A 57,671-nucleotide genomic window follows, 5' to 3' on the forward strand; every position below is an offset into this window, starting at 1 on the left:
TGAGCAAAGTGGTATCCCGATTCATGAACCGATGGTTATTGATAACCACGACTTTAACAGCACAGAGGTTGTTGGATTTGCCAGAGGCACCATCGATAAAGAGCTTTTTAATGAACTAAAAGGTCAGGCAGAATATCATTTTAATACATTGGGGACTGTTACCCGGCGGCGAAATAAAATTATCTGGAAAGCCAGGCCCGTTGGCCCATCCAAATTTATAGCCTCTGCCAACTCTCCGGAAATAGAGTTTGAGCAATTAGACGGGAATACCAAAATCAAAGTTAGCCAAAGTCTAAAGACCCTTAACAAGTTCTATTTACCAGCTGCCGCCGCAGCTTTTGGAGCTTTCATGCTTTTTGCAGGGGCCATTTTTGGTCAGTTTAACAATGATGTTGCCCCTCCTTTGATTGTTTCTGCGATCATTCTGGCTGGTACTTTCTTTTATTCCCGTTTTATTAATAGCCGCAAGAAAAAACGGAAGAAAGATCTTCAGGGATTTACGGAAACCCTTCAGGGGAAAATTGAACGCCACCTGAAGTCAACCATTGATGCAAAAGCTCAGGAAAAAGAAAGCGGCCAAATTGAAATTCCTGAAAATGAATATGAAGAAGAAGATGTTAAGGAAGACTCACGATCAAAAATAAAAGAATAACCACTTTCACTCCTCACTCATATGGGTAAAAATGTAGTTATTGTCGGCGGAGGATTCGCCGGAATTTCAGCCGCAAAAAAACTGGCCAACACATCCTACAAAATCACTATCGTTGACAAAACCAATCATCACCTTTTTCAGCCTTTACTTTATCAGGTAGCCACAGCCGCCCTTTCACCAGGCGATATTGCCATGCCAATCCGGGCGATCTTCAGCAAGCAGAAGAATGTGCAGGTTATTTTGGGGGAAGTCACCAGGGTAGATAAAGACCAAAATCGCATCTATCTGCGAAACGGATCCAGTCTTCCCTTTCATTATCTGATTCTGGCACCCGGAGCTCAATACAACTATTTTGGAAATGAAAAATGGAAAGAGCATGCGCCGGGACTGAAATCACTTTCTGATGCACTCGAAATACGGGAACGTATTTTACTTTCTCTCGAAAAAGCTGAGCAAATCATTGATGCCGAAAAAAGGAAGCCTTTTCTGACCTATGTAGTAATTGGGGGCGGCCCAACCGGAGTAGAGATGGCTGGCTCCATCGCTGAAATTGCCAAGCGAAGCATGATGCGGGATTTCCGGAATATCCGGCCTGAAGAAACTACAATTTATCTTATAGAAGCAGCCGAAGGAATTCTGAATGGTTTCGATAAACCACTACCTGAAAAAGGCCTTCAAACATTAAAAGATATGGGCGTGGAAGTATTACTGAATTCTCCTGTTGAAGAGATCAGGGAAGATGGTGTTCAGGTTGACGGGCAGTTTATCGAGACTCCAAATATAATCTGGGGAGCTGGAGTTAAGGCCTCTCCTATAATCCAGGAATTAGGTATTGAAACCGACCGCATGGGACGGGCTATGGTTGAAGGGGATCTTTCTATATCGGGTTCACCAAATATTTTCGTAGCCGGAGATGCCGCTCATGTTAAAGATGAAAGAGGAAATCCATTACCGGGACTTGCTCCGGTAGCCCTTCAGCAGGGAAAGTATCTGGGAAATATTATTAAGCAATCTTCTTCTAACCGTAAACCTTTTCACTATGTCGACAAAGGCACTATGGCCACTATCGGCCGCGCCAAAGCAGTTGCTGATATTCGGGGATTTAAATTCAGCGGCTTTTTTGCATGGCTGCTCTGGGGACTCATCCACATTTTCTTTCTTATTGGCTTCCGAAATCGATTCCGGGTTTTTGCCGAGTGGACCTGGCATTACATCACTTTTAAACGCGGTGTTCGACTGATTGCAAAAAAAGAATAAAGGATAATTTTACTTCTCTTGAATAGATAGTAGCTTTGCTCTTCAACTTAGTTTAGACTTTTATGCCAGATTTAAAACGTGAGCTCGGGTTTTGGGATGCCCTTACCATCGGAGCTGGAACCATGATTGGGGCAGGTATCTTCCTTCTTGCAGGCATTGCATTAGAAATGTCTGGACCGGCTGCAATTTTTGCCTATTTATCAGCAGGTGTGGTTTGTATGATAACTGCTTCGAGCGCCGCTGAGCTTGCTACCGGGATGCCAAAATCCGGAGGTGATTATTTCTTCGTTTCCCGTTCTCTTGGACCTGCTTTTGGTGCTATCTCCGGGGTTGGAATCTGGCTGAGCCTGACCTTTGCCATTGCCTTTTATCTCTATGGTCTGGGAGAATATATGTCCCAGTTTTTACCCCTTTCAGCTTTCTGGGGTGCCGTAATTGGAGGTGTTTTACTTACCATTCTTAATGTTATCGGAGCTAAGGAATCTGGCCGGACACAGGTCGTAGTTGTTCTTATTTTATTCGTGATTTTAGGAGGATTCAGTATCCTTGGGCTCTTTCATATTGAAGCTGATTACTACGATCCCTTCATGCCTTTTGGGTTTGATTCTATTTCTGCCACAACGGCCCTGGTATTTGTTTCCTTTCTGGGCTTTGTTAAAATTGCAGCCGTTGCCGAGGAGATCAAAAACCCCTCCAAGAATTTACCCCGTGCTTTAATTGGCTCAGTGGCGCTGGTTACTCTTTTGTATGTGATTATTGTATTGGTGATTGGCGGAATGTTTCCTCAGTCTACCATCGCTGATGTCCGTGACCCGCTTACTACTGCTGCCCGAACCATTCTTGGGAACCCGGGAGCCATTGCTATTATCATTGCAGGCTTGTTAGCAACGCTTTCATCTGCCAATGCCAGTATTATGGCTTCTTCCCGAATTAACCTGGCTATGGCCCGCGACCGCATGGTTCCTAACTGGCTGAGTGCGATCCACAAAAAATTACTAACTCCATATCGGGCTATTGTTTTAACTGGCATTCTTGCTTTGTTCTTCCTTTTACTGGATAGCCTTGAAAACCTCGCCAAAATTGCCAGTGTGCTTCAGCTTTACAGCTATGCGGCCCTGAATATTGGTTGTGTTGTACTCAGAGTTTCCAATCCGGATTGGTATAAACCCACATACCGGACTCCCGGAACGCCCTGGTTACAAGTTCTTGCTGCTATTGGCTGTTTATCCATTATTATTTCTTCAGGACCGTTTGCACAAATTGCCGTAGTTGTACTTATCGTGGTAAGCCTGGCCTGGTACATGATTTGGGGACGCTCCCGTGTTGACTTCGAGCATGCGGTCCCTCAATTCAAGCAAAACTGGAAAGAAAAAGGCTTCAAAGTATTAATTGAAGCACCCCAACGACATGAATCCGAATTTGAAGAATGGGCACCTGCCATCCGGGCTCTTGATATCAAAAAAGGAAGAAAAGTTGTTACTGCACTGGCCAACCCGGTTCATGAACAAGCCTTATTGAAAGTATCTCAACTGATTGCCACGGGTAAAGAAGAGGGTGGTTCTGTCACAGGCTTAAATATGCTCAAAGTTCCTTTTCAAACTCCGATTTCAACTGTTGAACGAATGATTCAGCAGCAGGAACCGATACGCGAAAGTATTCAGCAAATCAGCGAAGCCTCTAGAGTTGAGAACCTCGATTCCCGAAATAAGGAAGTACTTGCCTCCACTACCTTTGATTCAGCCTCTGCCGCTTCTCACGATATTTTTAAAGGACTGATCAACGAAACAGAAAACCGGGAAGCCGATATATTGGTTATGGGTTGGCAGGGAGGATTCAGCCTTGGCCGGATTTACAACACACCCATTCAACCCATTATCAAAAACCTGAAGGCTGACCTTGCCGTTCTTAAAGACCGTGGGCTGGAAGATATAGAATCCGTTGTGGTACCCTGGGGCGGTGGGCTTCATGCACGCCTTGGAATGGAAATAGGCATTCGTATCGCCCAGGCTATTGATGCCAGGCTGCGCGTATTACGACTTGTTAAGCCCGGCACAGATCTTAAGGAAGAGGAAGAAGAACTCAGGGAAAGAGTAAGTCCTTTGCTGGAAGGTTTTGATAAAGTGGTATTCACTATCAAGGAATCGACCGATGTGACCGGTGGCATGCTCGAAGAACTGGAAGAACATCAGGATGATTTGATTATTATTGGAGCCTCTCACGAATGGGGCATCCGCAATGTGCTGTTTGGTACTATTCCGGATATTATTGCCGACCGTGCCCCATGTTCGGTATTAATGGTTCGCCGCTACGTCACCGAAGACTGGAAACTGAAGGCTACGGAAGGGATTAAGCGGGTGAAAGAGCAGTTGGGTATGACATCATCGCCTGAGAATAATAATTAGACGGTAGGGCTGGCTGGTTATCTAATTGAGGTCATTCCGCGGCGTATGCCCGGAATCTTGTGCTGTATTAGTGTCGAACTGCTAGCTTTAAAAAGCATTCAGATTCCTGCCTTCGCAGGAATGACTCAATTAAATAGCGAAGGAGGTTCCGCAACCGCAGTTTTCAACGGCATTAGGATTGTCGAAGGTGAAACCGCGGGCATCCAGTCCATCCGGATAGTCGATTTGCATCCCTTCCAGGTACATGAGGTGCTTCGGAGCTACAATGATCTCAACTCCATAGCTTTCGTACACCTTATCTTCATCCGTGCGGTAATCCAGCCCAAGCTTGTAGCTTAAGCCAGAGCAACCTCCGCCGTCAACAGCTACACGCAGGTATAAGTTGTCATCAAGGTCTTCCTGCTGCTTTATTTTTTCTACCTGGCGGGCTGCCCGCTCAGTAAGCACTACAGGTTCACCGGTCAGTTCTTCTTTTTGGTAATCTTTTTCAGTGATGGGCTGAGGTGCAGCTGCTTCCTCTTCGTCATCCACATCAATTAATGAGGATATTACATCATCTAAACTTTCTTCTTCAACACTCATGTCGCTCCCTTTATTTAGAACGAGTCAAAATTACGAACTTTTTTTGGAAAATGTATAATGCGTGATGCCGTCTTTCTCAAAGAGATCCAAAACTCCGGCGCTCACCAAATTTACCAAAATCTTGGCTGCCCTGTACGTAGTTACACTTATGAGCAGCGAGAACCTCTTAACCGTGATGTCTCCATATTCATTCAGAAAACGGAATAACTGCTGTTCCTTTTCTCCGTACTCAAAGGTGACGCCTTCATCGGAATAATTCTGCTTGAGCACTTCTATATATTCATCACTGGCAACTACGCTTTCATCTTCCATTCGCACATATACCTGCCTTACTTTCTTTCCTTTCACATAGATTGGCTTTTCATGAGCTTCCGGTACTTTCACAATCAGCACGTCACGTTCCCCCAGATTCAGCAATTCAATTTTGATAGGAACTTCAGGAATACATTCTTCAGAAGCCGCCTGGTTCAGCCAAAACTCTTCTTCATGGTAGCCTTCCACTCCGATCATTTCTCCATTATCTTCTACTCCAATCAGAATGGTACCCCCTTTTGTATTGGCAAAAGCAGCAATTTCACGAGCTATTTTTTCCGGGGAAGCCACGCTGTGTTTGAATTCCAGAAAGCTGCTTTCGCCGGTCTGGATAAGTCCTTTAAGATCACCTGGAGTAAGCTTTGAAACCTGTACACTATTCGTGTACTGCAAATAAAACTCGAGTTCGTCTTTCATGATTGTAGATGATTATAGGTTGAACTCTGGATGAAACCTGTTACATCACGATTTCATCTTTAGGGTCGCGGGTCATGAGTTCATATAATGCATCCCGCGGGTCAACATTTTCAAATAAAATACTGTAGATAGCTCTGGTAATGGGCATTTCAACATTATTCTTAACGGCCCAGTCTCTCACAGATTTTGTAGTTTTTACACCTTCGGCCACCATATTCATACTGTCGATAATATCTTTCAGCTTCTCTCCCTTACCAATGCGAAATCCTACCGAACGGTTCCGGCTGTGGGTGCTCGTGCAGGTTACGATCAAGTCTCCCATACCTGTTAAACCAGAAAAAGTATCAGAATGAGCTCCCATCATCAGTCCCATGCGCTTCATCTCGTGAAGACCTCTTGTGATAAGAGCTGCCTTGGCATTATCTCCCAGTTCGGCTCCGTCCACAACACCAGCTGCAATAGCCATGATATTTTTCACGGAACCGCCAATTTCGACGCCAATCACATCATTATTAATATATACCCGGAACATGGGAGTGAGAAAGGTTTCCTGAATAATACGTGCCGTCCGTGTTGAGTATGCGGCAGCCACAACGGTTGTTGGTTTTAACTTCCCGACCTCCTCAGCATGGCTGGGGCCGTACAAAACCCCGATATTATCTTCATATGTGGTTCCTTCCATCACTTCAATCAGGATCTGAGACATGGTCTTGAAGGTGTCGTTCTCAATTCCTTTTGCTACAGTCACAAGAATTTCGTGGCCGTCAAGGCAGGGCTTTAATTTTGCAGCTACTTCCCGCAATGTGTGTGATGGAGTTGCAAAAACGACCATATCCTGAGATTTCAGGCACTGCTCTAAATCGTTGTATGCTTTTATTCCTTCTGGAAGCGGGATATCATTCAGGTAAGAAGGGTTTATATGATTCTCATTGATCTGCCTGGCAATATTCTCTTCACGGGCCCACATCTGAACATTATTACCGGCCGTATCCAATACGAGAGCAAGGGCTGTACCAAAACTTCCTGCACCTACAATCGTTACGTTTCGCTTGCTCATGCTTCTGCCTCCGCCAACTTCTCAGCAGCCTTATCTTTTTCTTTGTTTTTCTTCCCGTAGAGATTCACACGATTTTCATTTCCATCCAATAAACGCCGAATATTTGATTTATGCTTATAAATAATTCCGGCGGCTATAAATGTGGCAAAAATGATGATACTTCCATCCACGAAGTATCCAAACCCATATCGCATAATCACCAGGCTAATGGGATAGATAAAACTGGCAGTGATTGAAGCTAAAGAAACGTATCGGGTTCCAAATGTAATGGCAATAAAAACTACTGATGAAATACTGATGGAAATAGGCTCAATACCAAATAGCATTCCGCAGGCTGTTGCTGCACCTTTCCCACCTTTGAAATTGGCAAATATTGGGAACATATGCCCGATTACCGCCATTAGTCCACAGGTGATTTTCAGAAAAGCATCAGCTTCCCAGCCCGGAGGTGCAATAGGACCATTTCCAATTTCGAAGGCATACATACTCACCCAAAAAGAGGCGACAAAGCCCTTCATAAAATCAAGAACCAGTACAGAAGTACCTGATTTCCAGCCTAAAATCCGGAAAGCATTTGTACTACCCAGGTTTCCACTGCCTAGAGTGCGAATATCGGTTTTATGAAAAATCTGCCCCACCCAGAGCGAGGAAGGAATAGACCCTAACAGAAAACTAATTGATAAAACAATAAGTAATGAAACCATAGCTATTTCTTTGCTCCAAGTTACTACAGAAAGAACAGGAAGAAAACTACCTTTTCAGCTTAAACGTGTCGTTCAGCGTGGTAGGAAGAACGAACCAGCGGACCACTTTCCACATGTTCAATTCCCAGTTTTTCACCGATCTCTTTGTATTCCGCAAACTGATCAGGATGCACCCAGTCCATTACCGGATGGTGCATTTTTGTAGGCTGCATATACTGACCAATGGTTAACACATCCACACCGTGTTCCACACAATCCTGCATTAGTTCAATAACTTCTTCCCGGGTTTCACCCAAGCCGACCATTATTCCGGTTTTTGTTCTCAAGCCGGCATTTTTTGTGCGTTGAAGGAGTTCCAATGAACGCTCATAGCGGGCTTGTGGACGCACTCTTCGATATTTGCTTGGCACGGTTTCCAGGTTGTGGCTAAGTACATCCGGTGGTGTATCAAAAACGATTTGAAGGGCTGCATCCCATTCGCCACGAAAGTCGGGAATAAGAGACTCAATAGTCACACCCGGAATAGCTTTTCTGATTTCTTTGTGGCATTCTGCAAAAATCGGAGCACCTCCGTCTTTCCGCTCATCACGATTCACAGATGTAAGTACTACGTGCTTAAGCCCCATTTTAGCTGCTGCATCAGCAACCCGTTTTGGCTCATCCCAGTCCAGATCTTCCGGCGGGCGACCTGTTTTAATAGCGCAAAAAGCACATGAACGGGTACATACATCCCCCAATATCATGAAGGTAGCTGTTCCGGCTCCCCAGCATTCTCCCATATTCGGGCAGCGGGCCTCGGCACAAACCGTATTCAAATTATGTTTCCTGATATTCTCCGAAACTTCTTTGAATTTCTCTCCTGATGGAAGTTTAACGCGCAGCCAGTCGGGCCGGCGATTTTCGGATGGTTTGTCTACTACCTGTAGTTCTTTAATCATGGTGCTTCTTTAATAATTTCAGCATGTCATTGCGAGGGATTCAACGACCGGAGGAAGTAAATCCCGTGGCAATCTCCATTATTTAATTTCATTGCCATTTTAGGGAGATCGCTTCGTCGAAAGAGTTCTTTGAGCGCTCTAACTCTTTTGCCTCCTCACGATGACAAATTATATCTAAAGTTACAAAATATTATGCTCCACTTCCTGCAAGGAACCCCTGGCCGAAATGGATACATCGAAAACGTTTTCGAAGTGGAAAACAATCCGCTTTTTCACTTCATCCACATCAATTTCACTGCCCGTCAGCTTTTGCAAACTGGTAACGGCTTTGTCATCAATTCCGCACGGAACAATGTTATTGAAATATCTCAGGTCGGTGTTCACGTTCAGTGCAAAACCGTGCATGGTTACCCATCGTGAACAACGAATGCCCATAGCACAAATCTTTTCATTGTTTACCCAAACACCAGTGGCTCCTTCAATTCGTCCTGCTTCAAACCCATAATCGGCACACACCCGAATCATGACATCTTCCAAAAAACGCAGGTATTTGTGCACATCGGTGAAATGACGATCCAAATCCAAAATCGGGTAGCCCACAACCTGTCCCGGCCCGTGATAGGTAATATCACCACCACGATCAATTTTGATAAACTCAGCCTCAAGCTGTTGAAGCTCCATCATAGACCGAAGCATGTGTTCTTCTTTACCGCTTTTACCTAGTGTATACACATGCGGATGTTCCACAAAGAGTAAGATATCGTCGAGGCGTTCTCCTTCGAACTCTCCCTTTTGCTCGGCGCGCTTTTCATCTATGATGCGTTGCTGCACGGCATGCTGCAAATCCCATATCGGCTGATATGAGGCAGAACCCAAATCGTATAGTTCGACTTTTTTGCTCATCATATTCACAGATAAAAATGGCTCCCTGTTGGGAGCCAAATCATTTATTCGTCATCCCGCACCTGATGCGAAATCTCCTGAATTAACATCTATTTTTGCAAAAAGGAGATCGCGGGTCTTCGCCCGCGATGACTTATTTCCTTTATTTTTTCTTAACGGGAGTTCCTAAATGAACACCTTCGTTGTACGCTTCAGCAACAGCTTCCATCACAGCCTCAGAGAGGGTTGGGTGTGGGTGAACTGCACTGATAACTTCATGGCCGGTCGTTTCAAGGTCACGTGCCACAACCGCTTCTGCGATCATTTCCGTAACGCCGAACCCAATCATATGGCAGCCTAACCACTCTCCGTACTTGGCATCGAACACTACTTTTACAAAGCCTTCTTCATGGCCAAGAGCCGTTGCTTTACCAGATGCTGAAAGCGGAAATTTCCCAACTTTTATATCATAGCCTTCGTCTTTGGCTGCCTGTTCCGTTAATCCAACAGAAGCAATCTGTGGTTCGCAATACGTACAGCCCGGAATGTTATTATAGTTCACCGGATGCGGGTTTTCGCCGGCCAGCTGTTCGGCAAGCACTACAGCCTCATGAGAAGCTTTATGAGCCAACCATGGAGCGCCAATTACATCACCGATGGCATAAATTCCGTCCACATTGGTTTTATAGGTTTTCTTGTCTACAACGATGGCGCCTTTTTCGGTTTTAACACCGGCTTTGTCCAGGCCAAGATTCTCAACGTTACCAGTCACGCCAACAGCAGAAAGCACCACATCAGCTTCGATCTTCTCTTCGCCTTTCTTGGTTTTTACCGTGACTTCAACGCCTTTACCTTTCTTCTTCACGTTCTCGACCGTGCTTCCGGTCATCACGTTCATGCCTTTCTTCTTGTAGATTTTGCCGAGCTCTTTACCTACATCTTTGTCTTCAACAGGTACCAGTGTATCCTGAAGCTCTACGATAGTCACTTCTGTTCCGATAGCATTATAGAAGTAAGCAAACTCAACTCCGATAGCACCGGCACCAACAATCACCATTTTCTTTGGCTGCTTCTCCATAGTCATGGCTTTTTCAGAATCAATGATCATCTCGCCATCAATTTCCAGGTTTGGAAGCTGACGCGGACGAGCACCGGTTGCCACGATAAAATTCTTCGCCTTGATGGTTTCCTGCTCTTTGCCTTTGTCGTCATTTACTGCCAACTCAGACTTGGATTTGAAAACGCCCGTTCCCATGAACACTTCAATCTTGTTGGCCTTCATCAGGAACTGAACGCCTTTGCTCATCTTGTCTGCAACACCACGACTACGTTTCACCATACCGCCAAAATCAGCAGAATAGTCCTTCACATTAATTCCATAATCTCCGGCGTGTTCAATCGACTCAAAAACCTCAGCCGAACGCAACAGGGCTTTTGTGGGAATACAGCCAATATTCAAACACACACCACCAAGATGTCTTTTTTCTACAATTGCTGTTTTAAAGCCAAGCTGAGAAGCACGGATTGCGGCTACATATCCGCCGGGGCCTGACCCGATTACACATACATCAAATTCTTTTGCCATGGTACTTTTGATAATAGTTTTTGAAGTTAATCGCTTCATTTCAAACAAAACCATGAAGCGGACTTTTTAAAGCCCTAAAAGGTAAGGGTTTTTCTTTTGAACTTCGAATAAACACCGAACATTCAACAAGGAATAATGATTTTCGAAAAGAATTGCTGTTTGCGCTTATAAATTTCTTATAAACTCTACAATCTTTAATACTCAATGCTGTTTGAATTTGTTATAATAGAGCTCAGAGAGGCGAAACGAACCGCGACTATTATGAAAAAGACCATCATCACATTCCTGCTATTCCTATTAATAATACCCATGCTGGCACTGGCCGGCACTTCCGACCCGGAAAAAAAGAAACACAACATCGATGAGCTTGCTGAATATTTTGAAGCAAAAGGCTATGCTTTTAACGACTTACTTGAAGATTCCCGCTTCAAACTCATTGAAGACATTACCGGGAAGTTTACACGGGCTGTCGAAATCAAAATCGAGAGTTTTGAAGATTACCAGAACATTATTAAGTACGATATTAAGAAACAAAAACTGGAAGACTTTCTTGTTAAGTACGCCCCAGAATTGAACGCTGCCCAGGAAAAATACGGCATCCCCAAACATGTAATTGCCGGTATTATCGGGATTGAATCTGAATTTGGCAGGTATAAAGGCAGCTACAATCCTTTTAATGCTTACGTTTCAATGTATGCGGAAGGTTATCGAAGCGATTGGTCTAAAGCTCAACTGGAAGAACTTCTTATTTTTGCTAAAAAGAATGACCTCGACATCTTATCTTTGGAATCCAGCTATGCCGGAGCAATGTCTTATGCTCAATTTATTCCTTATTCGCTCAATCGTTGGTGGGTAGGATCTGATCTTTACTTCATGCCGAATAATATTTTCTCTGTAGCCAATTACCTGGCTCATTTTTATGAAATCACCGGTAGCATGGAGAAAGCAGTGATGCGCTATAATCCAAGTACCATGTATACCAAAGTGGTTTTGGAACTGGCGGAAGAAGCCCGCAAGCTGGAAGAGGCAAGGTAAAAACTCGTTTTGTCGTTATTTCAGATCCTGAATCAAGTTCAGGATGACAACCATTTTTTATATAAAAAAAGCACCTGCTCATTAGTAGAACAGATGCTTTCGTACTTTTTTGGCTTTAAGCCTGATATTATTCTTATTGGATAATAATAGGATCGGCAGTTCCATCAGGATCACCATTTGCGGTTCCATCGGCAGAAGGATTACCACCTGTTACCAGAAGAACACCAGCTACATGTGGAGTTGCCATGGAGGTACCACTAATGGTATTTACGCCACCGTCTCTCCAAAGAGATTCAACATCCACGCCGGGTGCAGCATATTCAATCGGTGGGTTTCCATAGTTGGAGAAAGATGCAAAGTTGTCGTTGCTGTCGATTGCTGAAACCGTCCATACATTGTTGTATTCGACACGGGCGGGAGACGAGTTGTTAGCATCGGCTCCGTCGTTACCGGCCGCAAGAGCAAACATGATTCCGTTATCTGCAGCACTCTTAACAGCATCGTCAACCGCTTGAGATGTTCCTCCTCCTAAACTCATATTGGCAACGTCACCGGATGATCCATTGGCAGCAACGTAATCAATTCCGTTGATTACTCCGGAATAAGCACCGCTTCCATTACTGTCCAATACTTTTACGCCAACCACAGTGGCACCAGCTGCTACTCCAATAACGTCAATATCATTATCAAGGGCAGCAATCGTACCAGCTACATGAGTACCATGTCCGTTACCATCATCAGCTGTACTTTCACCTGATACAAATGATGTACTTAACGATGTATTAACGTTGAGGTCATTATGATCCAGATCCACTCCTGTATCAATGACCCATGCGGTAAGTCCGGCCCCGTCAACAGCTCCACCAACACGATTAATGCCATACGGAGTTACCTGAGGGTCTCCACCGCCATAATCGCAACCAATTCCGAAATAGATGCACCAGAATGATTGTGTTGCTTTAGGAGGAGAGAGTATGACAATTCTGTCCTGCTCTACATAATCAACCCTATCGTCGTTTCTGAGAGCATTGAGTTGATCTTCATCCAGCTCGGCCACAAAACCGCTTACTGAATACTTATAGGTATTCCTGATATTTGCTTCAGGAATTTTGTTCTCAGTTGTTATGGAATTAATCTTTTGATCGACCAGTTGCGCTCGTTGCGTCTTTCCTAGTCGCCGCTCATTGCCCTCTTCTTTGAATACTACAATATACTGCCCTTCGATTGGCTGGTCTTGCTTGGCCAGTATTTGCTCGGCTTTCTCTTCTTTGGTGAGTTCGTCTTGTTTATTTATGCTTGTTGATTGATCACATCCCGTGATGACTAAAGCTCCGATTATTAGTAAGGAACTTAGCTTTTTTAACATATTACTTGACATAGATTACCTCTGTTAATTGGTGTTCTTTTTATAACAGCAATTAAGAGTTAGCTAACTATCTATGACCGGACATTTTTTAATTGCTTACATCTCCAAGAGTAAAAAAATGCAAAAACGTTACAAATTAGTGTTGTTTTAACTGTTTTTAGAAACAAATTATTAACTAATATGTACCTAAAAATCTTTGGGAAGCATCGTTTTACAAAAAAAAGCCCCTTCAGTTAAGAAGAGGCTTTGAAGTTGTTAGGCTGATATCAGGATATCAGTTCAAATTTTTGGTCATGAAATACCACTTAGGATCGCCATACTCGAAGTCCTGTTTTTCATACAGGCGCCGCGCTGGATTGTCTTCCCGAACTTCCAGAGTAATTTTGGAACAGCCCATTTCCCTGGCTTCTTCCTCAATATTTTCCAGCATCATGGTTCCGATTCCCATTCCACGAGCGTCGGGGTGAACCGCCACATCATGAATTTTAAATACCTTGCTGGCGGTAAAAGTTGAAAATCCTACAAAACAGGTTACAATACCTAGTGCTTTTTCATTCGCATAGGCAATGTAGGTCATGGTGGTGGGCACTTTCTTCATCTCTGCGATCATATCTACGCGGACTTCCTCATCCAGCGGTTCATCCTGCCCCATAGGATCTCTCGCAAAGAGGTCTACAATCTTGACTATATCTGAGGCGTGTTTAGGGTTATTTAAATCTGCTTTTAAAATCTTGACGTCTGTTGAAACGTCTGCTTCTGCAATCACTCTTTTATGATTTTGTTTAAATGAATTTAATGAGGTTTTAAGTTAAAAAGATTAGGCGGGGGTTTAAAGGGAATAACCTTTTTCTAACTTTTCTTTGCAGAAAGATAATTTGGCTTTAATGATTTTTGAACAGTTAAACACCGAACAAGGAACATCGAACTCCGAATTTTGAACGGAATGGTTCAAAGTTCGGAGTTCCTTGTTGGGTGTTCGTTTACTCTTCCTGAGCTTGAATTTCGGAGGCAACGGCTTCCGCTTCATCCAAAACCCGGAGTAAATTCCCACTCCAGAGCATCGCGATTTCTTCTTCAGAATAACCACGTTTTACCAGCTCATGCGTCACATTGAAGGTTTCGGAGGCATCCATCCAGTTGTAAACGCCGCCGCCGCCGTCAAAATCAGAGCTGATTCCCACGTGTTCTATTCCAATTAAATCGACCATATAATCCAGGTGATCAATCAAGTCTGAGACACTTACCGGCGGGTACATACTGTTCACTTCTTCCACAATCCGAGGCTCGGCATTATCCTGAGCTGTACGATACATTTCCATGTATTCGTCGCGTTCTTCTTCGTTCATTTCACGTATATCGCCCCAGTTTAAAAGCTCAAAACCTAATTTTCCGGCTTCTTCTTCCAAAATTGTGCGCGAGGCATCCTGCCATGCAGCGTGTTTTTCAGAATCCAAATAGCTTCGGAAAGCTACCGTTTGAACCACTCCGCCATTCTCTTTCAGCAGCATCAGTTCTTCATCGCTCAGATTTCGGCTCACATCATTCATTGCCCGTGCTGAAGAGTGTGAAGCAATGACCGGAGCCTTGGATAGCTTCATTGTTTCTATATTCGCTTTTTTGGAAGGGTGGGAAATATCGATCAGCATCCCCAGTCGATTCATTTCAGCAATGGCTTCTCTTCCTAAATCACTCAGGCCGTCATGCATCCATTCGTCATCTTCTTCTCCGGTGTTGGAGTCGCTAAACTGGCTATGTCCATTATGGGAAAGCGACATATAGCGTGCTCCCCTTTCATAAAACTCTTCAATTCTGGAAAGATCTGTTCCAACCGGATAGCCATTCTCCACACCAATCATCGCTACTTTTTTTCCTTCGGAAATGATGCGTTGAACATCTTCAGAAGTCGTCGCCAGCTCAATCTGATCGGGAGCGATATCGTCAGTTAAGCGATGAATGGCTTCAAATTTACTATCTGCATTGTCATAGGCATCGGCATATCCCTCTTCAGTCAAAGTATCCTGCCCGGTATATACAACCAGCCAAACTACATCCAGTCCGCCTTCTTCCATTTTAACCAGATCCACCTGTGTATCCAGTCGCTGCGTGTAATTGGTCTCTTCTGTGAAATTATTCACATTGATATCTACATGTGTGTCCAGGGTAATGACCCTTTCATGGATGTCCATGGCTTTGTCAAAAATTTCTTTTTCGCTGGGGGCGCATCCCACTATTAAAAGGAGTGCAAGAATTGATGAGCTGAGTAGTTTTTTCATATCGATCTATATTATTGAAGTGATTTGAAGTGGAGAATCTATGTTAATTTTGGGAAAGTTGTGAAGGTCAGAGGAACGCAATACCCTTGTATCCCATTTATTTAATAGATATTAACAAAAAACAGGAGCTGCCATGACGCTTATGTATTTATTGAGTTATATCACCATTGGATTGGTAATTGGATGGCTTAGTCGTGTAATCACTAAAGACCGTGGTGTAACCATGCTTCCGAGCTTGGCATTTGGTGTACTTGGCGCCTTAGCCGGTACTTTTATTGTTCAGGCTGTTGGGCTTGCCGGAACAGCGTTCTATTCAGTCGTTGGTGCTGTTGGAGTTTTATTTACGGTTAACGTATTCCGCCAGGACGATCCCATTTTTGTTGAGACGGAAAAAGCCTGATTTTCCATCTTAATATCTTTATTCATTTTAAGGGAACAATTTTAAGGGTTTGGAATTAGGTATTAGTGAGAGACCTACCAAACCCTAAATTTATTTCCGAATGACTATTAAAGACCGCAGAATTCATCTCTTCCTGCAATTGTTTTTCCTTTTTGTTGGGCTTTATCAGTTTATACAATTAGTTGGCTCACTGCAGAGCGGTCAGTTTTCGGGAAACCTTTTTGAATTTCAATTTAATGATCTGCCCATAATTACCATTGCCACCTCTATTATTGTAGGTGCAACATCCCTTATAAGCAGCTTCTCACTTTGGACACGAGCCAGCTGGGCATATGGGTTTACCCTTTTTACCTCCGGGATTTTATTTATGTATCATCTAATGAATTTAAGTGAGGCTATACTTCAAAATTCATACGAGATTATTCCCATTGTACTGGTGTTGGTCGTCATTCTTCAAAGCTTCCCCTTTTTATTACGCCGATCCTACCGAAGCGTGTAACCCAAGAAGCTTTTATTCGTTCAAACAGCCATGGATAAGATTTCCCAAAAAGATATCGACTGGCTACTGAATATGGACAAAACCGGGGTTGCAACTTCAGCTCCCCAAACCGATTCACCACAGAAAAAGAAAAAAACCGGCTTTCGTATTTTATTCGGACTGATGATGATCATCGGCCTGGTTATTATGCCTTTCTTTCTGCTTATCCGAACTTCTGTACTTCTGAATCTATCCTACGGGTGGAATGGCTGGCTGGCACTGGGGGGCGGAATCTTTGCCACAGTTTTACTGCTTCTCTTTTACATTTTCTTTTTGTTCAGGCGGATTGAAAATAAAAAAATGCTTTTGAAATTCAGCCTTGGTGGTATTGGAGCTCTTGTATTCGCTTTCTGTTTTTATGGGGTGATGTATATTTCATCAGTAAATGCTAAAAGTGAAGAGATTCGGGAAGTGTATAGATCCATGCATCCTATTTTGAGGGTCGCTATCGCCACAACAACTCTGGCCGATAATGACCTGGTAGTCACTGATATTCAGCGGCAACCAGAAGATTATGCCGCCATGGGATTACCGCTCAACCAACGCTCTCTTCATTTCAGGCAAGAAACAGGATATGTACACGCCATAGATCTTAGAACAATCGGCAGAAATGAATTTCGAAACATGTTGCTTCGCGGCTCTCTTGAAATTATGGGATTAAACACCATTCGCCACACAGGCACAGCTGATCACCTTCACGTATCCCTTTCCGTCGCTGATTAGAGCCGGTTTTCCCTTGTTTCTCTGTCATATAATTGCGACCATCAGGTACTTCAAAATTAGCTAAGGAGACACGGAATATGTCCACATATAAATTCTATGAACAGGTCAACAAGAACTTTGATAAGGCAGCCAAATATACCCGTTTTGACAAGGGTATTTTAGCTCAAATCAAAATATGTAACACGGTATACCATGTTACCTTTCCCGTTCGCCGCGATGATGGGTCTATTGAGGTAATTGAAGGCTGGAGGGTTGAACACAGCCATCACAAATTACCTACTAAAGGTGGTATTCGTTACAGCCATAAAGTGGATGAAGATGAGACCATGGCTCTGGCTGCCCTCATGACTTATAAATGTGCGATTGTAGATGTGCCTTTTGGTGGTGCCAAAGGGGGAGTCAAAATCAGCACGCGGGAGTATTCAGAGAACGAGCTCGAACGCATTACCCGGCGTTACACATACGAGCTCATCAAAAAAGGATTTATTGGCCCTGGTGTTGACGTACCTGCTCCTGATTATGGTACCGGCGCCCGTGAAATGGGATGGATTCTGGATACCTATCGCCAAATGAAAGACGACCTGAACGCTGAAGCTTGCGTAACAGGGAAGCCGATTCAGCAAGGGGGTATCCGTGGACGAACAGAAGCTACAGGCCGGGGTGTTTACTTCGGGATTCGTGAAGCATGTAATAATAAAGAAGACATGAAAAGAATCGGCCTTGAAACCGGGGTCGAAGGAAAAACCTTTGTGGTTCAGGGACTCGGTAATGTTGGGTATCACGCTTCAAAGTATATGACCGAAGCCGGAGCCAAAATGGTGGGTGTTGCTGAAATTGAAGGTTCCATCTATGATGAAAATGGCATCGATTTAGAAAAACTAATGGAGTTCAGAAAAGAAACCGGATCTATTATTGGTTTTGGAAATACCAAAGAATTAAAGGACCGTGACAACGCACTAACTTCAGAATGTGATATCCTGATTCCGGCTGCACTGGAAAGCCAGATCACCGGCGACAACGCAGCGGATGTAAAAGCAAAAATCATAGCCGAGGCTGCAAATGGTCCTACAACTGCCGATGCTCACGACATGTTAAAAGAACGTGGCGCACTGATCTTGCCTGACACCTACCTGAATGCAGGCGGTGTGGTCGTATCTTATTTCGAATGGCTGAAAGATATTCAACATGTTCGCTATGGCCGGTTGAGTAAGCGGTTTGATGAAACCAGCATGAAAAAAATCCTGAGCGTTATTGAGAATATCTCAGACCGCAAGTTTACCGATGAAGAGCTTAAAGACTTAGCCCATGGAGCTGGTGAATATGACCTGGTTGATTCCGGCTTGGAGGAAACCATGATCACCGCTTATGAGCAGATTGCTGAAGTTCGGAACGAGCACAATCTTGATGACCTGAGAACGGCTGCTTTCATCAATGCCATTAATAAGATTGGCATCATGTACGAGCAAATGGGCATTTTCCCGTGATCAAATTTTCAAATTCCAATTTCCAATTTGAATCGTATTGGAAATTTGGATTTGGGTTTTGGAATTTCACCCTGTGGATGAACTAAATACCATATCGATTGATGGAAGTGGCTATGTTATCGCTGCTTTCATTGGCTACCTGATTATCCTTTTCGGGATTGGAATATATTCGGCCCGTTTTTCATCTGAAGGAATTTCCGAATTCTTTATTGGCGGACGGAAAATGAACCGGTTAGTTGTGGCTCTTTCCGCCGTTGTTTCGGGCCGAAGTGCCTGGTTGTTACTCGGAGTTACTGGGATGGCTTATGCGCAGGGTGCTTCTGCTCTTTGGGCTGCCGTTGGATACATCGTGGTAGAGTGGTTTCTGTTCATGTATTATGCCAGGCGGCTCCGGCAATTTTCAGAACGCTACGACTGTATCACCGTTCCTGACTTTTTTGCCGAACGCTTTGATGATAAATCCGGCTCTCTCCGGATTACTCTGGTTGTCATCTTCCTTGTTTTTATGGTGAGTTATGTCTCTTCTCAATTTGTAGCGGGAGGAAAGGCTTTCGCTTCCAGCTTTGGCATCACTCAAAATATGGGTGTATTCTTATCGGCAGCCATTATTTTGCTATACACCGTTCTGGGTGGATTTATGGCCGTAAGCCTGACTGACACCATCCAGGCTTTTTTCATGATTATAGCCCTCGTCTTTCTGCCCATTATTGCAATTTATGATATGGGAGGGTGGAGCGTGGTCATGAACGAACTTCGCCTGCAGGATACCGCTTTTGTTGATCCAACTGCTCTTGGCTTCGGAGCCTTTATTGGATTCATTGGTATTGGACTTGGTTCTCCCGGTAATCCTCATATCCTGTCCCGGTATATGTCGATTGATGACGCCAAACAGCTTAAATATGCAGCGGTAGTCGGAACTATCTGGAATGTGTTGATGGCCGGAGGTGCCATTTTAATTGGCCTCGTTGGGCGGGCTTACTTCCCAGAAGTGGATATGCTTCCCGCATCCGACACCGAAAACCTGTATCCGCTGCTAGCTCAGAATCAGCTTCATCCCATTTTATTTGGAGTAGTAATTGCTTCAATTTTTGCCGCAATTATGTCCACCGCCGATTCACAACTATTGGTGGCTGCCTCCAGTGTGGTTCGGGATATTTATGACAAACTGCTTAAAAAAGACGAGGAGATTCCCCAGAAAAAGCTGGTCTTGTACAGCCGCATAGTGGTCGTGCTATTAGTGGCTATTTCTTTGGTCTTCGGACTCGTTGCTCAAAACATTGTGTTCTGGCTGGTGCTGTTTGCATGGGCAGGATTAGGCGCATCCATTGGCCCGACTTCCATTTTAGCCCTTTACTGGAAAAAGACCACCAAGGCAGGCGTAATTGCCGGCCTTCTCACCGGAACAGCCGTTACTATAATCTGGTATTTTGTGCCTGTTTTGAAGAACAATCTCTATGAATTGATTCCAGCGTTTACTCTGAGTTTACTGGCCACCTGGGGCGTCAGCAAAATCACCCAAACCCCGGAAAAGCTGGAAGAGCATTTTGAAGAGATGACGAAGGAGTAACAAAAAGGCATCTGAGCTTTAACTTTTCCTTGTGGTCATGTCATTCCTCCGCGAGCAGGAATCTTGTTCTGATTTCACCCAGGTAACCTAAAACAGCAACAAGATCTCGGGCATTCGCCGCGAGATGAGTATTTCACCCCGGGATTGTGAGTCACAAAAAATCTACTCCTATACCTTTTTCATCTTGGGCAACGACAGGTTCCATTTAATGGATACGGTACGGATGGTAATAATCACAGCTGTTGTAATAAGGTAATTCAGGTTTTCAGGAAAACTAAGTTCAAGTCCCAAATAAAAGATCACTGCTCCGGCAAGGCAGGCGGTGGCATAAATCTCTTTGCGGAAGATAAGTGGGACTTCCCGGCAGAGAACATCTCGTGTAACCCCGCCAACCACCGCTGAAATCATGCCCATCATTCCGGCCATGAACGGGTTCAACCCAAACGAAAGCGCCTTTTCCATCCCTATAATGGTAAACAAAGCAATCCCGATCGTATCAAAGATGAAAATAGTTTTGCTGTAGTTATTCAGTCTTTTGCCCATCAGAAAAGTGAAGGGTACGGCAGCCAGAATCACCAATGGGTACGTCATATCGGCCATCCAGGTAATAGGGTGACTGTCGAGCAGCAAATCCCGGACGGTTCCGCCTCCAATCGCAGTTACAAAGCCCACCACAGAAGCACCAAACACATCCATATTGGTTCGGGAAGCTATCCGAATGCCGCTTATGGCAAAGACGAAAGTACCGATGAGGTCTAAGAGGTAGATAAGATCCATATATATGGTGTGGTAGATTAAGGGCGAGGAAGTTACAATCTCCAAATTCAAAATCACAATGACCAATGGATTGGGATTTTGAATTTAACATCTAAATAACTAAAATAGATCAAACTTAAATCAAGCACTGTCTATTACTTAAGGCTACCATTTCTTTCTTAAACCTTAACTCTAACTAAATAGACAGAGCTATGAATAAGTTCATTTTTAACCCTTCCCGCCTTCTTGTTCTTTTCGGTTTGGCCTTAATGCCCAATCTTATTTTTGGACAAGCATCAACTGATATAAAGTTCAGCGTCAGCTATAAGGTTACTGATTCAGCAGACATCGAACGGCTGCAATACGCAAAGAAACAGTTAACGAAATCCTTTGTTGCCAAGGGTGGCACCTATAATGAGAAAGAAGGTTTTCTTTTCTTTATAGACCTTACCGAACCGGATGCCAATAATAACATAGCCCTCTCCATCTCTACCTTTTTAAAGGTGCCTGAAGAAGTGGTGAAGGCCGGGGTAAAAGAAGAAGTATTTCACAAAGCTGTAGCCTCCGACAGTCCAAACCCCGCAAGTGACGACGGCAGGGAAATACGGGCGTACATAAACGAAGAATACATGCGCCAGTTTACCATGATTCGTGACAGTCATCTAGAGATCATTAAGCAAGACCAATTGCCCGAAGCTATTCAGCGCTTTGTAAGCGACTTCAAGCCTCTTTAAGGCCTGAACTTAATGTCTACCTTCTTAGTCGGTGACTGCTCTTTATTCCGGAGTGCCAGCTGCTGTTGCATATTCCCGGTGGCTTCCATCAATGCGGTTGCCGCTGGGGATTCACTGTCTTCCAGTACAATGGGTTTTCCGGAGTCACCACCTTCGCGCAGGGTTTGCTGAAGCGGTATTTCAGCCAATACCGGCACGTTCATTTCTTGAGCCAGATGGGCAGCGCCACCCTTGCCAAAAATATAGTATTTCTTATCCGGCATGTCTGGTGGTGTGAAATAGGCCATGTTTTCGACCATCCCTAAAACAGGCACGTTCACTTTCTTGAACATAGCCACGCCTTTGCGGGCATCATCAAGGGCAACTGTTTGCGGAGTAGAAACAATGACAGCTCCGGTTAACGGCACAGTTTGTACAATGGTAAGCTGAATATCGCCGGTTCCCGGAGGCAAATCCAGAATCAGGTAATCGAGTTCGCCCCATTCCACATCGGTCATAAACTGCTTAACCGCGCTGGTAGCCATTGGCCCGCGCCATACCATAGCCTGGTCTACATCTACCAAAAAGCCCATCGAAACCAGCTTAATGCCAAACTTCTCATGCGGAACCAATTTCTTCTGCGTGGTGATATTCGGCCGGTCATGAATATTAAACATAGTGGGAATGCTGGGGCCATAAATGTCGGTATCCATCAGCCCGACTTTTTCTCCTTTTTTGGCCAATGCCGCAGCAATGTTCACGGCTACGGTAGATTTTCCTACTCCGCCTTTTCCGGAGGCCACCGCGATGATATTTTTCACACCGGGCAAGATTTCCTGCTGTTGTTCCTGCTGCTGACCGGGTTTGGAGGCTTCCATCTCGCGCTTTTTGGAAAGATTTACTGCCGCCTGAATATCAACTATCGCCTCTTTGTCTACGAACTTCTGGATAGCTTCTTCACATTTCTGTGATAATTGCTTTTCCAGTCCTTCATTTTTTTCGGGAAATTCCAGCGTAAAGGAAATGTATTTATCCTGAACAATGACATCCTGAACCATATCCAGGGAAATGAGGTCGCGTTGTTCTTCGGGGTGTAAAACCTGGCTGAGTGCCGATTTAACCTGCTCTTTGTTGATAGACATGTATTGTTTTGTGTCTGACTTTAATATTACGAGATTTCGCCTATTCGTTTAGGGTTGTTCAATGAATGAATAACAACCAACGAATCATCCCTCAAAGATAAGGAACTTAACAGACGGATATGAGAAACAGTTATCCGAAAAAAATAAATCCTGTGAAGCAGTTTATTTTGATGTAGGGATACTAGAGGTTCAGAACGAGGAAGCTGCTCAAATGAAAAGAATTCAGGAGATGTACTAAATTCAGGGATTTACAAAGTAAATAATCTCTATAATTTTGTTTGTTGTTGTACTTAAATCGATTAAAATTCCATCATAATCATTCCCAGAGCAATTAAAAGTAACTACATAATTTGGACTAATTGCAGGTTTATAAATAATCTTGAGATCATTGCCGAATTTTTGTTTTAAATCATTGAAATGATCTCCTACTCTAACTTCCTTCCCAAGTATGTTGACAGGCCATTGATTTGTTGGAATTTCTATATTAGTTAACCTCGAAAACTCAGTATTAAATGCCACTTTCACACTCCCAAACATAAACAGTTTTTCCCGATCTGAATCATTGTTAACAGAAGTATATGAACCCCATAGCGATTGAACACCAGCATTGTTTACGTCTGTGGCATTTATCTGATTAATGGTATGACCATTATACGTAATGGAATCATAGGCACTGCAGGAGATCATATTTGTTCCTCTTTCTTGCGCTTGAAGAGGACTTTCGCTGCCAGAGTTAATTTGGGCGAAAAGCATTTTGGGGATAACAAATAATAATCTCATGGATTTACAAAGTAAATAATCTCCACCACTTTGTTGGTTGCGGTATTAAAATTGATTAATAATCCATCTCTTTCATTTCCATTGCAATTAAATGAAACGGTATAATTATCATCAATGGTTGGTTTGTAGATGATTTTAAGATCATTTCCAAACTTCTGTTTCATCTGCGAAAAAGTGTCTCCCACAGTGATCGTTTTTCCGGTTATAGTCAGTGGCCAGTTGCTTTTTTTTATCTCCATTCTTATAACTTCTCCCTCCATAAAAGCTATTTTATTGTCTCCATAATAATAAGCTACCTCATTCAAGATAGCATTATCATTATTAACCGAGCTCGGAGAGCCTATCAATTGATTCAAATCACTGGCATTTCCTTCAGTATTATTTAAGTCTGCTAAGGTATGCCCATTGTATTTAATCGCATCATATGCGTTACAGGAAATGATATTCCTACCTCTTTCTTGAGATATGAGTGGATTTTCCGTCCCGTCATCTATTTGGGTTTGAGCGCTTAACTCAGGTATGGCAAAAAGAAGCAGCGAGAAGATTGTCAGGAGTAAATTTTTCACGTTAATCTTTTTCAAATCTTATAATTTTACCTGATCCTATATGATTTATTGTAAGTTTATTTTGAGTAATTCAGGTCTTTAGCTAGATCCTACAATACCAAGTATTTTAAATTAGGATTTTGCGACTTGGATTCACCACATATTGCAAAAGAAAGAAGGGATGAGTGGAGAGTGTAATAAAGCAAGTTTTTTTATCTCATTTTCATAGTATTGCCGAACAATATTAGTGCTTTCAATGAATGTCCACGCACTCACCGGATCATCAACACTAATCCAATTCCCAATAATCTGGTTTTCTGTTGATGAAGTTGCATTCGGATTATCTATAGCTTTTTCATTAATACTACAAGATGTGTATAATATGGTACAATACTTGGTATGAATAAAAAATGTTCCATAGCATTAACTATTTACAAAATATCTTATTTCTTCCACTTCATGGGTAGTTGGTTGGAAGTAAATAAGTAAACCGTCGTAATCATTTTCATTGCATCCAAATGAAACGGCATATCTTGAAGAAATAGCCGATTTATAAATTATTCTTAGATCATCACCGAATTTTTGCATTAGTTCAGAAAACGAATTTCCAACTCTGATTTCTTTTCCTAACACGGTAATTGGCCAGTTTGATTCTTTTATACCCATACCAGCTAGGTACCCATGCTCATAATTAAAGCTTACCCGGTTGTTTCCATACAAAAATACTCTTTTCCGAACTCCACTCATTTCTGATACAGAATCGGATCTGCCCCAAAGCTGATGTACCCCAGAGATAATACCCTGAGTGTTATTGATTTGGTTGATGGTATGACCTTTATATTTAATGGCATCATAAGCACTGCATGAAATTATATTTGTACCCCTTTGCTGTGTTTGAATTGGATTAATTGAAGAAGGATCATCAATTTGGTTTTGTGCATTAATATTCGTGTCCAATGCAAAAAAGCAAAGTAAAAGTATAGTTTTTATTAATGATAAATTGTTCATGGTTTTTCCTATATCTTTATTAATTAGCAATCAGTCCCGGCAACTGGATTCCCATTATTGTCAAATTTTGTTGTTATTATTTGTTCGGGATTGATTTCATCGCTGTAGTCATCTTCTAAATTCCAGCCGTTACTTATCCGTTTCCTTGCCACAATGTGGGTATGAGGGTCATCTGTATAATCTTTGAAAATAGCACGTTCCAAATTTCCACTTAACCCTTGAATTCCGATCACGTCTCCAGGATTAACTTGTGTGTTTTTTCCAGGTCTACCATTCTTTTTCAAGTGATTATATTGAATTGTGTAATATTCTCCATCAACAGATATTTGAACTGTCACCCAGTAACCTAATTCTTCTGGGTCATGTCCAGTACTTACTACGGTACCGCTATACATACTAAAAAATGGACTTCCCACATCATTTTTTATATCAATTCCCAAATGGGGTTTTGGTCTGTTTCGTGTATTTCCAAACCTACCCCCTTCAATGCCACTATTAGTTTGCTCAGCAATTCTAGGATTTTTGACAGGATTCCCCACACAAGGTACTTCGCCATCAATGCAATTTCCATCTGCGTCTTCAACCTGTCCGGTGGGACAAACTTCCTGGTCGGGGTCATCATGGCTTCCTCCCGGTGGGTTATAAGGGGCTTCGTCACAATCTCCTCCCGAATAATAACATCCTCCACCAGTACCTCCAGACCCACCGTCATCTATGGCATCGTCGGCGGGGGCGCATACTTCAACGGTACCTATACTAAAACAGCCACATAATGGCTCCCAACTCAACGTTTCTTCATACGTGCATGTTAATATTTTATTCTTACTATTCGATGAATTTCGCCCCGAGCTGTTGCCATTTAATTTACCACCCCATTCTTTAACGCTGGCTATCTGCTCTTCTGTATTAGGAATAATAACTGCTAATATTTGGTAAATTTCATTATCAGCCGGGTCAACGTAAATGTGATAATAAAAAGTTTTCTCTCCCCTCGCTGCTTCAAGATCTTTTTGATGAGGCTTAAGCTTAAAGTAACGATACTTAAACTTTACTTTACCGTTACTTTTTTCCTTCTTTTTACTTAAAAACGCTACGTACTCCGTTTTCTTTTTTGAACTATATTCTTCTAAAAGCTGATATAACTTCTCTACCTTTTCCCGGCTTAATGATGAGACACTCATCTTATTAAGATTTTGGCCATTTGTGCCACCTTCCCACCAAGAGACATTGACCTGATTAGGTAAAGCATACTCACCCTCACTTTTGAATTCCTCAACAACTGATCTTGAATTCATCCCAAAATCTTTACAACCAACAATTAAAAGCGCCCCAAAAAATAAAAACAACGTATATCTCATGTGATAGAACTCTATTTATCAATAATTTTGAGATAAGAGTCACACACACACACGATTTGTTACAAAAGTTTTTCAAAGAACTTAACCGAGTGATTTAAAAACCGTCCAACAAAAAACAGTCATTCGTTTAATTGCTATTCTCTATTCAGACTGATTGGCAATGAACCGATGGACGAATAGCCAATTTTTGATTTTAAAGAGGTACGCATAAACATTTCCAAGAAATACCTATGTTATGCCGATTTTTGGTTTACAAACCCTTACCTTCCAACTGATAGTGCTTAGAAATTTCGGGGAAAGTTTGTGAACCGAAATACACAAAAACGAATCTATTCCTAATACATGTCCAAAAAGACACCATTCTATTCCATTCATGAAAAAGCCGGCGCAAAGCTAGTCGACTTCGCCGGGTATCAGATGCCGGTTCAATATGCAGGAATAAAAAGCGAACATACCGCCGTTCGTGAGGCAGCCGGCATATTCGATGTGTCGCATATGGGTGAATTTTTCATCAGCGGCCCGGAAGCACTGGACCTCATTCAAAAAGTGACGGTTAACGATGCGGCTAAACTTGTGGAAGGAAAGGCCCAATATACCTGCATGTGTTACGAAGACGGGGGCATTGTGGACGACCTGATTGTGTACAAGCTGTTTGATGATGCAGGTTATATTGTGGTTGTAAATGCATCTAATATTGAAAAGGATTTTGAGTGGATTACCAAAAACAACACGTTTGATGCCAACGTCCACAACCAGTCTGACGATACCTGCTTACTGGCAGTTCAGGGGCCAAAATCGGTGGAGACGCTCCAAAAGCTAACGGATTTGAATTTGAGCGACATCGGGTTTTATTCCTATAAAATGGGAAGCCTTGCCGGCATGGAGCATGTGGTATTTTCTGCTACCGGATATACGGGAGAAAAAGGCTTTGAGCTGTATTTTGACAAAAGTCATGCCGACCCTGAAAAAGTCTGGAATGCCATCATGGAAGCCGGCGAAGAATTCGGCATTGAGCCTTGCGGGTTGGGTGCCCGCGACACCCTTCGGCTGGAAATGGGCTATGCACTGTACGGTAACGACATCACCAAAGACACTCACCCCCTGGAAGCCCGATTAGGCTGGATTACGAAATTTGAGAAGGGTGATTTTATTGGAAAGGAAGCTCTCCTCAAGAAAAAAGAAGAAGGCTTAAACCGTCGGTTGGTAGGCTTTATAGTTGAAGGGGAACGCAATATTCCTCGCCAGGGCTATGAGATCCAAAACGATGCGGGAGAAGCCATTGGAGAAGTAACCAGTGGAACAATGTCGATTACTTTAGGTAAAGGTATAGGTATGGGATACGTTGCTAAAGAGTACGCGGATGAAGGAACAAAAATTCAGATAAGTATCCGCAAAAAGACGGCCACCGCAACGGTTACCCGGCCACCATTCATCAAAAATTAATTAAGAGAGAATATGCCAGAGATTAATTATATCGACGTTTTCTTTTCCGTTCAGGCTTTTCAGGAAGAAGAGCTGCGCGGGAAAACTGCGGTTATTATCGACGTTTTGAGAGCGTCTTCATCCATCACAACTGCACTGAGTAACGGAGCAAAGAAAATCATCCCCGTAGCAGATATGAGTGATGCCATGAAGATCGCCAATACCATGGATCAAAAAGACTTTCTGCTGTGTGGCGAGAAAAACGGAACCAAAATTGAAGGATATCACCTTGGGAATTCCCCCGCTGAATATGAACCTGATGTGGTAAAAGGGAAAACCCTGATATTCAACACCACCAATGGCACCAAGGCCATCAAAAAAGCTTCCCTGGCTAACCAGATTTATGTGGGTACTTTTCTGAATCAGCAGAGCATACTTAATGCACTCAAAGAACATGATGACGAAGTGGTTCTCGTTTGTTCCGGCTGGCAGGGGCGCCTTTCCATTGAAGACACTTTATTTGCCGGTTCACTCCTGCACACTATAACCGGTGGAGAGCTACCCGACTCGGCCAAAGACGGAGCCAAAGTAGCATTTGGTCTTTTCCAAAAATTTGGGGATGATTTAGAAGGAGCTATCAGTAAAAGTGATCATGCAAAAAGATTGGCTGAACTGGTTCCAAATGGCGATATTGAATTCTGTTGCAAAGTAAATGAATTTGATGTGCTTCCCGGCATGCGGGATGGCATCCTGACCAATTTGAATGGCTAAAAATAACTTAAATACATCTACAACTACGGGGCTGGATTCTAACCGTAAAGTCGAAATTATTGGCATTATCGTAATGTCGATAGCGATTTTACTCGGGTTGAGTATCATTTCCTACAACCCGGAAGACTACCAGTATGCAAAAAGCATCTCCTTTTTGGATTTATTCAATCCCGATGCTTCGTCCAGACTGGTGAAAAACTGGCTGGGTCCGGTAGGGGCATATCTATCTCATTATCTGGTTCACAGTTTATTTGGTTACACCAGTATTATTCTCGCACTTATTACCGGCTATCATGGCTGGCACACCTTTCGCCGCCGCGACTTTAAAGAACTTGGATGGCTGACCGTACTTTCCATTTGGGGGATGGTATTGCTTTCTACCTTTATAGGATGGCTGAGCACCAATGCTGATTTCCCGGCTGACTCGATTTGGAGTGGATCGGCTGGCATTGCCATTTCTCAGGTTCTTCAAAACATTACCGGGATTGGCTCTATTTTCATTTTATCTGTGCTGCTGATTGTCACCTTGCTGATGTTTGTAGATCGTGATCTGCAAAAAACCATCGACAGCGTGAAAATCTGGATGGATAATCTGCGGGATAAATTAGAAGACTGGCGAGCCGAACGACAACTCCGTAAGGAGCAAAAAGCCAAAGAACGTGAAGAGCGTATTGCAGCCAAAAAAGCAGCTAAGGAAGAAAAAAAGGCACAACAAACAGCTGAAAAAGAAGAAAGAGCATCTTCTACATCCAAAGATGACGATGAGCTCGAGAAAAAAGAAATCGCTGAACCTCAGGACGACAAAGAACCTGTAAAACCAGCTCCCTCCATCGATGAGTTGGTGGAGAAGTCGGAAGAGGAAGAGCGCAAGCAGCGTGAGAAAGAGCAGAAGGAAGTTAAGACACTGGATACCCGTCAGCGTGCTTCGCTTGAAAAAGAGGAAGTGGTTGATGAGGAAGAAAACGACCTGGAAGTTTCCGTTTTTGTTGGGAAAGGGGAAGAAGAAGCCGATGAAAAAGATCTTGATAAACAGAATCGGGAAAAAGCCAAGGAAGTCCCCGTTATCAAGTACAAGTTTCCTAAAGTAGATCTGCTTGATTCTCCACCTAACGAGGGTAACGAAGTGGACCTGGAGGAAATTAAAGAGAACAAGCGGATCATCCTTGATAAACTGAAGCGCCACAAAATTGAGATTGTGGGCATCAATGCTATTGTCGGACCTACAGTTACACTTTATGAACTGGAGCCGGCTCCTGATGTGAAAATCTCCAAGATAGAAAGCTATTCCAATGACCTGAAGATGGCCACTGCTTCCAAAGGTTTGCGTATGCTTTCTCCTATCCCAGGTAAATCAGCTGTGGGTATTGAGGTTCCAAATAGTACGCGTGAAACGGTGTACATCAAGCAAGTGATTAACACCAAGAAATTTGTAGAAACGAACTTTGTGCTTCCGGTAGCCTTTGGTAAGACCATTGAGAACGAAGTTTTTATGATCGACCTTACCAAAATGCCTCACCTGCTGATTGCCGGTGCTACCGGTTCAGGTAAGTCGGTGGGTATTAATACGATTATTACCTGTTTGTTGTATAAATGCCATCCGGACAACCTGAAGTTTGTAATGATTGATCCGAAGAAGATTGAACTTTCTCTCTATCGGAATATTCAGAATCACTTTTTGGCGATGCTGCCTGATGCCGACGAGCCTATCGTAACGGATACTACCAAGGCTCAGGAAACGTTGGAAAGCTTGTGTAAGGAAATGGATGATCGTTATGACCTGCTTAAAATGGCTATGGTCCGCGATATTAAATCTTACAATGAAAAATATGCAACCGGTGAACTGGACGAAGAGTTGGGACACAGGCATTTACCATACATTGTAGTGATTATCGATGAGCTCGCTGACCTGATGATGACCGCCGGTAAGCAGATTGAAGAGCCCATTGCCCGACTCGCGCAGCTGGCTAGAGCAATTGGTATTCACTTGGTAGTGGCAACCCAGCGACCATCTGTTAACGTAATTACCGGTACCATTAAGGCTAACTTCCCGGCACGAATTGCCTATCAAGTAGCCTCCAAGGTTGACTCCAGAACGATCCTTGATCAGGGCGGAGCAGACCAACTGATTGGCATGGGAGATATGTTGTTTAACAATGGCACCGGGCTGGTTCGTATTCAGAATGCCTTCGTTTCAACCGAAGAAGTAGATAAAATAAACTCTTTCATAGGTCAGCAAGCCGGATACAAGGAACCTTTCCATCTTCCTATCATTAAAGAAGATGTAGCAGATATTCCGGACCCGCTGGATGATATCGACGAGTATTTTGAAGCTGCGGCCAAGCTTGTGATTTTACATCAGCAGGGATCGGTTTCATTACTACAGCGTAAACTGAAAATCGGCTATAACCGCGCCGGACGAATTATAGATCAATTATTTAATGCAGGAATTGTTGGACCATATCAGGGTAGCACCGCACGGGATGTTCTCATTCAGGACGAAGAAGAATTGCAGGAATTATTGGACAATCTCGATGAGTATGATTAAGTCCCTTTCCCGCAGGTTATCTCTTTTATTCCTGCTTTTAGTTCTCTGTTCTGGTTCTCTTTTTGCTCAGACCCCACAATTCAACCAGCTTAAAGAAAAGTTTGATGAAGGCCAGGTTTTTCGGGCCATGTTCAATCAAACGTTTACAGATTCCTACACCGGGGAAGTGACCCAAAGCGAAGGGCAAATCTGGCTCGATAAAGTTCGCTACAAACTCGAAGCCGATGGGCAGGTTGTAGTTGTTGACGGAGAAACATCCAAGGTCTACGATCCTTCCCGAAACCGCGTTATTATCGATACTTACAATGCAGATGAAGATGATTTTGCACCCTCCAGAATGTTAAGTGGAATCGATACAACTTATACCGTCTCTGAAGAGAAAATGGGTAGTCAGACCAAAATCAACCTGGTATCAAATGACGATTTCGCTGTTTTTATCCGGGTTGAAATTATGATTGATGCTGAGTTTCGTCCGGTTGAAATAAAGGCCTGGGATATTTCAGATAATGAAATTGTAACCACCTTTACCAACGGAACTTTTCTGACACCAGAAAACGGCCTTTTCCAGCTTGAGTATCCCGGGGATGCTGAAGTCGTAGACATGAGATACTGATGCAGACTAAAAAGATTTTAAAAATTGTAGCAAGTGTTCTTCTCGGGGCACTTTTTCTTTGGCTGGCTTTTAGAGAAGTTGAATTTGCCGAGGTCGTTGAATCGGCGCGGGGCATGTCATGGTCCTGGATAGTACCTTTTGCTGCAACTACACTTTTTGCTCACTTTATTCGGGCATTGAGATGGGAGATGCTTTTCACCAATAAAGAAAAAACTCCTACTAAAACCACCCTGTTTACCGGAGTTATGTTTGGTTATTTGGTAAATATACCTCTGCCGCGAGTCGGTGAAGTAGCCCGGCCTGTTTACGTAGCCCGTCAGGTTGATGAAAGCAACAGCAAGATTATCGGCACCATTGTACTGGAGCGCGTGGTTGACCTGCTGGGGATGTTGCTGCTGATGGCTTTCGTTGTAGTATTTTTAGTAGCCGATCCACAGGTACTTTCACGCTTATTTGGGGTTGACATCACCAGCTCTGAAACACAGCTCAACTTTATTCTCACCCTTGGGAAATATGGTTTGTTTGCCGCTTTAGGATTAGGTGCTCTCCTTTGGCTTTTCAAAAAAGCGGAAGAAAAGACAGAAGGTAAAATTGCCGACTTTGTACATAGGATTCAGAAAATTATCCGGACTTTTGTAGATGGGCTGCTGGCCATCAAAGAGCTCAAAAACTGGCCATTATTCATCTTTTATTCTCTGCTGATTTGGGCTTTCTACATTACCATGACATACATTGGATTCTGGATGTTTGATATGCAGAATGTCTATGACCTGGGAATCACAGAAGCCGTCGTGCTGACGGTTGTTAGTGCTGTGGGAATTTCCATTCCTACCCCAGGCGGTGTAGGAACCTATCATCTTTTCATCACCAAGACACTACTTATCTTGTATGCGGTTCCTGAGGCTACCGGACTTGCCTACGCAACTATTGCCCACGCGGCTACTCTTGTCATAATTATTACCAGTACGCCTATTATGCTGGCCATTGACAAATTCTTGATGACGAAAAAAGGGACCGGGGAAATCTAAACAAAGAGCACTCCTCAATACCAACCAATATTGAATGGTTTTTCAGAGAATTGTCATTCCAAGCCAGGCACTTAGTAAAGTCGCCACACAACTTATTATGACGCTTATCATTTGTGCTCTTTTTGATTCACTTTTGAGATATCCATAAAAACTTAGGATAGCAGCTGATAAACTCATTCCAAAGAAAGTCAGCGTAATTCCATATGGATTTCGAATCGGCTCCGGGAAATAGCTCATCAGATGCCGAACTTGTTCGAAATAGGTCAGCGATTGATCCCCGGAAATTGAAAACCAAAGGCTGAGATACAAACCAGGTACAATGAGCAACAGTAAGCTAAGCCGAATCAAGCTTCTGCTTCTTTTAGCTGATGAAGAAGACTTCACTCTGAACCCCAATTTTTGAGGCTAATCTTATAATTAAACTCTGTTGGCTCCCCCTTGAAGAAATCCAGCTCGAATAATCCTCCGGTTCGCCAGGTTTCTATCATGGAATCGTAATTAGGTGAACCCGGGTTTCCAGAAGCCCCACCGGGATATACTCCCCAGCCTTTTACTTCCGGCCCCAATTCAACCACCATACGCCATGAAGGCCCGTGTTCTCCTCGTGTTGCATTTATCGCATCAGAAGATCCGCTGCTAAACACATTTTGCATTCCCATACCCGGCACATTCGCCAAGTGATTGATGTCGTTATTGATGGCCACGCCCCATTTCCACCGATCTCCAGGTTCACCCCATGCATTCGTCAATTCAGATACGGACTCTTTTAGCGTTGCAGTAGCAATGTCCTCTCTGGTCTCTTTAGCTTCAGTATTTATATTATCTATAAAAGAAAAATCAGGATCATTTTTAACCACTTCCACAAACATATCGCGGGATGGATAGCGCAAATTGGCATCCGTGGTTTCATATTCATCATACATAACCGCCCGGTAAAAATTTCCTGCCCACTGCCGGAATATAGAAGGAGCCATCTCTTCCGCATCCATATAATAATTCCATTGAGTCATCAGGTCGTAGATTACCTTTTCTTCCTCGTTCAGGCTATCGGTATTCGTCCACATGATCAGGCTGGGCAAAAAGGTTGAGGCATAATAGCTATAGTCATCCATTTGCATATTCTGCATGTCTTCTGGCGTGATCCCCTCCATCGATTCCAGTAAGTCGTTAATCCTTCTTCCGCGCTCGAAAGGAGCAAAGTCATCATCCAGATAGTACGGATAATCGGGAGCGGCCGATTCCTGGTTAGCTGAGCTCACAAAACCACGCTCGGGGTTTTTAATATGCGGAACCTGATCCTGGGGAATCCAGCCCTGCCAGTCGTATTTAGGATCCGTTCCATCACTTACCGTTCGGCCCTGATGCTTCCATTTTTTTGGAAGTTTTCCGTTTACCCACAGAGCGATATCTCCCTCGTTACTGGCAAATACGAAGTTTTGTGCCGGTGCCGTGTATTCTTTCAGTGCAGCCACATAGTCAGCATAGTTCTCTGCCCGGTTCAATCCATAAAATGTCTTGAGATCGTTGGAAGCTTCATGGGCAATCCAGCGCATGGCATGAAAAGCCGGTGCTCGTTCTTCATTTATTCTTGACCCCACTTTTGTAACCGGTCCGTGGTGTGTGTAAACCACTGTATCCATTACGGTATCTCCACCGCGAACTTTAATTTCTTCAATGCGTGTCGATGTTTGTTTCCACTGCCCGTCATGCCAATACTCCTGCATACTTTCATCCCGGAATTCAATCTCGTACCAATCCAGCACATCAGAACCTACATTAGTCACACCCCAGGCTACCTTTTCATTAAACCCAATAATCACCCCCGGAGAACCCTGCAGGCTTACTCCATAGGTATTTACGCCGGGTGCGTTAAGTTGTACTTCATACCAGATAGACGGCAGGGTGAGTGAAAGGTGAGGATCGTTGGCGAGAATGGGATATCCGGATGCAGTTTTGGATCCGCTTACCGCCCAATTGTTGCTTCCGATTCCTTCTTCGGTTGTAAAGGCTTGAAGTTCTTTTGCAGCAGCCGGCACATATAAGCTATCGGGAGCTTCAGGAATATCCGTTTCAAAATCCCACTCTCTTGTTGGAGGAATGATGGGGTCATTGAGTTCTGGTTCCTGCGCGAAGAACCGGCTCACAAAATCATCCCCAAAATAAGCCAGTGTGTTACTGGTGCGGTCTTCGTTATTGCCTGCAGCCAGCGTCCGGGTCATGTTTTTAAGTAAAAGAGCTGTTTTAATCGGCTCCCATTTTTCGGGTGTGAAATCCAGAATTTTATATTCCAGGGGATATTCATCCGGTGATAATTGATTGATATAAGCATTTACTCCATCCGCATAGGCGGTAATCACAGCGAGCATATCCGGGTCGTTTTGGATTTCCTGCCATGCTCTTTCTGCTCCGTAAGGCATTCCCCAGCGCCGGGTTTGCTTATCTCTGTTTAATAAAGCTGGCCCCACAATCTCGGCCAGTCTTCCTGCGGCATCATAGGTTTGCATTTCCATTTGGAAAAGCCGGTCACGAGCTACAATATAGCCTTGGGCTAAATACAAGTCATGCTCGTTCTGAGCAAAGATGTGGGGAACCCGCCGATCATCATAATACACTGAGACTTCATCTTTCAACCCGGAAATGTTTAGTTCTTCTGATTCCGGAGCCTTTGTTTCGGCGTTGGCCCAGAACCCGGCATCCGGATCAAAAAACTTACCTAAGGGAGGCACTGATGCAAATTTCGTATTGAGTGAAATGGTGACAGCGAAGAGAATCAGAAAGGAAATTCCGGATTTCAAATAATTCATATAAAAAGTGCTTTGTGCGATGTGCGTGGTCAGATGCACATACTTGAAATAATTTTGTAAGGAATATATTTGAAATCGCTCTTAACAAGAAAAGAAAAATGAAAGTTATGGGGATAGCACAAAAATTTGAAGAACTTGAATGCTGGCAATGTGCCAGAGAATTAGTCGGGATGGTTTACACTTCTTCAATATTTCTCAAAGCTCAGCTTCTGAAGTACAAAGTATAACCTATATTTTAGCCGACTTAAATTATTTACCTAAGGAGAGGAGAGGTGTAAAGAAATTAGGTTAAAGGCACTGGAGTACAGAAATAAAATTATAGCTTTTATGCAGTACTACAAAAACCAACTCTAAGTCAGACACAAAGCACAATTACCAAAGCAGCATCTTCATGCAGAAAACAGAGCCGCCGCTTTTCAGAAATTGATAGGTACTGAACTCATGAACCTTAAAGCCGGCTTCCTTCAGCTTATGATTTACATCCACACAGCCTTGTTGAATAAATACATTTTTGCCATCCGGGCAGGTAGCGTTGCATGCAAATAGTTTTTCGGCCTCATACTTGGAAGCTTCGATGACATTTGGGAAAAGGGTGTGAATAAGCTCCAGTCCCTCGTCGGTGAACGCTTTAGGATAAATTAAGACCGTTTCGGAATTGAGCATACACAAGCAGGTATCCAAATGGTAGAATCGCTCATCGATGAGCTCCAAAGCGATAACCGGAGTATCAAAAGTATCTGAAATTACATCATACACTTCTTTGGATGAGCGGTAGCCATATCCACCCCATAATAACCTTTTTTTGAAATGCCAGATCGCATCTCCCATTCCTTCGAAGCTTGAAAACCGGCTTTCATCCAGGTGTACGATGTCGTAGCTGCTTTCTTCATAAACGTTCTGAATAAAAGGCACTTCCTCTTTTCGCTGATCCGAGTTCATCACGCTCATAATTACTTCTTTCTTGCCATCTTTAGTGATGTTCGGCAAGCTTTGATTGGCGCAAAATACCATGTCAGGATATCCACGCCTGCCTTCTTCCACATGCACATAAAGTCCGAGTTCTTCATATCCAGCTTTCAGATGCTCCCATTCATTCTGAGCGGCAAGCTTATCTACGCCTCCGATATTACCTTCCATGTGCGGGTTAATCACATACTCTACCGAAAAATATGTCGGCTTTACCAATAAAACCTTCTGCGGAGCAGGCATTGGTTCCAGCTCCGAAATTGTAAAATTCAATTGACTAACAGATGTGATTACAGTGCCCATACGCTATATTTTAAAAGATTGGTCAGAACAGCAAATATTGAAAATATCATATTGAGGAACAAGATCAAGTTTCATGAATTTAGAGGAAAAGGGAGTTTTGTATTCTAAACTCTTTTCTTCCATACTATTAACAATTAAGCGGAAACAATCCTATTTTCGGCTACAATTATACATTCAGCCCGCTATGACTCAAAAAAACCTTATTGTCGCTTTTGGAGGCGTGTCTCCAGAACATGAAGTCTCTGTTTTAACAGCCATTCAGGCTATTTCAGCTCTTGAAGGGAGTCCTTATAACTGTATTCCTCTCTATGTTACAAAATCGGGACGATGGCTAACCGGAGAAAAACTTATGGACCTCAGTAACTTCAAAGACCTGCCTGAACTCGAGAGTAATTCCGTTTCCTGTGCCTTTGTAAAAGACGAAACAGGCAAAACCCATCTTAAGGAGCAGGATGGCGGCGGATTCTTTTCAAAACCCAAAAGCTATCCTGTGTATGCAGTCTTGTGTGCATTTCACGGAAGTGAGGGTGAAAATGGCTCATTTCAGGGTGTCTGTGAGATGATGGATGTTCCCTATTCCGGAAGCGGCGTTTTGGGGTCGTCTTTAGGCATGAATAAAGTGAAGGCAAAGTTGGTTGCAGCCGCAAACGGGATCCCTGTTACCAAAGCGGTAAACTTTTACGAGACCGACTGGGAAAAAGAACAGGAAGACATCATTACTGTTGCCGAAGAGTTTGATTACCCGCTGATTGTAAAGCCCGTGAGCCTCGGGAGCAGCATTGGGGTAGCTATCGCCAATTCAAGGGACGAACTGATTGATGCTGTTGAAACTGCCTTTCGTTATGACGAGCACCTGTTAATCGAAGAGGCTGTGAACCCTCTCATGGAAATCAATTGTTCGGTGATGGGAACTCCTGATGAATGCCGGGCCAGCGTTTGCGAAAAGCCTCTTGGACAAACCGAGACTCTTTCTTTTGAAGATAAATACCAGAGCGGGGAAGGAGCAGATAAAGGAATGGCTTCTGCCGACCGGATTATTCCCGCTGATATTTCCGATGAACTCACTAAGAAGATTCAGAATCTGGCCACCAAAACATTTTCTGCTTTAGATGCTTCTGGTTTAGCAAGACTCGATTTCCTTGTTAATGCCAACACTAAAGAAGTCTTCTTTAACGAAATCAATACTATTCCCGGTTCTTTCTCATTCTATCTTTGGGATAAGTCTGATTTAAACTTCACACAATTACTCAACGAACTCATTGAAATCGGGTTAAAGAAACACCGGGCCAAAAACGGACGCGTTCGCAGCTATGAAACCAACTTGCTAAGCGAAAAGGCCATAAAAGGCATTAAAGGATTAAAAGGGAGTAAAAACTAACCTCTGACCACCAATAAGGGAATGATTTCCTTCGTTCATATTTTGTTTTATTAAAACCGATATATCTAGCTTAATGAAAAAACTTCTTCTCCTTTTATCTCCTTTACTTGTTTTCATTTCCTGTGGTAAGGAACTGGAGACCGTTACTGTAAAAACAGACCCTTCTGAATTACTTAATAACCCGGCTGACTCTGTTTACACCAATATTAATCCTTCCCAGGATGATTTTGTGCAAATCCGCCTTGGAGAAATAGCGGCAATCGAATCTCTTGATCCGCTTTTTGCTTCATCAAACAGCGAATGGAGAGTAAATAACCTGATTTATGAAGGTCTTACCAGCCTGAACAGCTCCGGCAATCCTTCACCCGCATTGGCTAAAAGTTGGGAAGTAAATACAGACTCCACACAGTTCACCTTTCACCTGAGAACCACTGTTTATTTTCATAATTCGCCAGCCTTCGAAAACGGCTCCGGGCGACGGTTCTTAGCAAGCGATGTTCGTTATGTATTTGAACGAATGGCTCACAATAATGTACCAGACTTTACCGCAAATCACTTTAGTGATATCCGGGGTTTTTCAGCTTATCACAATGAGCAGACCTATGTAAAGAATCCGGCCAAGCGAGCACTCAATACCATTGAAGGCATCAAAGTCCGAAATGACTCCACTGTCGTATTTTTTATGAATAAGCCAGCTTCTGACTTTCTGAAAAGGCTGGCACACCCAATGGCTTCTATTTATGCAAAAGAGAGTGTTCCGTCTAATAACGGTCCCATCCAAAAACCGGCTGGAACCGGCCGATTCGCATTCATCAAGAAAGAAGGCAACGTTCATTTGTTAACACAGAATAGAGGATACCGGGGCTTTGCTCCCAAAATTAACCGGCTCGATATCGTTTCTGGGTTAACGGAAAGGAATTTATATCAGGAATTTGCTAAAAAGGATATCGACGCGCTCATAGAACCCGGAAGCTCAACATTGATTTCCATTACTGATTCAACAGGAAATCTGTTAAATAGTGTTGTGGATTCATATCAACTTGAGCAAACACCTGTTTACTCCTCTTATGAACTTTATTACAACCAGCATTCGGGGCAAAGTGCACAAATAAATGAATTGCTTGACGCTATCGACCCCCGGTCTTTATTGCCTCTTTCTGCACGAGGCTCTATTTCGATTAGTATGGTAGATTCAGCAGGAGTTGAATCTAGCAATAGCAGACAATTAACCATCACTCAGACAACGCATCCATTCGAGACTTTTCTTCTCGATAAGCTGGCTACAAAGGCAACGGCACAGGGTTTTTCATTTACTATGAATGCTTCCTATGCCATCTCCGAGGATATTGCTTTATCTACCCGCCCTTACCCGGGTACTCAGAAATTCCTCACCTGGAAGTCTCCTGTTTTTATTTTGAATAATGTCTCTGTCTCCGGAATTAGCATTACTCATGAGCCATGGAATATCAGCCTGGTGTCTGTTAAGAAAACGGGAGGTAGTTAATGAAACTGGGTATTATCGCTAATCCGCAAAAGTATGAAGTGCGGGAAGTTCTTTCGGGCACCATTAAATGGGCTGAACGAAAGAATATATCGCTTTTTATTAATGCCGATGTTTGTGAGGAAACCGGTCTCAATAGCACGGATGTTCTTCAAAAAACGAATTCGGACATCGATTCTATAAAGGCTTCAGACATTGTGCTGGTTATGGGGGGCGACGGAACCATACTGTATACCGCCCGCATTTCAAAAGATATCAACAAACCGATTCTGGGAATAAATAGCGGGCGACTGGGCTTTATGGCCAACACGCAGATTGAGGATTTGGAACGCGCGCTCGACTGTCTCCTCAATAACGATTACACGCTCGACAAGCGCTCATTTTTACTGGCTACCGATTCAAATGGCAATCAATATCATGCCCTCAATGAATTTTTGTTTACCCGGAGAGATTCCATCTCGATGGTGAATGTAACGGCTGAATATGATGGGAGTCTGATTAACACGTATTGGGCAGACGGATTGATTGTAGCCTCACCAACAGGCTCCACAGCCTACAACCTGGCATCCGGCGGACCAATTGTGGCACCAGGTACCGAAGTGTTTTTAGTTACTCCAATTAATCCTCACACCCTTACAACACGTCCTTTGGTTTTAAATTCCAATAAACCTCTCCGGGTTGTTATTGAAAAACAGCAGAGCGAAGTTCAATTTTCCTATGACGGGCAGGTCCATGAAATTGAAAACTTTCCTTTTGAAGTTGAAATCTTGAAATCCGATTTAACGTTTGATCTCGTGCACCTTCCGGGTCAGGATTATTTTGAAACACTACGGAATAAACTAATGTGGGGAATGGATAGAAGGAGAAATCAGAATTAAGATTGATTCCTGATACCTGCTCATTGATTTATTATCTTTATAAGAGGTTCATAAAACGAAATTATTTTAATTGAAAACTGAACACTAAAAACAAAACATAATGAAAGTAACAGTAGTTGGAGCTGGAGGTAACGTTGGCTCAACCGTAGTTGACGTACTCGCACAACGAGACATTTGCAAAGAAATCGTCGCCGTGGATATTGAGAAGAAAGACGGAGACAAAACTTTTTATCCATCTAAAGGCCGTGGTTTGGACCAGTGGGAATCTGCGCCCGTTCATCTTTTTGATACGCGCATCAAGGGTACCGTAGATTATGCTGACACGGCCGGATCTGATGTTTGTGTGATTACTGCCGGAGTACCCAGACGTCCTGGAATGAGCCGCGATGACCTGCTCGAAATCAATGCTAATATTGTAAGCGGTGTTTCTAAAGAACTGGCTAAACACTCTCCGGATACCATCATTATTGTGGTTTCTAATCCACTTGACGTGATGGTTCAGGTAGCCAAAGAAGCCAGCGGGCTTCCTTATGAGAGAGTAATGGGAATGGCCGGAATCCTTGATACTGCCCGCTATCGTGCATTTATAGCTGATGAATTAGACGTTTCCCCTAAAGACATCCAAGCATTATTGATGGGCGGACACGGTGACACTATGGTTCCGCTTCCAAGATTTACAACCCTTTCCGGAATGCCAATCACCCACTTCATCAGCGAAGAACGATTAGACGAAATCGTAGAGCGAGCCAAAAAAGGTGGTGGAGAGATTGTCGGCCTGATGGGAACCTCAGCATGGTATGCTCCCGGAGCTGCTGCTGCCCAGATGGTTGAAGCTATTCTTCTTGACCAAAACCGAATTTTCCCGGTTTGTGCGCACATCGACGGTCAATATGGTATTGATGACCTCTACATCGGCGTACCTGTGAAACTGGGCAACGGTGGTATAAAAGAAGTGATCGAGGTTGACTTAAACGAAAAAGAACAAGACCTTTTAGAGGAATCAGCCAAAGCAGTGCGCAGTACTTTGGAAGATTTCCGAAAACTAATGAACAAGTAAACTAAACAACGAGGACTAAGGTTCTCACTACTTGCATTAATCCCTCACATGAATTCGTTTGTGTGAGGGATTTTTTTTTGGCTATACTCTTCTGTCAATTAAAAGCAGCTTACAGTACAAAATGGATAAAATTAAGTGGGGCATTATAGGATGTGGAGACGTCTGCGAAGTTAAAAGCGGGCCGGCCTTCAGTAAAATTGAGCACTCTGAACTAGTAGCCGTAATGAGGCGCAATGCTGAAAAGGCAGAAGACTATGCATCCCGGCATAACGTTCCCCAATGGTTTTCAGATGCCGATGAGCTTATTAACCACCCCGAAGTAAATGCCCTCTATATTGCGACTCCTCCAAATGCTCATGCTGTTTACGCACAAAAGGCAGCTGCCGCCGGGAAGCCGGTTTATGTAGAAAAACCTATGGGTATGAATTATGCCGAGTGCCAGAACATGATTACCGCCTGTGAAGAAGCTGGAGTATCCCTTTTTGTAGCCTACTATCGGCGGGCGCTACCGTATTTTTTGAAGGTGAAAGAATTATTGGAAAAGGAAGCCATCGGAAAAGTTACTTCTCTTCAAATCAATTTGATGCAGCCCCCAAAACCTGACGACTTTAAAAATGTAACGGAACACAATAATTGGCGAACCAAACCAGATATTTCAGGCGGAGGATACTTTCATGATTTAGCCTCCCATCAGCTTGACCTGATAGAGTTTTTGCTGGGAGAAATTGAGGATATAAACGGAAACGCCGCCAATACAATGGACTGGTACAACGCTGCGGATGTTCTGACTGCCAGCTTTAAGTTCAGAAATAATGCATCGGGTACAGGACACTGGAACTTCACGGTTCAACCCGATGAAAAGAAAGACGAAATTGTAATTTTAGGGCGTGAAGGATTCATTCGGTTTAGCACCTTTGATGGAAATGCGCCCATCATTTTAAACAACCCCTCGGGCCATAAGGAGTTTTCACTTCCATATCCAGCCCATGTTCAACAGCCGCTTATTCAAACAATCGTTAATGAATTAAGAGGAAAGGGCAAATGCCCGAGCACCGGAAAGTCGGGAGCAAGAGCTAACATGCTGATGGACGAGATTACCTCTTGAGATTTTTAGTTATGAAAGAGCTTTAAACTTTTTTGCACAACACTTTTCCGATTATCCGTTACATTCCTGCCATCCTCTAAAACAGATCTTCAAATAATGAACACGTTCAACAAATACCTGCTTTCGCTCTTTGTACTGACGCTATTTGTGCTGTCAGGCAGCCGGATTACCGCCCAGGATATTCAAATTCCTGTCATTGAAAATGGAAGAGCACAAGTTATTCCTGAACTCGAAAACCCGGATAACTGGATTCGGGAAGACCTTTGGGTTGAAACGGAATTTGACTCAGACCAGGATGGTAAACCTGACCGTATGCATGTAGATGTGACACGCCCCAAGCAAACAGAAAATGGCTTGAAACTTCCGGTGGTGTACGAAACCAGTCCATACTACGCCGGAACCGCGGGCATGGTAGACGGTCTTTTTTGGAATGTTCGACACGAATTGGGTGAACTTGGATCCAATGAAGTTGGAGAAGGAAAAACCCGAAGAGCCCATCCTGAGGTGATTCGCAGAGGAGAACGTCCCGTCATTTCCAACTCTCAAATCAGAACCTGGCTTCCACGGGGATACGTGGTTGTTCATTCTTCTTCACCGGGAACGGGACTTTCTGATGGTGCTCCAACTGTTGGTGGAGAAAATGAGTCACTCGCACCTAAAGCCGTCATTGAGTGGCTGGCCGGCAAAGACAACGGATACACTACCCGCGATGGAAATGAAAAAGTAATGGCAACGTGGTCTAACGGAAAAGTTGGAATGACCGGTACTTCTTACAATGGCACACTTCCTCTTGCCGCTGCTACTACCGGAGTGGAAGGACTGGAGGTTGTTATCCCCGTGGCCCCAAATACTTCTTATTATCATTATTATCGCTCGAATGGACTGGTTCGCAGTCCTGGCGGATATTTAGGTGAAGATATAGATGTGCTTTATGATTTTATTCACAGTGGGGAAGAATCTATGCGCGCCAGCAATAACGAGCGAATCCGGGATACTGAAATGGCTAACAATATGGACCGCCGCACCGGCGACTATAATCAATTTTGGGCAAGCCGTGACTACCTGAATGATATGCCCGGAATGAAAGCGGCTATGTTGATGAGCCACGGTTTCAATGATTGGAATGTGATGCCCGAACACAGCTATCGTATTTATGCCAAAGCCAAAGAAATCGGGCTTCACACTCAGATTTATTACCACCAATTTGGACACGGCGGCCCACCTCCGGTTGAAATGATGAACCGCTGGTTTACTCATTATCTGTTTGATGTAGATAACGGCATTCAGGATGAAACAGGAGCATGGATTGTACGGGAGTATGATGATCCGGCTAATCCTACTTTTTATCCTGACTACCCAAACCCAGCTGCTGAGCCTGTTACCCTTTACCTGAATAGCGGAGCACCTCAAAAGGGAAATCTCACTCTGACTAAGCCTGATAAGCAGGGAACAGAGTCCTTGGTAGACAATTTTTCCTTTGACGGGGAATCATTAGCGCGCGCTGAAATCACCGATCACCGGCTATTGTATGTCACTACGCCTCTACAAGATTCCCTCCACATTTCAGGGTTGGCAACCATAAATATAAAACTGGCAAGCAGCAAACCAGCCGCTAACCTATCGGTTTGGCTGGTTTCCCTTCCGTGGGATGAGCGACGAAACGGCCGCATTACCGATAACATTATAACGCGCGGGTGGGCTGACCCACAAAATCACAAATCATTAACTGAAAGTGCTCCACTCAAACCCGGTAAGTTTTATGAGCTGAGCTTTGAGCTACAACCTGATGATCAAATTATACGTCCGGGCCAGCAAATTGGGCTGTTAATTTTCGGCAGCGATAAGGAGTTCACTATTCATCCGGATCCGGGAACGGAACTGACCGTCGATTTGGATGAAACCACACTTACTCTGCCCATAGTTGGAGGAAAAGGAGCCTTTGGCTGGTAGAGTTTTAACCCACCCATGTTGTCATCCTGAACTTGATTCAGGATCTGAATAAGTAAAGATCCCGGACCATGTCCGGGATGACGACTTTCTTCGCAGAATCCTATAGCAGTAGGTTAAACGTAATTTCTTCGCCGTCTCGTAAAACCGTAACGGTTGTTTGCTGTCCGGCTTCAAGCTCATTCAGAGCTTCCATGTATTTGTAGATATCAGCTATATCCATTCCGCCAATGTTGATGATAATATCTCCACCTTCCAATCCAGCGCGATCAGCTGCTTCACCGTCACTGACTCCGGTAATGCGAAACCCTTCACCGTCATAGCCATAATCAGGAAGCACACCTAAAGTCGGGCCATTCATGGTTACTCTTCGTTGTTGCTCGCCAGGAGCCTGGGTAAATACAAGCTCTTCTTTATCCAGTTCATCCAACTTTTCAATCACCCGAACTAAATGACCGAGTAGCTGTTCTTGTCCGTCGGCATTAATCCATTCGGTATCGTCTGAGGGTCTGTGGTAATCCGCATGGGTATCCGTGAAGTAATGTAGAACCGGGATATCTTTGAAATAAAAACTGGTGTGGTCACTGGCGCCAGTTCCATCAGGTATTAAATCCAAGTCCAGGGAATCCGTATTGGCTTCGGTCAAAATAGATTCCCAGCTATCTGTTGTAGCTACCCCGAAAATCATGAGGCGTCCGTTACTCATTCGTCCTACCATATCCATGTTAATCATGGCCAATACATTACCAAGCTCAACGGTTGGGTTCTCGACATAATATTGAGATCCTAAAAGACCCATTTCTTCCCCGGAAAATGCAAGAAACAAGATATCCGTCTCGGGCCGGTTTGCTGCAAAATATTCAGCCAATTCCAGAACCCCTGCCGTGCCCGAGGCGTTATCATCTGCACCATTGTGAATTCGGGGTTCACTGCTGCTGCTTAACGACCCAAAAGCTCCCATTCCCAAATGATCGTAATGTGCGCCTACAATAATTACCTCATCTGAATTCCCGGTTCCCTGTAGTAACGCAGCCACATTTTTAGACAATCTTTTTTCGCCCGAAGTATCCGATGCGCTGGCATGTGGATTATTCAACACGGCGGTATTGATCGTGAATTCCTGGAAATACGTGCCATCCTCTCCAGCCGGATCCAACCCATAACTTCTGAAAAGGTCCGCGATATAATTTGCAGCTGCCGCTTCTTCAGCCGTTCCTGCTTCGCGTCCCCGCATCTCCTCACTTGCCAGAAAAGTAATATGCGACAAAACATCCTGATCAGATATTTCGGGAGAAGTTCTTGTCTCTTTCTCTGAAGAGGAACAGGAAACAAAGAATACACACAGAAGTAATACGGGAAAATACTTAATCATGATATTGAATCATTAATTGGGTTTTGAGCTTAACTAAGATAACATTTGGCGAGACTTTTCTGAATGATAAAAACTTACCACTAAATAGACCATAACTCTTGCTTTCAGCATTCAATGTTGAATGTTCCTTGTTCAATATTTGAAAGCCTCGTATCTTTACAGCTCACAACCAAGGTTGGGGGTGCTTGCATAGCGGGCTGAGATTACACCCTGATACCTGAACCGGATAATACCGGCGTAGGGAAACCTGTTTACCGCACAGTTACGCAAGTTAACCTCCTCCATTAATCTAAGTTTTAAATGGAGGATTATGTTTAATCTATTCTTACAGAAGTCGTTTTTTGCGGCTTTATTATTCACTATACCATTATTCTTTAATGCTGAAGTTCAGGCACAAACCGTTACCGGAAAAGTGCTTGATGCGCAATCCAAAGAACCGTTACAAGGAGCTGCGGTTCGGCAACAAGGCACATCCCGGGGAGCCGTAACCCAGGACGATGGCTCCTTTGAATTACAGCTTTCCCAAAACGGAGAAGAAGCTTTACTCATCACTTATCTGGGATATAAAGACCAGGAAGTGGATGTATCTGATGACAAACAGAATCTGGAGATATTCCTGTATCCCGAAACGTACATCGGCGATGACGTTTTTGTTAGCGCCGTTCGGGTGGATGAGTCTTCCCCGATCACCTATACCAATGTAGAACGGGCCGAAATTGAGAAAAGAAACCTCGGACAGAATGTTCCCTATCTCCTTCAAAATACGCCCTCGGTAACCACAACCTCTGATGCCGGGGCGGGCGTTGGGTACACCGGAATTCGAATTCGTGGCGTCGATCCCGCGCGAATTAATGTAACCATCAACGGAATACCCGTTAATGATGCCGAATCTCATGGTGTTTTTTGGGTTGACTTGCCCGACCTGGCTTCATCTATAGAAAACATACAAGTGCAGCGCGGAGTGGGAACTTCCACCAACGGAGCAGGTGCTTTTGGAGCCACCATCAACCTGCAAACCAGCTCTTCATCCCCGGAACCATTTGGAGAAATAAACACGGGCTTTGGCTCCTTCAACACCCGTAAGTACAATGTAAGGCTGGGGTCAGGCCTTATGGAAAATGGCTGGCAGTTTGAAGGCCGGCTTTCGAAAATTGATTCCGATGGTTACATAGACCGGGCCAGCTCAGATTTAGATTCTTATTTCTTATCCGCATCGCACCATGGTGAACGTAGCTTGTTAAGAGCTGATGTCTTTACCGGAAAAGAAATCACCTATCAATCCTGGTACGGCGTGGAAGAAAGCGTGCTCGAAAACGACCGCACCTTCAACGAAGCCGGAACCGAAAAAGACGGCGATCCTTACGAGAATCAGGTAGATGATTATCAGCAAAATTATTATCAGCTGCACTACTCTTACCAGCTTCAGGAAAACTGGAATGCCAATATTTCAGCGTTCTACACCCGGGGTTTTGGTTATTATGAAGAGTATAAGGCTGACGAAGCTCTTAGCGATTATGGTATAGAGACCATTCAGCCATCTACGCCTACTGAATCTGATTTGGTTCGCCGCCGCTGGTTAGATAATGATTACTACGGCACCATCTTTTCCACCAAATATAGTCCTTCAGATACCTGGAACCTGACATTTGGCGGAGGGTACAGCTACTACGATGGTGCCCATTTCGGAGAAGTTATTTGGGCTCGATATGCCGGAAACAGCGAAAACAACGATCGTTATTATGACAACGATGGAATCAAGAAAGACTTTAATGCATATGGCAAGCTTCAGTATCAACTCACCGAAAAGCTGAATTCTTACCTGGATCTTCAGGTGCGCTCGGTAAACTACGAGTTTCTTGGCAACGACATCATCCAAACCGGAAATCCTCCAAACGTTCAGGATAGTCTGGTTACACTTCGCCAGGAAGACAACCTAACCTTCTTCAATCCAAAGTTTGGATTGGTTTATAACTTCACTTCAGGTCAGCGGGCTTATGCTTCTTTTGGCGTCGGTGGAAAAGAGCCAACTCGTGATGAATACGTAAATTCTACACCTGATAGTCGTCCTGATGCCGAAAAACTCTACAATGTTGAAGCCGGATATCGAGGTGATTTCACCACCTATTATCTAGGAGCAAATCTTTACGGGATGTTTTATGAAGATCAGCTGGTGCCAACAGGAGCCATCAACGACGTTGGCGAGATTGTACGTCAAAATGTGCCTGAGAGCTATCGTGTAGGAGTTGAACTTCAGGGTGGGGTGAGTCTCGGCCAAAACCTGAGCCTTTCAGCCAATGCAACGTTCAGTCAGAATAAAATTGTGGAATACACGCAATACACTGATCAGTACGACGCCAATTTCAACTTTCTTGGCCAGCAAGAAACCATTTACGAAGACACCGATATTGCTTTCTCTCCTTCTGTAATCACAAACGGAGTGATTGGCTATAACAAAGGTGGCTTAAATGCAGAATTGATTTCAAAATATGTGTCCCGGCAGTATCTGGATAACACCCAAACTCAAAGCCGATCGATAGACCCTTATTTCGTAAATGATCTTCGGCTAAGCTACAAGCTTGATCAGGTTCCTGTACTCGAGGGGATCACGGCAACACTACAGGTAAATAACCTTTTCAATCATGAGTACGAAACCAATGGATACACCTTTGGCTGGCTGCAAAGCGGAGATCCTGTGTACTTCAATTATTACTACCCACAGGCCGGAACCAATTTCCTCTTCCAGGTTAAGTGGGAGTTCTAATACAAGAGTTTAGTTAGACAAGACGTTTAACCTTCCAGAGCCCTCAATGTGAAAGTTGAGGGCTTTATTATTTGAACCTAAAATGAGAGGAGCTGTCAGCTTCCTACTTCAAATTATCCTGAATATGACTCGCAATTTGCTCAGCATGCACCCGGGAATTCTCAATAAATAACCGACTGGTGTCCATTCCTCCGCAAACAACACCGGCTACATAAATCCCTTTCCGGCTCGTTTCAAGGCTGTTTTCATCATGAACAGGCATACATTTTTCATCGTCGGTAAGCTCAATTCCCAGACTATCCATCAGCTCATAATTAGGATGGTAACCTGTCATAGCGAGAACGAAATCATTCTCTATCGTCACTTCTCCATCAGGAGTGTTAATGACCACTTCTTTCTCCCGGATTTCTTTCACCTCCGAATTGAAAAAACAGGGGATTTCTTCATTCTTAATCCGATTCTCAATATCCGGCTTTACCCAGTATTTTACCGAGGGCTTAATTTGATCGTACTTCAGCAACATCGTGACGTCTGCGCCCCCTCTCCAGCATTCGAGGGCAACATCTGCCCCAGAGTTTCCACCGCCAATCACCAGCACTTTTTGCCATGCATAGGGATGTGGTTCATCGTAATAATGCTTCACTTTGGGAAGATCTTCTCCCGGAACGCCCATCATGTTGGCCTGACCATAGAACCCGGAAGCAACGATCACCTTTTCCGCTTTGTATACATCTTTGTCTGTTTTAACGGTGAAATTGCCATCCTCTCCCTCCATCGACTCTACCGTTTCATACAGGTTGACGGGAAGCTCATAATGCTCCGCCACCCGGCGATAATATTCCAAAGCTTCTGCCCGGGTTGGTTTTGGCCCGTGAGAAATGAAAGGCACATTCCCAATTTCAAGTTTATCAGAAGTGGAGAAGAAGGTCATGTTGGTCGGATAATGGAATAGCGAATTCACCAAACAACCTCGTTCAATGATTTTAAAAGGGATGTTTTTCTCCTGAAGTGCAATACCCGTGGCAAGCCCGATCGGACCTGCACCTATAATGATAACCATATCAGATTTTGTCGTTAAAAGGATTTGAGTAAGTGAATATGTTTAACAGTCCAAAGATACGAATCGTTTAGCTCTTACGTGGAACCTGCATAAGCTCAAATTTCATTTGCAGGAACTTTTCAGGATCGCGTACCTTTGACTCAATAAAACTTCCATAATTTCATTCATTCAGATGCTCCGACTGCTCCGGTTATTCTTTGTTTCTTTGTTTCTGATTTTCATTCTCCCCTCTACTCTGCAGGCACAGCTTTTAAATGTAGAAAGCGTTCGTTCTGATGCCGATTCAGCCGGCTGGTATGGTCAGCTTAACTTTGACTTATCGCTTAGCCAGTATAACGACCGCGTACTCCAGTTCACCAATAACGCCAACCTGTCCTACTTTTCCGGGAAGCACGCCTACCTCTTTCTGAATAAATTGAAGCTGGTGAATCTGGATGGAGCTTCTGTCATTAGCAGTGGATACAGTCACCTGCGTTCTACATTTGTTCGTGATAACCGGTTTTCGCCAGAGCTGTTTTTTCAATATCAGTACAATAGCAACCTGGGACTACAGAGTCGTTTTTTGGGTGGAGCCGGATTCCGATATACCCTTTTCTATGAGGAAAACTGGACCGGAAGTTTTTCAACCGGACTCATGGCTGAATATGAAAAATGGAAAGAAAGTGGATTGCCAGCCATTGAAAACGAATACATCAAAAGTACGAGCAACATTTCTTTCAGGGGAAACCTGAATCCTCAAACTACCTTCCTGTTGATAGGCTATTACCAAGCACGGCCAAACGAGTTTTTTGAAGCACGGTCGATTCTGGAAACGCAGTTACAGGTCAAAATCAATCAACACATTTCACTGAGTGTTCAATTTTCAGCGGCTTATGATGCCGCTCCGGTTATTGATATTCCTAACTGGACGTATGAGCTCAGTAATGGACTGGTCATAAAGTTTTAAGAAAAAAGAGCCAAATCAACAATCAAGCCACTGCAGTATCACCCGAAAAAGCCAGTCTTTAGGTGCGCTCAAAAATCCAACATGACCACCCTCTTCCGTAAAACAGGTTTGGATCTGAGGATTGGCTTCAATCACCTGGAAAGGAGCAAATTCCATAGGACATAGCGTATCCTGTTTACTGTGAATGACCAACAGATCCGTTTTCACATCACCGTAAAAATGTTTGCTGGAACATTGGTGATAATAATCATCGGCATCATCAAAACCATGCAGTTTTGCAGTCACCTGGTCATCAAACTCATAGATTGATGAGCCGTTGAAAACCGGCATTTCCATTTTCTGACGTTTCTTCTCCAGCTTTTGAACCAGTGTATTCAGGAAGTTGATTTCATAAAGACGATTAAAGCCCTTATGCAATTGGATTGAACCTTCCTTCAAATCGTAGGGGGGAGAAACAGCTGCGGCTCGCTTTACTCTGCTTTGGGTTCCTTCTTCTCCCAGATACTTCACCAATGCATTTCCACCCAAAGAAAAACCAACCGCATAAATTTCTTTGTCAGGATAGGTTTCAGAAATCCAGTGCAGAAATGTGCGATAATCTTCCGTTTCTCCGGAATGGTAAAACCGGGGCTGATTATTCATCCGGCTTCCGCATCCCCGAAAATTTAACGCAGATGATGAAAAACCCGCTCTCTCCAATTGGGTCATCAGGTTGCCAATATAGTACCGGTCTGTAGAGCCCTCAAGCCCATGAAATAAAGCAACTATAGGCTTCTGGGTATTCTGAATACACACATCCACTTCAAGGAAGTCTTCATCGGGAGTATCAATCTCCACCCGTTCATGCTCTGGTTTTATGACTTTTGAAAACTGTGAAGCCACTATGGTATGCACGTGTCCATTCCATGCCCACCAGACAGGCTCAAAGGGTTCCAGGGAAATACGTGCAGCAGGTTGTTCAGTCATGATGAATAATTATCGCGCAAAACTATGCAGAAATGAAGTCGGATTCCATTTCCGATTTTCAGTCAAGCTTAGCTTACCCTATATTCGGATTCAAATTTATTCCCATGGCAACATCCCTTACACCCATTGAATACATCCGAAGCATTCTGGCCATCGTGGTATTCTTTATCATGTTCGCCATTTCTACCCCGGTGATTACCATACTGCTGATTCTGTCTTTTGGAAAGTCCACCAACTTCATTGTTGAAAATTTCGGACCCTTCATCGCCTATCCGGTTCTGTGGACGCTCGGCATCAAGTTTAATGTAATTCAGCATGGTGAGCCTGTAAATCCGCCTGTCATTTATACCATCAATCATAGTTCTACGCTGGACCTGGTAACCATGATTGCCCTGGGCTTGCCTCATATTCGGTTTGTCGCAAAGTGGGAGCTGCAGTACAATCCGCTGTTTTTTATTGTGGGAAGGTTAACGGGACAGGTTTTCATTCAGCGCCAAAAAAGTGAGAAAGCCATTAAAAGGCTCCAAAAGGCCTATGACCGGCTGAAAACGGATCACCTCTCAATTATGGTAGCACCGGAAGGTTCCCGTAAACATCCCGGAGTTATCGGCCCGTTCAAGAAAGGGGCTTTTCACATGGCCATCGACCTTGGCTTCCCCATCGTCCCCATCTACTTTGACGGGAATCAGGAGCTGAGCCTGGGAGGCTCTCTGTTGTCCAAAAGCGGAACGATTAATGCCCATATCCATCCACCGGTAGATACCTCAGACTGGAAACGGGAAACACTGGACGATCACATTGCTGAAGTAAGAGCGATGTACCTGGAGTGGGCCGGTGTTGAGGAGTGATTGATGCTCCTTTTGTCTAAAATCAATCTGTCATCGCGAGGAGCTTGTCATGTATGAATGCGAAGAGTATTTATAACGACGCGGCGATCTACATAATCACGCATCAATGTTTGTACAAAAGATTGCTTCGTCGAATACCTTTTAAGCCTCCCCAGCTATTTAGCCTCCTCGCAATGACTAGCTTTAAAGTTGGTGAGTAGACTACTTCGGTTCCAGATACTGAAGGCTGAACCAATTGTTTTCATCGGTCCATACTTTCTTTACCTCAAACCAGGGCGATACAATTTCTGAAAATTCATCCAGCGTGTATTTATGCGAGTTTTCGGTATGAATGCGTTCTCCTTCTTCAAAGGCAATAGTTGTACCATTAATCGCCACTTCATGGGCTTCATTACAAATCAAATACATTTCAATGCGACCTTCCTCTTCATTCCAAACAGCCTCATGGTCAAACCTGGAAAGGGAAAAATCAGACGCTAAAATCCGGTTTATATGACGCAGTATATTTTTGTTGAATGCAGCTGTTATGCCTTTGGAATCATTATAGGCATCCAGCAAAACCTGCCGGTCTTTTTTTAGATCAACACCAATCAGAAAAGCGCCAGTCTGACTTGCAATATCAGCAACTACGTTTAAAAACCGGTCTACCGTATCCCGCTCAAAATTCCCTACCGTTGAGCCGGGAAAAAACACTACTCTTCTTCCATCAGGCATCACTTCCAGAAGTTCGAAGGATCGGGTATAGTCTGCCTGCAGAGGCTCAATCTTAATTTCAGGAAATTCATTTTGTAACTCATTAGCCACGTTAAATAAATACTCTCCGGAAATATCGATGGGTACATAAGCCGATACGTTAGACAGGTTTTCCAACAGGATGCGGGTTTTATCACTGCTCCCACTCCCCGGCTCAATCAGTACTACTTTTTCTCCCAAATACTGTCCAATACTCTCTACGTTTTGTTTAAGAATCTTACGCTCAGTCCTTGTTGGATAGTATTCTTCCAGTTGGGTTATTTCATCAAATAATTTTGATCCGCGCTCATCATAGAAGTATTTACTCGGTAATGATTTTTGAGGATCGTTCAATCCGCCCAGCACTTCCTCAAGCATGGACTTCCGCTGTTCAACTTTAGTCATTTATTTTTGTAGATATTTCTCAAGTGTAGTTCTCCAACAGATGTCTTAACCCAATCATTTATTACTGCTGGATTTCAATTACCTGGCGAGTCTGATTCCGCTGAATTGCCAGCGTGCATCTGCATGGAAAAAGTTTCGGTAGGTTTTTCGGATGTGTGTTTGCGATGTGGCACAAGAGCCGCCCCTTAGCACATATTGATTTGCCATGAACTTTCCGTTGTATTCACCAAGCGCCCCGGGCAATGGTTTATAATTCGGGTAGGGAGCATAAGCACTCATCGTCCATTCCCAAACGTCTCCGTACATCTGCTTTAATTTCCCGGATGGTGATTGCAGGGCAGCAGGATGGAAGTTCTCCTTTTCTACAAAATTACCTTCAACAGTAAGGTCTCCGCACGCATGTTCCCACTCTTGTTCGGTTGGCAACCGTACGCCTTTCCATCGGGCAAACGCATCTGCTTCGTAGTAACTCACGTGGCTTACCGGTTCATTGGGGACAACTTCCCGGGCACCCGATAACGTGAATTGCATCCATTTTCCTTCGCGCTGAAACCAATAGAGGGGAGCTGTCCATTCGTTATTTTTTACGGCCGACCATCCCTCATCCAGCCAAAGTGATGATCTCGAATACCCATCATCGTTTATAAACTCCAGGTATTCTCCATTTGTGATAAGCCGGTCAGCCAATTCAAAATCCTGAACCAGGGTTCGGTGCCGGGGATGTTCATTATCATAGGTGAACTCATTTCCGGTATTACCGATTTCAGTGATCTGCTCCTCGAAGGAAACCCAGTTGATTGGGCTGACTTCTGAAACAGGTGCATGCTCCACTTCCCGATAGACTGGCAGCAGTGGATTTTGCCCCAGCATATATTTCAGGTCAGTGAGAATAAGCTCCTGATGCTGCTGCTCGTGATGAATGCCAATCTCTACTACTTTAGCAGCTTCTTTCCATGTTTCTTCAGAAGCCGATTCAATAAACTTTGCCAACTCTTCATTCACATATTGGCGATACTCAAAAACCTCTTTCACGGTTGGCCTGGACAGAACCCCCCGTTTTGCCCGCGTGAACGGAACCCCGGTTTGCAGGTAATAAGAGTTGAAGAAATATGCATATTGAGGGTGCAGGCTTTCAAAATCATCCTGAAACTTTTCCAGCACAAAAGTCTCAAAAAACCAGCTGGTATGCGCAAGGTGCCATTTGGTGGGACTCGCAAATTCAGACGCCTGAATCACAAAATCTTCTGTCTCAAGTGGTTCACATAAATACAGGCTGAACGCCCGAACCGTTTTAAAGTGCTGCAGAAGATGGTCTTTGGAAAGGCGGGAAGAAATACTCTCTGTCATGGTTTTTTGAGTAGTTAGGCTCATCGTAAATAATAATTCTGTTTTGTTCTGCAGAAAGTAGCGAATGAAACCGAAACCCAAAATTTAGTTTTGGTTACTTATCGCGGTAGAAATAAATCTTCTTATTGTCTGCGTCCCTTCGGCTTTTCACTTTAAAATCGTTCTTCTTGCCAAACTGGTACACTGCGGTTCGCATCGAATTGATGTTTTTCTCGTTCGTATAACTGACTTCAACAGCCTGTCCGCCGGGCTTCAGCTTTTCAATGGCATCCAGCAGAGGCTTGAATTTTGACGTTCTTTTCTTGGAAGATTTTACGTTGGAACGCTTTACAAACTTAATATCCATGAGCAATAATTTTATTAAGAATATTTCTAATAATAATTATAATGATTTATTCTGATAGATAGAATTGCGCTTACATCCCTGTATAAATAGACTCATTTGTATTTGCTGTAATTTTAGAATTCACTTTTTTCTGCTCTAATAAAATCAAAATACAGCAGGCTTATTATCTTGAGGTTTAGTAATCTGAGATAAGCTAAAACAAAAAAAGCCTCTCATAATTGAGAAGCTTTTAATGGTGTGGGCGATGAGGGACTCGAACCCCCGACCCCCTCGGTGTAAACGAGGTGCTCTGAACCAACTGAGCTAATCGCCCGACTTGTTCGAAGGGCGACAAATATAAGAACATTTCAAACTCTGACAAAGTAAATATTCACCATTTAAACTATTTTTTGTTTTAAAAAAAACCTCACTCAAAAATTACCTGAATCAGTTGTAGTCTTTACCAACAACCTTGTATAACTCTAAATTTATTCCACTCCAATCAATAGGGCCAGTTCCAGCTGTATAGATGTAGACATACCTCCCCTTATTTTGCACAACTAATTTCCAGGTAAATGTTTCGTCTCCAAAATTTGTAAAAACAAACTCTTCTGATGGATTATTTTCATCTAAGTCGCTAAATATTTTTGCTGCAAAAAGAGCTTTATAGGCAACTCCATTTTGAATCTTCTCAGCACCTTTTGCTGTGATTTCTAAAAAAGTACCTGCTTGTAGTTCTTCGCTCATCCGAAAAATTAAATACGCTATTCTCTCCGTATCGCTTTCAAAATCTACGTTCAAAGGAAACTTTGCTCCGCTTTCGTAATCATCATCATATCGCCCCAGGAGCAACTCTTCATCTGTAACTCTATAAACAACAATCATACTATCTACAGTTACAATCTCTTTTAAATCAATATCCAGTGACTGATTGGCATCTATTACTTCAAGTGATCCATTCGAATATTCCACATATCCATCTTTAGTCGCACTTAAAATGTACTCCGCACCTGGGATGTTGGATATAGAGTAAAAACCCTCAGCATTCGTTTCCGCTTGTTTTTGTTGATCCTCAAGAACCAAATTGATCATAACTCCATCAACAGGATTTCCTTTGGAGAGTACTCTTCCAGATAATGAATATTCCCCGCTATTAATATCAATTGAGTTTTCCGAACCTGTAGATGTTTTACAGGAAACCATAATTATCAATAAAAAGACGAGTAGACCAAAGATTTTTAAAATTTTCATCAAGCTTTTCTTTGCAATATACATCAACCAGATATATTAGACAGCCATAAATATTGATTGAAAACTATTTATGACTTCTTGATTTATTAGTTAACACTGTTAACTTACAGGCTCAATCTTAAGTTCTTTTTATGGAAAAAAACGCTGAACATACGCCGGTCGCCGTTCTTGTTGATGGCTGCCGAATCCCCTTTCAACGCTCTGGAACCAACTATAACGACCTGATGGCTTACGACCTTGGCCGCATGGCTATCGAAGGGCTGCTCGCACGAAATGCAGTAGATCTCGCTGCCATCGACCGGGTGATTATGGGCACCGTAATTCAGGAAGTGAAGACGAGTAACGTTGCCAGGGAAAGTGCACTTGGTGCAGGCATCCCGAATTCGGTTCCTGCTTTCACTACTACCATGGCGTGCATCTCTTCCAATCAGGCTATTACCAGCGGTGTCGATTTGATTCGATCGGGTCAGGCTAAAATTATTCTGGCAGCTGGCACGGAAACTATGTCCGACATTCCGGTTCGGTTCAAAAAGAAATTTCGACAAAAAGTGCTGGAAGCCAGAAAGTATAAATCCCCCCTCGACTTCCTGAAGTTCTTCAAAGGTCTGGGCTTCAAAGATTTTCTGCCTGAACTTCCGGCCATCGCTGAGTTTTCGACCGGAGAAGTAATGGGTGAAAGTGCCGACCGCATGGCTGCCCGTTTTGGAGTGAGCCGTGAAGATCAGGATGAATATGCCTTGCGTTCTCACCAGCTCGCAGCCAAGGCAACCAATGAAGGCTTGCTGGATGAAGAGCTGATCCCAGCCAAAATCCCACCAAAATTTACTGTTGTAAAACATGACAATGGCTTTCGGGATGATACTT

General features: G+C 43.5%; 52 protein-coding genes, 1 tRNA gene and 1 riboswitch (2 of these 54 only partly in view). Of the genes, 26 read left to right on the forward strand and 27 right to left on the reverse strand.

The features are described from left to right. The 3 genes from RIB15_RS04985 to RIB15_RS04995 form a co-directional block, all read left to right on the forward strand. On the forward strand, positions 1-652 hold the 3' portion of the coding sequence (locus RIB15_RS04985; protein ID WP_350201049.1) for a hypothetical protein. 179 nt of this gene lie to the left of the window's left edge; 652 of the gene's 831 nt are visible here — the last part of the coding sequence; its start codon lies beyond the left edge, outside the window; it ends in the stop codon at positions 650-652. Between the two features lie 21 nt (positions 653-673). Further along, entirely contained in the window at positions 674-1,909 is a 1,236-nt protein-coding gene (locus RIB15_RS04990; protein ID WP_350201050.1) for an NAD(P)/FAD-dependent oxidoreductase, read from the forward strand. Positions 1,910-1,971: 62 nt separating this feature from the next. Next, entirely contained in the window at positions 1,972-4,311 is a 2,340-nt protein-coding gene (locus tag RIB15_RS04995; protein WP_350201051.1) for an amino acid permease, read from the forward strand. Between the two features lie 129 nt (positions 4,312-4,440). On the opposite strand, the gene RIB15_RS05000 is transcribed toward RIB15_RS04995, so the two are convergent. The 7 genes from RIB15_RS05000 to lpdA all read right to left on the reverse strand — a co-directional run bounded on the left by RIB15_RS05000 (position 4,441) and on the right by lpdA (position 10,788). Continuing rightward, positions 4,441-4,893: a HesB/IscA family protein gene (locus RIB15_RS05000; RefSeq protein WP_350201052.1), complete on the reverse strand. Its 453-nt coding sequence runs from the start codon at positions 4,891-4,893 to the stop codon at positions 4,441-4,443. Positions 4,894-4,923: 30 nt separating this feature from the next. Beyond that, a complete protein-coding gene (locus tag RIB15_RS05005) occupies positions 4,924-5,622 on the reverse strand; it encodes an AlbA family DNA-binding domain-containing protein (RefSeq protein WP_350201053.1) in 699 nt (232 codons plus the stop codon). 40 nt (positions 5,623-5,662) lie between these two features. Next, positions 5,663-6,679, reverse strand: coding sequence for an NAD(P)H-dependent glycerol-3-phosphate dehydrogenase (locus tag RIB15_RS05010; protein ID WP_350201054.1), 1,017 nt, complete (start codon positions 6,677-6,679; stop codon positions 5,663-5,665). Further along, positions 6,676-7,383 (reverse strand): glycerol-3-phosphate 1-O-acyltransferase PlsY, encoded by a 708-nt coding sequence (gene plsY, locus RIB15_RS05015; RefSeq protein ID WP_350201055.1) that lies wholly within the window; start codon positions 7,381-7,383, stop codon positions 6,676-6,678. The genes RIB15_RS05010 and plsY overlap by 4 nt, the downstream gene beginning before the upstream one ends. A gap of 59 nt (positions 7,384-7,442) precedes the next feature. Continuing rightward, positions 7,443-8,321, reverse strand: coding sequence for a lipoyl synthase (gene lipA, locus RIB15_RS05020; protein ID WP_350201056.1), 879 nt, complete (start codon positions 8,319-8,321; stop codon positions 7,443-7,445). Positions 8,322-8,501: 180 nt separating this feature from the next. Continuing rightward, positions 8,502-9,224: a lipoyl(octanoyl) transferase LipB gene (gene lipB / locus RIB15_RS05025; RefSeq protein ID WP_350201057.1), complete on the reverse strand. Its 723-nt coding sequence runs from the start codon at positions 9,222-9,224 to the stop codon at positions 8,502-8,504. Between the two features lie 142 nt (positions 9,225-9,366). After that, positions 9,367-10,788 carry a dihydrolipoyl dehydrogenase gene (gene lpdA / locus RIB15_RS05030; RefSeq protein WP_350201058.1) on the reverse strand — a complete coding sequence of 474 codons (1,422 nt, stop codon included), beginning with the start codon at positions 10,786-10,788 and terminating at the stop codon, positions 9,367-9,369. Positions 10,789-11,049: 261 nt separating this feature from the next. Between lpdA and RIB15_RS05035 the strand changes: the two genes are divergently transcribed. Further along, positions 11,050-11,823 (forward strand): lytic murein transglycosylase, encoded by a 774-nt coding sequence (locus RIB15_RS05035; protein ID WP_350201059.1) that lies wholly within the window; start codon positions 11,050-11,052, stop codon positions 11,821-11,823. 133 nt (positions 11,824-11,956) lie between these two features. Here RIB15_RS05035 and RIB15_RS05040 read toward each other — a convergent pair whose 3' ends face one another. The 3 genes from RIB15_RS05040 to RIB15_RS05050 all read right to left on the reverse strand — a co-directional run bounded on the left by RIB15_RS05040 (position 11,957) and on the right by RIB15_RS05050 (position 15,462). Continuing rightward, the gene (locus RIB15_RS05040) at positions 11,957-13,201 is read right to left on the reverse strand and encodes a S8 family peptidase (protein ID WP_350201060.1); all 1,245 of its coding nucleotides are present in this window, start codon (positions 13,199-13,201) and stop codon (positions 11,957-11,959) included. Between the two features lie 262 nt (positions 13,202-13,463). Next, on the reverse strand, positions 13,464-13,955 hold the full coding sequence (locus tag RIB15_RS05045) for a GNAT family N-acetyltransferase (RefSeq protein ID WP_350201061.1): 492 nt from the start codon (positions 13,953-13,955) through the stop codon (positions 13,464-13,466). A 214-nt stretch (positions 13,956-14,169) separates the two neighbouring features. After that, a complete protein-coding gene (locus tag RIB15_RS05050; RefSeq protein ID WP_350201062.1) occupies positions 14,170-15,462 on the reverse strand; it encodes a dipeptidase in 1,293 nt (430 codons plus the stop codon). Positions 15,463-15,595: 133 nt separating this feature from the next. Between RIB15_RS05050 and RIB15_RS05055 the strand changes: the two genes are divergently transcribed. The 5 genes from RIB15_RS05055 to RIB15_RS05075 all read left to right on the forward strand — a co-directional run bounded on the left by RIB15_RS05055 (position 15,596) and on the right by RIB15_RS05075 (position 20,174). Next, on the forward strand, positions 15,596-15,862 hold the full coding sequence (locus RIB15_RS05055) for a GlsB/YeaQ/YmgE family stress response membrane protein (RefSeq protein WP_350201063.1): 267 nt from the start codon (positions 15,596-15,598) through the stop codon (positions 15,860-15,862). A gap of 100 nt (positions 15,863-15,962) precedes the next feature. Further along, positions 15,963-16,361: a hypothetical protein gene (locus RIB15_RS05060; protein WP_350201064.1), complete on the forward strand. Its 399-nt coding sequence runs from the start codon at positions 15,963-15,965 to the stop codon at positions 16,359-16,361. Between the two features lie 30 nt (positions 16,362-16,391). Continuing rightward, the gene (locus RIB15_RS05065; RefSeq protein ID WP_350201065.1) at positions 16,392-17,123 is read left to right on the forward strand and encodes a hypothetical protein; all 732 of its coding nucleotides are present in this window, start codon (positions 16,392-16,394) and stop codon (positions 17,121-17,123) included. A 77-nt stretch (positions 17,124-17,200) separates the two neighbouring features. Next, on the forward strand, positions 17,201-18,607 hold the full coding sequence (locus tag RIB15_RS05070) for a Glu/Leu/Phe/Val family dehydrogenase (RefSeq protein WP_350201066.1): 1,407 nt from the start codon (positions 17,201-17,203) through the stop codon (positions 18,605-18,607). A gap of 58 nt (positions 18,608-18,665) precedes the next feature. Next, positions 18,666-20,174 (forward strand): sodium/proline symporter, encoded by a 1,509-nt coding sequence (locus RIB15_RS05075; RefSeq protein WP_350201067.1) that lies wholly within the window; start codon positions 18,666-18,668, stop codon positions 20,172-20,174. Positions 20,175-20,342: 168 nt separating this feature from the next. Here RIB15_RS05075 and RIB15_RS05080 read toward each other — a convergent pair whose 3' ends face one another. Further along, the gene (locus RIB15_RS05080) at positions 20,343-20,951 is read right to left on the reverse strand and encodes a trimeric intracellular cation channel family protein (protein ID WP_350201068.1); all 609 of its coding nucleotides are present in this window, start codon (positions 20,949-20,951) and stop codon (positions 20,343-20,345) included. A gap of 191 nt (positions 20,952-21,142) precedes the next feature. Between RIB15_RS05080 and RIB15_RS05085 the strand changes: the two genes are divergently transcribed. After that, a complete protein-coding gene (locus tag RIB15_RS05085) occupies positions 21,143-21,664 on the forward strand; it encodes a hypothetical protein (protein ID WP_350201069.1) in 522 nt (173 codons plus the stop codon). Here RIB15_RS05085 and RIB15_RS05090 read toward each other — a convergent pair. The 5 genes from RIB15_RS05090 to RIB15_RS05110 all read right to left on the reverse strand — a co-directional run bounded on the left by RIB15_RS05090 (position 21,661) and on the right by RIB15_RS05110 (position 26,476). Then, entirely contained in the window at positions 21,661-22,785 is a 1,125-nt protein-coding gene (locus RIB15_RS05090; protein WP_350201070.1) for an Mrp/NBP35 family ATP-binding protein, read from the reverse strand. The genes RIB15_RS05085 and RIB15_RS05090 overlap by 4 nt on opposite strands. Before the next feature lie 240 nt (positions 22,786-23,025). Continuing rightward, complete coding sequence (locus tag RIB15_RS05095) at positions 23,026-23,565, reverse strand: hypothetical protein (protein ID WP_350201071.1); 540 nt, start codon at positions 23,563-23,565, stop codon at positions 23,026-23,028. Further along, positions 23,562-24,146 (reverse strand): hypothetical protein, encoded by a 585-nt coding sequence (locus RIB15_RS05100; RefSeq protein WP_350201072.1) that lies wholly within the window; start codon positions 24,144-24,146, stop codon positions 23,562-23,564. The genes RIB15_RS05095 and RIB15_RS05100 overlap by 4 nt, the downstream gene beginning before the upstream one ends. A gap of 387 nt (positions 24,147-24,533) precedes the next feature. Further along, positions 24,534-25,118, reverse strand: coding sequence for a hypothetical protein (locus RIB15_RS05105; protein WP_350201073.1), 585 nt, complete (start codon positions 25,116-25,118; stop codon positions 24,534-24,536). A 23-nt stretch (positions 25,119-25,141) separates the two neighbouring features. Next, positions 25,142-26,476 (reverse strand): M23 family metallopeptidase, encoded by a 1,335-nt coding sequence (locus tag RIB15_RS05110; protein WP_350201074.1) that lies wholly within the window; start codon positions 26,474-26,476, stop codon positions 25,142-25,144. Between the two features lie 342 nt (positions 26,477-26,818). Here RIB15_RS05110 and gcvT point away from each other — a divergent pair, with 342 nt between their 5' ends. From gcvT to RIB15_RS05135, 5 genes are read left to right on the forward strand one after another with little or no spacing between them, the layout of a single operon-like run. After that, positions 26,819-27,919 carry a glycine cleavage system aminomethyltransferase GcvT gene (gcvT, locus tag RIB15_RS05115; RefSeq protein ID WP_350201075.1) on the forward strand — a complete coding sequence of 367 codons (1,101 nt, stop codon included), beginning with the start codon at positions 26,819-26,821 and terminating at the stop codon, positions 27,917-27,919. Between the two features lie 12 nt (positions 27,920-27,931). Beyond that, on the forward strand, positions 27,932-28,669 hold the full coding sequence (locus RIB15_RS05120; protein ID WP_350201076.1) for a 2-phosphosulfolactate phosphatase: 738 nt from the start codon (positions 27,932-27,934) through the stop codon (positions 28,667-28,669). After that, positions 28,662-31,214, forward strand: a complete 2,553-nt coding sequence (locus RIB15_RS05125) for a DNA translocase FtsK (protein WP_350201077.1) — start codon at positions 28,662-28,664, stop codon at positions 31,212-31,214. The genes RIB15_RS05120 and RIB15_RS05125 overlap by 8 nt, the downstream gene beginning before the upstream one ends. Then, complete coding sequence (locus tag RIB15_RS05130; protein WP_350201078.1) at positions 31,207-31,827, forward strand: LolA family protein; 621 nt, start codon at positions 31,207-31,209, stop codon at positions 31,825-31,827. The genes RIB15_RS05125 and RIB15_RS05130 overlap by 8 nt, the downstream gene beginning before the upstream one ends. Further along, on the forward strand, positions 31,827-32,855 hold the full coding sequence (locus RIB15_RS05135; RefSeq protein WP_350201079.1) for a lysylphosphatidylglycerol synthase transmembrane domain-containing protein: 1,029 nt from the start codon (positions 31,827-31,829) through the stop codon (positions 32,853-32,855). Before RIB15_RS05130 ends, RIB15_RS05135 begins: the two co-directional genes overlap by 1 nt. Before the next feature lie 42 nt (positions 32,856-32,897). On the opposite strand, the gene RIB15_RS05140 is transcribed toward RIB15_RS05135, so the two are convergent. Both RIB15_RS05140 and RIB15_RS05145 read right to left on the reverse strand, forming a co-directional pair. Beyond that, positions 32,898-33,239, reverse strand: coding sequence for a hypothetical protein (locus RIB15_RS05140; protein WP_350201080.1), 342 nt, complete (start codon positions 33,237-33,239; stop codon positions 32,898-32,900). Continuing rightward, positions 33,236-35,659 (reverse strand): penicillin acylase family protein, encoded by a 2,424-nt coding sequence (locus RIB15_RS05145; RefSeq protein ID WP_350201081.1) that lies wholly within the window; start codon positions 35,657-35,659, stop codon positions 33,236-33,238. The genes RIB15_RS05140 and RIB15_RS05145 overlap by 4 nt, the downstream gene beginning before the upstream one ends. Positions 35,660-35,807: 148 nt before the next feature. Here RIB15_RS05145 and RIB15_RS05150 point away from each other — a divergent pair, with 148 nt between their 5' ends. Then, positions 35,808-35,951 (forward strand): four helix bundle protein, encoded by a 144-nt coding sequence (locus tag RIB15_RS05150; RefSeq protein WP_350201082.1) that lies wholly within the window; start codon positions 35,808-35,810, stop codon positions 35,949-35,951. Between the two features lie 80 nt (positions 35,952-36,031). On the opposite strand, the gene RIB15_RS05155 is transcribed toward RIB15_RS05150, so the two are convergent. Next, on the reverse strand, positions 36,032-36,898 hold the full coding sequence (locus RIB15_RS05155) for a dimethylarginine dimethylaminohydrolase family protein (RefSeq protein WP_350201083.1): 867 nt from the start codon (positions 36,896-36,898) through the stop codon (positions 36,032-36,034). 214 nt (positions 36,899-37,112) lie between these two features. Here RIB15_RS05155 and RIB15_RS05160 point away from each other — a divergent pair, with 214 nt between their 5' ends. The 6 genes from RIB15_RS05160 to RIB15_RS05185 all read left to right on the forward strand — a co-directional run bounded on the left by RIB15_RS05160 (position 37,113) and on the right by RIB15_RS05185 (position 44,797). Beyond that, positions 37,113-38,306 (forward strand): D-alanine--D-alanine ligase family protein, encoded by a 1,194-nt coding sequence (locus RIB15_RS05160; RefSeq protein WP_350201084.1) that lies wholly within the window; start codon positions 37,113-37,115, stop codon positions 38,304-38,306. 73 nt (positions 38,307-38,379) lie between these two features. Further along, positions 38,380-39,810 (forward strand): ABC transporter substrate-binding protein, encoded by a 1,431-nt coding sequence (locus RIB15_RS05165; protein WP_350201085.1) that lies wholly within the window; start codon positions 38,380-38,382, stop codon positions 39,808-39,810. Then, a complete protein-coding gene (locus RIB15_RS05170; RefSeq protein WP_350201086.1) occupies positions 39,810-40,685 on the forward strand; it encodes an NAD(+)/NADH kinase in 876 nt (291 codons plus the stop codon). The genes RIB15_RS05165 and RIB15_RS05170 overlap by 1 nt, the downstream gene beginning before the upstream one ends. A 100-nt stretch (positions 40,686-40,785) precedes the next feature. Further along, positions 40,786-41,742 carry a malate dehydrogenase gene (mdh, locus tag RIB15_RS05175; RefSeq protein ID WP_350201087.1) on the forward strand — a complete coding sequence of 319 codons (957 nt, stop codon included), beginning with the start codon at positions 40,786-40,788 and terminating at the stop codon, positions 41,740-41,742. 121 nt (positions 41,743-41,863) lie between these two features. Next, entirely contained in the window at positions 41,864-42,847 is a 984-nt protein-coding gene (locus tag RIB15_RS05180; protein WP_350201088.1) for a Gfo/Idh/MocA family protein, read from the forward strand. 96 nt (positions 42,848-42,943) lie between these two features. Further along, positions 42,944-44,797 (forward strand): Xaa-Pro dipeptidyl-peptidase, encoded by a 1,854-nt coding sequence (locus tag RIB15_RS05185; RefSeq protein ID WP_350201089.1) that lies wholly within the window; start codon positions 42,944-42,946, stop codon positions 44,795-44,797. A 100-nt stretch (positions 44,798-44,897) separates the two neighbouring features. Here the strand turns inward: RIB15_RS05185 and RIB15_RS05190 are convergent, their stop codons facing one another. Further along, positions 44,898-46,166 (reverse strand): M28 family peptidase, encoded by a 1,269-nt coding sequence (locus tag RIB15_RS05190; protein ID WP_350201090.1) that lies wholly within the window; start codon positions 46,164-46,166, stop codon positions 44,898-44,900. A 167-nt stretch (positions 46,167-46,333) separates the two neighbouring features. After that, positions 46,334-46,427: riboswitch (TPP riboswitch) on the forward strand. A gap of 49 nt (positions 46,428-46,476) precedes the next feature. On the opposite strand from RIB15_RS05190, the gene RIB15_RS05195 reads away from it, so the two are divergent. Next, entirely contained in the window at positions 46,477-48,927 is a 2,451-nt protein-coding gene (locus tag RIB15_RS05195; RefSeq protein ID WP_350201091.1) for a TonB-dependent receptor, read from the forward strand. 103 nt (positions 48,928-49,030) lie between these two features. On the opposite strand, the gene RIB15_RS05200 is transcribed toward RIB15_RS05195, so the two are convergent. Continuing rightward, positions 49,031-49,987: a YpdA family putative bacillithiol disulfide reductase gene (locus RIB15_RS05200; RefSeq protein WP_350201092.1), complete on the reverse strand. Its 957-nt coding sequence runs from the start codon at positions 49,985-49,987 to the stop codon at positions 49,031-49,033. A gap of 172 nt (positions 49,988-50,159) precedes the next feature. Here RIB15_RS05200 and RIB15_RS05205 point away from each other — a divergent pair, with 172 nt between their 5' ends. After that, positions 50,160-50,933 (forward strand): DUF481 domain-containing protein, encoded by a 774-nt coding sequence (locus tag RIB15_RS05205; protein ID WP_350201093.1) that lies wholly within the window; start codon positions 50,160-50,162, stop codon positions 50,931-50,933. A gap of 15 nt (positions 50,934-50,948) precedes the next feature. Here the strand turns inward: RIB15_RS05205 and RIB15_RS05210 are convergent, their stop codons facing one another. After that, positions 50,949-51,899 carry a YheT family hydrolase gene (locus RIB15_RS05210; RefSeq protein ID WP_350201094.1) on the reverse strand — a complete coding sequence of 317 codons (951 nt, stop codon included), beginning with the start codon at positions 51,897-51,899 and terminating at the stop codon, positions 50,949-50,951. A gap of 104 nt (positions 51,900-52,003) precedes the next feature. Between RIB15_RS05210 and RIB15_RS05215 the strand changes: the two genes are divergently transcribed. After that, positions 52,004-52,747: a lysophospholipid acyltransferase family protein gene (locus RIB15_RS05215; RefSeq protein WP_350201095.1), complete on the forward strand. Its 744-nt coding sequence runs from the start codon at positions 52,004-52,006 to the stop codon at positions 52,745-52,747. 201 nt (positions 52,748-52,948) lie between these two features. Here RIB15_RS05215 and egtD read toward each other — a convergent pair whose 3' ends face one another. The 5 genes from egtD to RIB15_RS05240 all read right to left on the reverse strand — a co-directional run bounded on the left by egtD (position 52,949) and on the right by RIB15_RS05240 (position 56,807). Beyond that, on the reverse strand, positions 52,949-53,884 hold the full coding sequence (egtD, locus tag RIB15_RS05220) for an L-histidine N(alpha)-methyltransferase (protein ID WP_350201096.1): 936 nt from the start codon (positions 53,882-53,884) through the stop codon (positions 52,949-52,951). Between the two features lie 78 nt (positions 53,885-53,962). Further along, positions 53,963-55,255, reverse strand: a complete 1,293-nt coding sequence (gene egtB, locus RIB15_RS05225) for an ergothioneine biosynthesis protein EgtB (protein ID WP_350201097.1) — start codon at positions 55,253-55,255, stop codon at positions 53,963-53,965. 70 nt (positions 55,256-55,325) lie between these two features. Next, a complete protein-coding gene (locus tag RIB15_RS05230; protein ID WP_255134354.1) occupies positions 55,326-55,577 on the reverse strand; it encodes a hypothetical protein in 252 nt (83 codons plus the stop codon). 238 nt (positions 55,578-55,815) lie between these two features. Beyond that, positions 55,816-55,890 (reverse strand) — tRNA-Val (locus RIB15_RS05235). Positions 55,891-56,003: 113 nt separating this feature from the next. Beyond that, positions 56,004-56,807, reverse strand: a complete 804-nt coding sequence (locus RIB15_RS05240; protein WP_350201098.1) for a carboxypeptidase-like regulatory domain-containing protein — start codon at positions 56,805-56,807, stop codon at positions 56,004-56,006. A 131-nt stretch (positions 56,808-56,938) separates the two neighbouring features. Here RIB15_RS05240 and RIB15_RS05245 point away from each other — a divergent pair, with 131 nt between their 5' ends. Next, a protein-coding gene (locus tag RIB15_RS05245) for an acetyl-CoA C-acyltransferase (RefSeq protein ID WP_350201099.1) crosses the window boundary here: on the forward strand, positions 56,939-57,671 show its 5' portion. It continues 575 nt past the right edge of the window; 733 of the gene's 1,308 nt are visible here — the first part of the coding sequence; it begins with the start codon at positions 56,939-56,941; the stop codon falls past the right edge of the window.

Origin of the sequence: Gracilimonas sp., assembly GCF_040218225.1 — a bacterium.
Taxonomy (GTDB): domain Bacteria; phylum Bacteroidota; class Rhodothermia; order Balneolales; family Balneolaceae; genus Gracilimonas.

Coding starts and splice junctions, on each gene's coding strand:
- RIB15_RS04990 (WP_350201050.1), top strand. CDS start 674: ATGGGTAAAAATGTAGTTATTGTCGGCGGAGGATTCGCCGGAATTTCA.
- RIB15_RS04995 (WP_350201051.1), top strand. CDS start 1,972: ATGCCAGATTTAAAACGTGAGCTCGGGTTTTGGGATGCCCTTACCATC.
- RIB15_RS05000 (WP_350201052.1), bottom strand. CDS start 4,893: ATGAGTGTTGAAGAAGAAAGTTTAGATGATGTAATATCCTCATTAATT.
- RIB15_RS05005 (WP_350201053.1), bottom strand. CDS start 5,622: ATGAAAGACGAACTCGAGTTTTATTTGCAGTACACGAATAGTGTACAG.
- RIB15_RS05010 (WP_350201054.1), bottom strand. CDS start 6,679: ATGAGCAAGCGAAACGTAACGATTGTAGGTGCAGGAAGTTTTGGTACA.
- plsY (WP_350201055.1), bottom strand. CDS start 7,383: ATGGTTTCATTACTTATTGTTTTATCAATTAGTTTTCTGTTAGGGTCT.
- lipA (WP_350201056.1), bottom strand. CDS start 8,321: ATGATTAAAGAACTACAGGTAGTAGACAAACCATCCGAAAATCGCCGG.
- lipB (WP_350201057.1), bottom strand. CDS start 9,224: ATGAGCAAAAAAGTCGAACTATACGATTTGGGTTCTGCCTCATATCAG.
- lpdA (WP_350201058.1), bottom strand. CDS start 10,788: ATGGCAAAAGAATTTGATGTATGTGTAATCGGGTCAGGCCCCGGCGGA.
- RIB15_RS05035 (WP_350201059.1), top strand. CDS start 11,050: ATGAAAAAGACCATCATCACATTCCTGCTATTCCTATTAATAATACCC.
- RIB15_RS05040 (WP_350201060.1), bottom strand. CDS start 13,201: ATGTCAAGTAATATGTTAAAAAAGCTAAGTTCCTTACTAATAATCGGA.
- RIB15_RS05050 (WP_350201062.1), bottom strand. CDS start 15,462: ATGAAAAAACTACTCAGCTCATCAATTCTTGCACTCCTTTTAATAGTG.
- RIB15_RS05055 (WP_350201063.1), top strand. CDS start 15,596: ATGACGCTTATGTATTTATTGAGTTATATCACCATTGGATTGGTAATT.
- RIB15_RS05060 (WP_350201064.1), top strand. CDS start 15,963: ATGACTATTAAAGACCGCAGAATTCATCTCTTCCTGCAATTGTTTTTC.
- RIB15_RS05065 (WP_350201065.1), top strand. CDS start 16,392: ATGGATAAGATTTCCCAAAAAGATATCGACTGGCTACTGAATATGGAC.
- RIB15_RS05070 (WP_350201066.1), top strand. CDS start 17,201: ATGTCCACATATAAATTCTATGAACAGGTCAACAAGAACTTTGATAAG.
- RIB15_RS05080 (WP_350201068.1), bottom strand. CDS start 20,951: ATGGATCTTATCTACCTCTTAGACCTCATCGGTACTTTCGTCTTTGCC.
- RIB15_RS05085 (WP_350201069.1), top strand. CDS start 21,143: ATGAATAAGTTCATTTTTAACCCTTCCCGCCTTCTTGTTCTTTTCGGT.
- RIB15_RS05090 (WP_350201070.1), bottom strand. CDS start 22,785: ATGTCTATCAACAAAGAGCAGGTTAAATCGGCACTCAGCCAGGTTTTA.
- RIB15_RS05095 (WP_350201071.1), bottom strand. CDS start 23,565: ATGAGATTATTATTTGTTATCCCCAAAATGCTTTTCGCCCAAATTAAC.
- RIB15_RS05105 (WP_350201073.1), bottom strand. CDS start 25,118: ATGAACAATTTATCATTAATAAAAACTATACTTTTACTTTGCTTTTTT.
- RIB15_RS05110 (WP_350201074.1), bottom strand. CDS start 26,476: ATGAGATATACGTTGTTTTTATTTTTTGGGGCGCTTTTAATTGTTGGT.
- gcvT (WP_350201075.1), top strand. CDS start 26,819: ATGTCCAAAAAGACACCATTCTATTCCATTCATGAAAAAGCCGGCGCA.
- RIB15_RS05120 (WP_350201076.1), top strand. CDS start 27,932: ATGCCAGAGATTAATTATATCGACGTTTTCTTTTCCGTTCAGGCTTTT.
- RIB15_RS05125 (WP_350201077.1), top strand. CDS start 28,662: ATGGCTAAAAATAACTTAAATACATCTACAACTACGGGGCTGGATTCT.
- RIB15_RS05130 (WP_350201078.1), top strand. CDS start 31,207: ATGATTAAGTCCCTTTCCCGCAGGTTATCTCTTTTATTCCTGCTTTTA.
- RIB15_RS05135 (WP_350201079.1), top strand. CDS start 31,827: ATGCAGACTAAAAAGATTTTAAAAATTGTAGCAAGTGTTCTTCTCGGG.
- RIB15_RS05145 (WP_350201081.1), bottom strand. CDS start 35,659: ATGAATTATTTGAAATCCGGAATTTCCTTTCTGATTCTCTTCGCTGTC.
- RIB15_RS05150 (WP_350201082.1), top strand. CDS start 35,808: ATGTGCCAGAGAATTAGTCGGGATGGTTTACACTTCTTCAATATTTCT.
- RIB15_RS05160 (WP_350201084.1), top strand. CDS start 37,113: ATGACTCAAAAAAACCTTATTGTCGCTTTTGGAGGCGTGTCTCCAGAA.
- RIB15_RS05165 (WP_350201085.1), top strand. CDS start 38,380: ATGAAAAAACTTCTTCTCCTTTTATCTCCTTTACTTGTTTTCATTTCC.
- RIB15_RS05170 (WP_350201086.1), top strand. CDS start 39,810: ATGAAACTGGGTATTATCGCTAATCCGCAAAAGTATGAAGTGCGGGAA.
- mdh (WP_350201087.1), top strand. CDS start 40,786: ATGAAAGTAACAGTAGTTGGAGCTGGAGGTAACGTTGGCTCAACCGTA.
- RIB15_RS05180 (WP_350201088.1), top strand. CDS start 41,864: ATGGATAAAATTAAGTGGGGCATTATAGGATGTGGAGACGTCTGCGAA.
- RIB15_RS05185 (WP_350201089.1), top strand. CDS start 42,944: ATGAACACGTTCAACAAATACCTGCTTTCGCTCTTTGTACTGACGCTA.
- RIB15_RS05190 (WP_350201090.1), bottom strand. CDS start 46,166: ATGATTAAGTATTTTCCCGTATTACTTCTGTGTGTATTCTTTGTTTCC.
- RIB15_RS05195 (WP_350201091.1), top strand. CDS start 46,477: ATGTTTAATCTATTCTTACAGAAGTCGTTTTTTGCGGCTTTATTATTC.
- RIB15_RS05200 (WP_350201092.1), bottom strand. CDS start 49,987: ATGGTTATCATTATAGGTGCAGGTCCGATCGGGCTTGCCACGGGTATT.
- RIB15_RS05205 (WP_350201093.1), top strand. CDS start 50,160: ATGCTCCGACTGCTCCGGTTATTCTTTGTTTCTTTGTTTCTGATTTTC.
- RIB15_RS05210 (WP_350201094.1), bottom strand. CDS start 51,899: ATGACTGAACAACCTGCTGCACGTATTTCCCTGGAACCCTTTGAGCCT.
- RIB15_RS05215 (WP_350201095.1), top strand. CDS start 52,004: ATGGCAACATCCCTTACACCCATTGAATACATCCGAAGCATTCTGGCC.
- egtD (WP_350201096.1), bottom strand. CDS start 53,884: ATGACTAAAGTTGAACAGCGGAAGTCCATGCTTGAGGAAGTGCTGGGC.
- egtB (WP_350201097.1), bottom strand. CDS start 55,255: ATGAGCCTAACTACTCAAAAAACCATGACAGAGAGTATTTCTTCCCGC.
- RIB15_RS05230 (WP_255134354.1), bottom strand. CDS start 55,577: ATGGATATTAAGTTTGTAAAGCGTTCCAACGTAAAATCTTCCAAGAAA.
- RIB15_RS05240 (WP_350201098.1), bottom strand. CDS start 56,807: ATGAAAATTTTAAAAATCTTTGGTCTACTCGTCTTTTTATTGATAATT.